Origin of the sequence: Streptomyces sp. NPDC057950 (genome assembly GCF_042887295.1) — a bacterium.
Taxonomy (GTDB): Bacteria; Actinomycetota; Actinomycetes; order Streptomycetales; family Streptomycetaceae; genus Streptomyces; species Streptomyces kaempferi.
Map to the genome: position 1 here is coordinate 1 of NZ_JBHVPP010000038.1, position 56,291 is coordinate 56,291.

Below are 56,291 nucleotides of genomic sequence, written 5' to 3' on the forward strand. Positions count from 1 at the left end.
CGCGGGTCCTGCCCCAACAGGGCTCACGCCCGACCCAGTTCCACTTGTGACAAGGGTGCGTCGTCGAGGGCGCGGGACTCCCCCGGGGCCACCGCGGTTTTTTTTTTGCCCCCCCGGTGCGGGCGGGGGGCCCCCCCCCCGCCCCCGGGGCTCGGTCTCACGGAAGCCCTGTACGGGGGCTTGATCCGACGTGGACACCGGCCCCCGGCCGGGGCCCTGTCGTCAGGAGCAGAGCACGCGGGTCTCGGGCGTGTAGGCCGGGCCACCGCTGGAGTTGGTGCTGTCGCTGAACTCGGCGTAGTAGTACGAGTAGAAGCCGATGTTCCCGTTGCATCCGGAGTCGGCGGCGACCTGGAGCGTCAGAGTGACGGTCCGGCTCTGGCCGGGCGGGACGGTCGCGCCGTAGTTGGCGCCGAGGTTGGCGGGTCCGGTGCCGGAACAGGGTGTGCTGCCGGCCGCCGTGACCAGACTGCACCCGGTGAAGCTGTACTTGAGGTCGGGCCGCTGCGTGGTCAGCCACGTCGGATCGATCGTCTGGTACACGAACCAGATGTCGTAGGTCCTGTTGTTGGTGATCGTCATCGACAGGTTCACCGTGCCGCCCGGGTGGGTGGTGGCGCTGTCGGTCGTGAACGTCAGCTCGGCCGGGGCCGGGTCGGCCGCGCTGGCCCGCGGCGCCAGACCGAACACGGCGAGGACAAGGGCGAAGACGGTGGCGAGACCAAGGCGTCTCATCTGAGTGGATCGCATGGGCCGGGAGGCTAGGCAAACCGCGAGCGCACCGTCTGCCCCTGCCGGCACACCAGAAGCGCCGGTCGGCCGGAAGTGCGCGTCTCGGGAAGGCGATGTAACCGCGCCGTCACACACGGTGATTTCTCCCGTCTCCGCATGACATTCGGGGTGTGAGGGGGCGGGAGGGGTGAACCCGCGGCGTTTCACGGCTGCATGGCGTCACCGGGCGCTATTGGCCAGTACCGGGTGTGCCGGGCCCGGCGGAACGATTCCTACCGGATTCCCGTCGGGGGAGTTCTCGGCCAACCCGTGATTTCCGGCCGGGTAGCGCCCGGCGCCGGGCGTCGAGTGCTGCGGGGAGGCCCCCACCCCGCCGTTCGCCGACGTCGGAAGCTGAGGGTCCGTTCGGCGCGTCCGAGTCACCCCTGTCAGATCCCTGTTCCAGCGACCTACCGGCCGGTATACAAGCGATGTTGAATCTGCAAGGGCAGCGCTCTCCCGACCGTGGTGGCGCTCGGTGTGACCGGAGCGCCGGCGACGGCTGTGATCGGGCTTGCTGTGTCAGCGACGACGGAGGAGAGTTGATGAACCATCACATGGTCCCGGGCGGCACGGCCCCACGACGGCGACACGCACCCGCGCTGGGAGCGGCCCTGGGCTGCGGTGTCCTGTTCCTCGGCGTCCTCGCGGCGTCCCCCGCGGCGGCCCACGGAGGTCACTCGCACCGGGGCGAGAAGTACGTGGCGCTCGGCGACTCGTACACCTCAGGACCCCTGATACCACGTCAGGTCGACGCGAACTGCGCCCGGTCCGACCAGAACTACCCCTCGCTGGTCTCGGCCGCGCGGAAGACCGGCGCCTTCACGGACGTCAGCTGCAGCGGCGCGACGACCGAGAACATGTGGAAGGCCCAGGGGACCAACGGCCCCCAACTGAACGCGCTGGGCCGCTCCACGGATCTGGTGACGGTGCAGATCGGCGGCAACGACGTCGGCTTCAGCTCCATCATCGGCACCTGCGTGGCGCTGAGTTCGAAGGACCTGTCGGGCGCCCCGTGCCGGCAGTACTACAACGCGTCGGGTGTCGACCAGCTGACTCTGAGCATCCTGCAGACGGCTCCCAAGCTGGCGCGGGTACTGCGCGCGGTCCACGACCGCGCCCCGCACGCTCGCGTGCTCGTGGTCGGCTACCCGGACCTGCTGCCCGACGACGGCAGCGGCTGCTATCCGTCCGTCCCGTTCGCCGCGGGGGACTTCCCCTACCTGCGCGACGTGAGCAAGCGGCTCAACCTGGTGATGCGCGCGGTGGCGCTGTTCAACCGCGCCGACTACGTCGACACCTACAAGCCCACCATCGGGCACGACATGTGCAAGGCGCCCGCCGACCGCTGGATCGAACCGCTGAAGCCCGCCTCACCGGCCGGTCCCGCGCACCCCAACGCCAAGGGCGAGGCGGCGATGGCCCGGGCGGTCCTCGCGCAGATGTCCAGGGGTGACGGACACCGCCACTGACCCCCGGCCGCCGGGGCACGACCGCGCCGGCGAAGTGCCCCCGCACCGCGTCCGGTGCGGGGGCATCGCCGTGTCGTCCCTCACGCCGAAAGGCCCCGGCGAGGCGGGGGCGCTAGAGTCCCGAGTGCTGGAGGCCACTTCGGCCGGACCTGACGCCCGTCGGCCCGGCGGTCCGTTCCGTGAGCGCGGCGGCCGCCGACGACGACGTCGGACCGTGCCGTGCGGCCGCACACCGGATGCCCGTCCGTTGTCCACGCAGTACCAGGACACCTGCTCAGCGACCTGTCGCCGGCGATGACTCTGTGGGAGATCCCTTCATGACCACGGCCAAGGACCTCTTGATCATCGCCATCGAGGTGGACCCCGGCGGGCCCGTGGGACAGGGCGATCTGTCCCTCGCGCTCGCCGGCGCCGAACTGATCGATCTCCTCGGCGCGCGGGCCGTCACCCTGTCGGGCGACCGCGTCGTGCCGGCCGGGCCCACGGCGGCGGAGGACCGCCTCCTGGCCGAGGCCGTGGCGTCGCTGGTACGGCAAGTGCCGTACGAGTCGGTCGACGACTGGCTGTGGCGCAGGGGCCGCGATCTGTTCTCGGCCTACACCGTCGTCCTGGAGGAGGAGGGGCAGCTGACGCGGCAACGCCGTCGCCGGATGTCCTTCGCGGCCGCCCGCATGACGGTGGCGGACTCGGCGGCCCGCCGTCGCGCCCTGCACCGCTGGGCGGCGGACGAGCCCGTGGTCCTCGCCCTCGCGGCGGCCGTCGGTATCCAGGGCGACGAGACCGCGGACGAACCTGTCGTCACCGACGACGCGGTGACGACCGTGCTGGCCGCGGTCCACGACGCGGTCATGGAGCTGGAGGCCGTCCGCCAGCGCCGGTCCTTCGAGAACGCGGCGTTCGCCAACGTGTGGCGGGGAGCGTGAGGCCGCAGGACGTCCTGAACCGAGAGGGACTCCACCGTCGTACGCTCACCGGTCGTACGCTCTCACCCGGACGTGTCGGGCTGGTCCCCGGACGCGCCCGCGTTCCGGCCGGAGACGTCGTCCCGTGCCGCACGGCGGGGGCGGATGGCCCCGGCGACCCGCTGGAACGTCCGCGTCAGCTGCTGGGGCAGCCCGCGCCCGTCCACGTCGTCGAACGCCTCCTGGGCACGGGACGCCGCCCCGCGGAACTCCTTGACCTCGGCCAGCGCCGCGTGCGCGAGTTCGGTCGCCTCGCGGTACTGGTCGCGCGACCTGGTCATCGCTTCGAGCGCTTCGGCGTAGGCGGCCACCAGCGCACGGGCGCGGTCCAGCTCCTCCTCCATCGTCAGCAACTGCCACTGCTCCCGCAGCGCGGTCACGGCCTCCTGCGCCTCCGCGGCCAGCGGCCGGGGCAGGGCGGCGTAACGTACGACCTTCTCCAGGAGCTCCGTCGGCTCCGACCCGTCGAAGAACACACTGCGCACGGTGAAGTCCTCCTCCGTGTACCCGGTCCGGGCCGGTGAGCCGGGCAGGATGACGGCACCTCCGCGTGGCACCCGTACGCCCAGGTCGTAGAGGGCCCAGTTGACGGTCTGGAACTGATCGGGCGCGGCGCGGTGTTCCACCACGCGGTGGCGCAGGGCGGGCGGCAGCAGCCGCACCAGGGGGAGCCGGCCGCGCTCGTCGGTCGTCATCGCCTCGTGGACGACGACGTTGATGCTCCAGCTGTGCTGCGCCGACTCCCGGAGCAGACGGCGCAGCGCCTTGTCCTCCTGCGGAAGCGGGTTGATGTCCTGCAGGGCGAGATCGCCGACCACGTCGCGGTCCCAGCGGACCTCGCCGCCCACTGGCCAGAACATCGTCGCGGGAGAGGGCCAGGAGAGGTCCCAGGGCCGGTCCGCCTCGGCGGCAAGCGTCCAGCGCCGCTCCTCGTCCACGTGCGCGCGTCCGTCGGTCGTGAGGCGGGCGCGCACGGTGATCGCGTCGTCGACGACCCAGCGGGCTTCGAAGACGTGCGCGTCGGGTTCCGCGGAGTTCCCGGTCTCCAGGAAGTCCCGGATGGTCTCGTCGGCCTTCAGCCTCCGCAGGTTCTCCCGGAGGATCTCCTGCGGCGCGGGCCCGGCCTGGCGTCCTCTGGCCAGCCAGACGGTGTCCGGAGCGGTGGGTCGGGCGGTGGTCGACTTGGGCATGAGTCACTTTGCGGGTGGGAGGCGGCGTGCGCTCCCAGTATGGTCGCTGCGGGCCGCGCGCGGCGAGGCGAGGGCCGTGTGGATCACCGACCTCCGCCCCCGTCCCCCTATGGACGGTTTTTCGCTTTGCGTTCGTCCATAACCATTACGGGGCGATATCGACGCTTGTGACCGTGAAGCCCGCCTTCACGCGGCCGCCGTCTTCGCGGGCGCGACGCATCGCGGAGAATGTGATCCTTTGCCTGTTCTTGGCGTGGTCACCTTCCTGGCGCGGTCGAACCGCGTCCCGGTCCCATCCGATGCGGCGCCCTTGTGGTGAGGGCGTGAGGGGTGAGCAGGTCGCGGGCGTCGACCGGGGGTCAATCGGCGCAGGGGCTCAGGAGGTTGGGCTCACGCTGCCCTGGGTCAGGGCCGGCCGGACGTCGGCCTGGCGCAGCTCGGCCAGCAGTTCGCTCTGGCCGACGAGGAGTTCGGTCAGGATGCGGCGGGCGGCGCGCAGGAGTTCGGCGACATCGCCGCCGGCCAGCGCGTAACTGACGGTGGAGCCCTCCCGGATGGACACCACGATCCCGGAGCGGCGCAGCACGGCCAGTTGCTGGGAGAGGCTGGAGGGTTCGATCTCGATCTCGTCGAGGAGGTCGCGGACGGGGACCGGGCCGTTCTGCAGCAGTTCCAGAACGCGGATGCGCACGGGGTGCCCGAGCATGCGGAAGAACTCGGCCTTGGCCTGGTAGAGGGGGACCTGCATGGTGATCGTTCGCTCCCTACCGCGGTTGACGGACTGGGCTCCGGCCGGGGCGGCGGCCGTGTACGGGCCGCCGCGGGTGCGGGCTTGCGGACCGATGACCGATCCTCGCGTCTCCCGCTCCGCACACCCATCGGATTTGCCTGATCTGGATGTGCCCAGATGAAGAACTCTTCAATTCGTGGGCGTGCGGAGGCGTGGAGGAAGCGGCTGGTCACACCTCCAGTTCGGCCTCGATGCGCTTGAGCTGGTGGCGGGCCATGGCCAGGTTGGATTTCGCCTTGTCGAGCACGAGGTAGAGGAACAGACCGTTGCCGTCCCGGCCCTTGAGCGGCCGGATGAGGTGGTACTGATGCGAGAGGGTGATCAGCATGTCCTCGATGTCACCCTTGAGTCCGAGGTGCTCCATGGTGCGGGTCTTGGCGCGGATGACGTCGGTGTTGCCCGCGGCGGCGACCGCCAGGTCGAGGTCCTTGCTCCCTCCTAAGGTGCCCAGCGCCATGCCGCTGGTGTAGTCGACGAGAGCGGCACCCAGCGCGCCCTCGATCGACGTCATGGTCTCCTTCAAAGAGATGTCCACACTTGCCATGACGGTGTCTCCTCGCTCTGCGCGGCCCGGAATCCCCCGGGCGGCTCCGTGAGCGGGACACTACGTACCGTGAACGCCGGTCGGCCGAGTTGTTCCGGGACTGACCGAAGGTGCGTCGGGGAGGCGAGTGGACTGATCTCTTCTGATCACCGATATACGTTGAGTGACCGTTCCCGTTCCCGTTCCCGTACTCCTGGTCCAGCCCGGCCGGCGCGGCTGCCCGGCACGCCCATGGCCGAGCCCATCCGCGTGCCACGCAGCACGACCGCCCCGGGGCTCAGGATGATCTCCTGAAAGCGCGCCCCGTGGCGGCTCTCAAAGGCTGCTCGCGAGCCATCGCCGTACCGCCGGGCGGACGGCGAGCCGCGCGGTCGGCCGCGTACGCGCCCGCGTGCGCCCGGCTCACCGTTCGGTCAGGACCGCGGACACGTGCTGTGCCGGCGGTGTCACCGAACGGCGGGCCGTTGTCAGGACGCCGCCGGACCCTCGGCGGGCACCGCGTCGTCCTCGCCCTCCTCGAGCAGGTTCGCCGCCGCACCCACGATGCTGGGGTCGGGGCTGCCGACGACCTCCTCGTCCTTGTCGGCGTAGGCGAAGCGGGCCAGCACGCTGCGCATGGCCTCGACGCGGGCCCGCTTCTTGTCGTTGCTCTTCACCACGGTCCAGGGCGCCTGCTCGGTGTCCGTCTCGCGGAACATGGCGACCTTGGCCGCCGTGTAGTCGTCCCAGAGGTCCAGGGAGGCCAGGTCCATCGGGCTCAGTTTCCACTGCCGAACCGGGTCGACCTGCCGGATCGTGAAGCGGGTGCGCTGCTCACTCTGGGAGACCGAGAACCAGAACTTGACCAGGTCCACGCCGTCGTCGACGAGCATCCGCTCGAAGGCGGGCGCCTGCCGCATGAAGCGCAGGTACTCGTCGTCGGTGCAGAAACCCATCACGCGCTCCACACCCGCCCTGTTGTACCAGGACCGGTCGAACATCACGATCTCGCCCGCGGTCGGCAGGTGCTCCACATACCGCTGGAAATACCACTGCCCGCGTTCCCGCTCCGTCGGCTTCTCCAGCGCCACCACCCGAGCCCCGCGTGGGTTCAGATGTTCGGTGAAGCGCTTGATCGTGCCGCCCTTGCCGGCCGCGTCGCGTCCCTCGAAGACGACGACGAGCCGTCGGCCGGTCTCCTTGATCCAGCTCTGCAGCTTCAGCAGTTCTATCTGCTGGAGGCGCTTGTGCCAGTCGTACTCCTTGCGCTCCATGCGCTGCTCGTACGGGTAGTTCTCCCGCCATGTGTCCACCGGGCTGCCATCCGGCCGGATCAGTACGGGGTCGTCGTGGTCGGAGTAGTCGACCCGCATGCCAGCCAGCAGTTCCGTCATCCGGCCCTCCCTTTTTCCGTGCTCCGCGTTTCCCGCCACTCGGGTTCTTCCCGCTGTCTCAGTGGAACTGCGGCACGATCAGATATATGCCGTACGCCACCACGGCCGCGCAGGCCAGGAAACAGAGCCCGGCCTGGGCGAACCCCAGGGCGTCGCTGCCACCGCCGCCGTCACGCGCGGCCTCGACCCGGGCGATGCCCAGTACGCCGAGCGCGAAGACGACGACCACTGCCACGGTGACACCCGTGCTCACCGCGGCGACTTCACCGAGTGCGGTCCAGTCGAGATGCATGTCCGGAACTCTCCTAGGCTCAGGCGGGCGTACCGACGCCGGTCGGCGTCGCGGTTCGGACGGAGACCTCGTGGTGGTCGTTGACGTTCGAGGCGTGTACCGGGTTGCGGCGCGAGGCGGCGACGATGAAGGTCGCGACGGCCACCGCGACGAGCGCGATCACCACGGTGCCGAAGGTCCCGCCGTGCTTCACGACGCTCGCCGACACCCCGCCGACCAGCGCGGCGGCCGGCAGTGTCACCAGCCAGGCGACCGCCATGCGGCCCGCGGTGCCCCAGCGCACCTCGGCCAGCCGCCTGCCGAGCCCCGCCCCGAGAATGCCGCCGGAGCAGACCTGCGTGGTGGAGAGCGCGAAACCCAGGTGGGCGGACGTGAGGATCACCGTCGTGGAGGCCGCCTCCGCCGCGAAGCCCTGCGGGGACTGGATGTCGGTGAGCCCTTTGCCCATCGTCCGGATGATGCGCCAGCCACCCAGGTAGGTGCCGAGCCCGATGGCCAGGCCCGCGGACGCGATGACCCAGACCGGCGGACCCGCGTCATGGCCCAGCGCTCCCGCCGAGATCAGCGTCAGCGTGATGACGCCCATCGTCTTCTGCGCGTCGTTCGTGCCGTGCGCCAGCGACACCAGCGAGGCCGACGCGATCTGCCCGAGCCGGAAGCCCTTCGTCACCGACTTCTCACGGGCCCGGGCGGTGATCCGGTACGCGAGGTACGTGGCCAGCAGTGCGGCGACACCTGCGACGACAGGCGAGGCCACCGCCGGGATCAGAATCTTCTCGAACACCTTGTCGAAGTGCACGCCGTGCTCACCCGCGCCGACCCACACCGCGCCGATGAGCCCGCCGAAGAGAGCGTGTGAGGAACTGGAGGGAAGCCCGAGCAGCCAGGTCAGCAGATTCCACAGAATCGCCCCGACCAGGCCGGCGAAGATCATGCCCGGAGTGACGAGTGTGTCGTCGACGATCCCGCCGGAGATCGTCTTGGCGACCTCGGTGGACAGGAACGCTCCTCCGATGTTCAGGACGCCGCTGACGAGGACCGCTGTTTTCGGTTTGAGCGCCCCGGTGGCGATGGACGTGGCCATCGCGTTCGCCGTGTCGTGGAACCCGTTGGTGAAATCGAAGGCCAGAGCCGTGACGATGACGACCGCCACGAGGAACGTGATGTGGTCCATCCCTCGATGGAAGCAATCGGAGACGTACGGGGGGAGAACCCGAGGCGAAGCCCACGTATGGCCGAGGGGAGGTGAGCGTGTGTTTGCGGTCGTATCGGGCAGCGTTCACGGGCGTCGGGACCCGACGACCCGCAGCCAGTCGTCCTGGACGTCCCGGTTCCTGGTGCCGATGGCGAGGCGGAAGGCGTGGTTTCCCGGCGTGGGTTCGGAACACCGCACGGTCCAGGCGCTGTTGACGCACAGCCGCACAGCCGCACAGCCGCACAGCCGCACAGCCGCACAGCCGCACAGCCTGGCGGCCGGCAGTCCGCGCAGGGCCGCGTACCGGTGGACGCCGAACCCCGGCGGCCCAGCCGCTGCGACCGTTTCGTCCGCTCGACCTCGGCCTCGACCTCGGTGCGGTGGTCGAGGCTCGGCGGCCCGAACGGCAAGGTGTCGGCCTGCTCCATTTCGAGCCGCACCTCCGCGGGCAACGGCCACGGCGTCGCCGGCTCAGGCGTCGGATCCACGCCGACCCGGTAGGGGTCGTCATCGCGTTCCCTCACATCATGGGCAAGGGCATCCGGTCGGCATCCTCATGGACCCTGACTGGGAGAGTCGCAGGTCACAGCATTGGCTCCTGGCAGGCGAGCTGAGAATCCCACCTCCCATGTAGGGTCTCAATTTTCGTGTCGGAATCTCACGGCTGGTGCCGGATGGACGTCGGATCGCACCCGGCGCTGAGGCGTCCAGATCGCGCCTCCGCCCCGTCCGTGTCGAATAGCCGACGCCCGGAAGGCCAGGCTGGGCGGCCGCGCCGGGAACAGCGGGTCCGCCCGTCGCCGTTGCACGGACCGGGTGACCGGCGCCGCACGGGCGGGGAACACGGAGACCACGAGGTCGTCCGTCCCACCAGGATCCGGGCCCCAGGATCGCGGTACGCCCGCCGCGTACCCGTACCAAGACGTATTTCTGCAGGAGGACTGTTTTTCATGACCGACCGGCCCTTGACGCTCATGGCAGTACACGCCCACCCCGACGACGAGGCCACCGGAACCGGAGGGGTCCTCGCGCGGTACGCGGCGGAAGGCATCCGTACGGTTCTGGTGACGTGTACCGACGGCGGTTGCGGTGACGGACCGGATGGTGTCAAGCCGGGCGACCCCGGGCACGATCCGGCGGCCGTCGCCTCGATGCGCCGTCAAGAACTCGAGGCGAGCTGTGACGTCCTGAAGGTCAGTGAACTGGAGATGCTGGACTACGCCGACTCCGGGATGATGGGCTGGCCGAGCAACGACGCCCCCGGGTCTTTCTGGCAGACCCCAGTGGAGGAGGGCGCCGCCCGCCTCGCGGAACTCATGCGGCACTACCGACCCGATGTGGTCGTCACCTATGACGAGAACGGCTTCTACGGCCACCCCGACCACATCCAGGCCCACCGCATCACGATGGCGGCGCTGGAGATGACGGCACTGACACCGAAGGTGTACTGGACGACGATGCCCCGCTCGATGATGCGGCGGTTCGGCGAGATCATCCGCGAGTTCCACGAGGACATGCCGGAGCCGGATCCCGCGGAGGCCGCCGCGATGGCCGAGATCGGCCTCCCCGACGATGAGATCACCACGTGGGTGGACACCACCCCGTTCAGCGGTCAGAAGTTCGATGCGCTGGCCGCGCACGCCAGTCAGGGCGAGAACATCTTCTTCCTCAAGATGGGCAAGGAGAGGTTCGGTGAGTTCATGGGTATGGAGACTTTCGTACGTGTCAAGGACGCCACCGGCGCGTCCGTACCGGAGAACGATCTCTTCGCCGGGCTGCGCTGATACGCCGGGCCGACCGGCGCCCGGGAGAGCTCCTCGACCGCACGGCGTGATCGAACGGGTGACGCCCGAAGGCTTGTCCGCGCGAGTTCCGGCGGCCCGCGCCCAGCGCCTCGCGGGCGGCGTCGACATGTGCCCGCACTGCCTACCGGACACCGCGCTCGTCCCCGAACCTCCCGGCGACCGCACCGTGACGTCCCCGCACGGCCCTCGTCGCATCCGGCTGCCGTACCCGAAGCACGCCTTCGGCAGGTGGCTGGTTCTCAGCCTTCGCGCAGCCTCGCGCGGGCCGGCCGCCCGGGTCGGGTGACAGGGGCGGAGGGCTGGGGGAGGCGCAACGGGGGCGTGCGTGTGGCGGCGCGGCTACGATGGCCGGTGAGCGGGCCCTGGACCCCGACGGTCGCCACCCGGACTGGGACCGGACGGTCGCCGCACGGACCGCCCTCCGGATCGGCGGATAGCGGCCCGGCCTCTATGCACCCCGGATTCGGTGCCCCCTGCTCGTGGTCGTCCGGGACCAGGACCGGTCACGCGGTGGGATCCACGTTCCACGCCGCGGGCAGATCGCTGCCGCAGAAGACGCAGACGAAGTCGTCCTCGCGCACGATGTTGTGCTCCTGGCAGTCGGGGCACCGCCGGAACACGACCTCGTGGGTGAAGCCGGAGGGCCGCCGGAGCTCGACCGCGTCCAGAGCGCGGGCCACCTCCGCCCAGGAGGCGACGTCCGGGCAATAGCCGGTGGACTGGTTACTGACCTCGCTCACGGTCCACCGGTCTGCCTCGCGCATGAAGCTGATCTCGCCGGCACTCAGAACCACGTCTCCGCCAGCACAGGCCACGTGCTCGCTTCGCCGCGGCGCCAGCCGAAGCACACCGTCCATACCGACCACGAAGGTGAACGGTTCGGCCAGCTCCACCGCCGATTGCTCCAGGGTCCAGCCACCGAAGTCGGCCGCCGAACCGATCCGACGACCGCCGTCACCGGGCCGCACCGCAGTCTTCAGCTCAGCCGGTCCGACATATCGGTAACTCCGCCTCCGCCCACTCACGTCAGTCAACCTGGAGCACTTCCGACACACGCCCTAGGCGTGTTGGCGGCCGGTCCCGGTGGAATCCCAGTTACTCCAGGCGGGGATGTCCTCGCGGGCCCGGAGCCAGGCATCCGGCAGCGCGCCCGTGCCCGTCCGCGCCGCGACGACTCCACCCGCGATGGCACAGGTGGTGTCGCGGTCGCCCCAGCCGGCGACGGTCTGCCACAACGCCTCGGAGAGATCGTCCAGATGACCCGCGGCGGACCACAGCGCGTACGGCACCGTGTCCGGAGCCGAGATCAGTGTTCCCGAGCCCAGAACGGACGCCGCGTGACGAACCGACGCGCGCGGCGAGAGGTTGGCGGCCACCAGCAGCCCGGAGCGGACGTCACTGTCCGGCAGGTGCGAGGCGATCTCCTGCAGGAATTCCGCGCGCGACGATGTGTCCCAGCCCTTGTCGGCGGTCGCCAGCGCTGCGGCGACCGCCACGGCCACGGCTCCCGCGACGGCCTCCGGGTGGGAGTGGGTGGCCACGGCGGACAGCCGGGCCTGCTCGCGCACGACCGCCATGTCGTCCCGGAACCACGCACCCACGGGGGCGACCCGCATCGCGGCGCCGTTGCCGTGGGAACCCTGCCCGCCGAACTGCGCCGTGGTGACGGTCTGCCAGTCCTCCCCCTCCCCGATCCGTCGCAGCACACCGTGCATGGACGGACCGTACTTGCGTCCCGGGTCCCGGTCGTACTCGGCGGCGAACTCCTCCGCCAGCTCGCCCGGCCGGACCTCCCCATGGGTCACGAGGTGTGCGAACAGGACGAGAGCCATGGCGGAGTCGTCCGTCCACGCCCAGGGCGCCGGGCGCAACTGCCGTGCCGCCCACTGGCCTTCGGTGTCCTCGTCGGAGCGCGTGAACCAACTGTCCCCGAAGGCGTCGCCCATCACCAGGCCGTCCAAGCTGTCGCGGGCGTGCTGCCGGCCGGTCATGGCGAAGTTCCTCCGGATCGTCGACGGTCCCGGCATTCTCGCCGTACGCATGCCGGGCAGGCGAATGGAATACCTCCGTAGCGCCTGTTCAGTTCCGTACGGGCGGGAGATCGCGGCGCGTGCGGGGCGGGTCCCGCTCACCATGGCAACGGCTCTCCGCGACCGTCGGCCGCGCGGGGCCCGGAGAGAAGCCCGCCCCGCGACCGGAACCAGTGCCGCCGTTCGCTCATCCTGTACCCCGGGTGGGCCGGTTCGCTCACCCATCTCGCGGACGCGACAGACGGGGGTGGGGGCGCATCACACGGCAGGTCACGTATTCCGACCAGGACTGTTCCTCCCCGACACCGCGCACTTGGAGAGGCCCTCACCATGCCTGTGGTCAGTCCCCGTCTCAGCATCCTGTCGGAGGCGTTCGCCGCGGACCCCTACCGCCACTTCGCACGGCTGAGGGAAGAGTCTCCGGTGCACCACGAGCCGGCGATCGACAGCTATTTCCTCTCCCGCCACCAGGACGTCGAGCGGGTGCTCACCGACCATGAGGCGTTCAGCACCCGGACGTTGCAGGCGCGTGCCGAGCCGGTGATGCGCGGGCCGGTCCTCGCCCAGATGACCGGGGCCGAACACACCGCCAAGCGGAAGATCGTCGTGCGGGGTTTCACCGGCCGGGCCCTCCAGCACCAGAGACGCGCCATCCACGCCAACGCCGCCGAACTCATGGCGCCCTTCCTGTCCCGGGGCCGGATGGACCTCGTCAACGATTTCGGCAAGCCCCTCGCCATCCACGTGACGCTCGACGTCCTCGGTCTGGACAGGAAGGACTGGCGGCAGGTGGCCGCCTGGCACAGCGGGGTCGCCGAGTTCATCACCAGCATGACTCTCACCCCCGAGCGCCGCCGGCACTGCATGGACTGCGCGGAGCGGCTGGAGGCCTATCTCGCACCCGTCATCGAACAACGCCGCCGCGACCCCGGAGAGGACCTGATATCGAAGCTGTGCGCCGCCGAGTTCGACGGCATCGCCTTGGGCGACCGCGACGTCACCGCGTTGATCATCAACGTGTTGGCCGCCGCGACCGAACCCGCGGACAAGACCCTCGCCCTGCTCTTCAAGCACCTGATCGACCATCCCGAGCAGATGGCACAGGTCCGCCAGGACCCGAACCTGCTGACCGCCGCGATAGCCGAGACCCTGCGCCGCACCCCGCCGGTCCAGCTCATTCCCCGCCAGGCGGAGCGGAACGCGGTGTTCGCGGGCACCACCGTCCCGGCGGGTGCCACGGTCTTCTGCCTGATCGGCGCGGCCAACCGCGACCCCGATGCGTTCACCGCCCCGGACACGTTCGACATCCACCGCCCGGACCTGGGCACCGCCCGTTCCTTCACCGCGGCCGCCCAGCACCTGGCCTTCGGCACCGGACTCCACCAGTGCGCCGGCGCGGCCTTCGCGCGCACGGAGATCGAGACCGTCGCCGCGATGCTCCTGCCCCTCCTCGACCAGGTCCGCTACAGCCCTGGCTTCCGCTACCAGGAAACCGGCCTGTACACCCGAGGCCCCGTGTCCCTGTCGCTGGACTTCACTCCGTCCACGAAAGCGGTACCGCCCCCGGTCGGCGGCCCGTGACCCCGGCCCACCCGGGGCCCGCCCGACGAACTGACCTCCACGGCCCCGACAGCCCGGAACAACTCCATGTCCCTACTTCCCTCAGGTGAACACACCGATGAATCCGACCGACATCACCAGAGCCATCAACGACCTGCTCTTCGACCCGGGCCTCGACCTCGCCGAAGCCCTCGACCGGCACTTCACCCCTGACTACCGGCAGCGCACCGACGGCGTGTGGAGCGACCGGACCTCCTTCGCCCAGCACATCACCCGCCTCCGCTCCCTGATCCGCGGCGGACACATCGAGGTCCACGACGAACTCCGGGACGGGTCGCGCTACGCCGACCGCCACACCGTCACCCTCACCCAGCACAACGGCCGTGTCTCCAGCACCGAGGTCTACCTCTTCGCCCAACTGGCCCCCGACGGACGCTTCCACAGCGTCGAAGAGACCACCCTCCTGATCACCGGCCACTCCGACGACGGGAACCTCGGGCACATCAAGTGATCTGGGCTCGTCAGACGATCGGGCTCGTCAAACGGGCCGGACAGGGCCTCCGTCAGGCCGCGCGGAGCAGCGGCACCGGAGGAGAGAACAGCGTTCGAAGCAAGGAGAGAGGGATCCGCCATGGTGTCCGTGGGAGAGAGACTGAGCAGTGCGCGCGGGCGTGCCTTCATCGGCAGGGACGAGGAACTCGGGCGCTTCGAAAAGGCATTGGCCGGTGATCCGCAGGCACCGTTCGCGTTCTACGTGTACGGGCCGGGCGGCATCGGGAAGTCGACGCTGCTCCGACGTCTGGCGGACGGCGCCCGCGCGGCGGGCCGGCCGCTCGTCGAACTCGACGGCCGGTTCGTCAGCCGGGACCCCGCCGATTTCGAGCACGCCGCCGGTCCCTTCCTGGACGTTCCGGGCGCGGTCCTGTTCGTCGACTCCTTCGAGCACTGTCAGTGGCTGGAGAGCTGGCTTTGGCACCACTTCCTGCCCCGTGCCGCGGACGACACCCTGGTCGTCCTGGGCGGACGGCGCGCCCCGCAGCCGCAGTGGACCACCGACCCCGCCTGGTCCCGGCTCCTGCACGTGACCGAACTGGAGCCGTTCTCCGCGGAACAGGCCCGCACCCTGCTCGCCGCGGCGCGGATCCGGCCCGAACTGCGCGACCGGGTACTGCGCTTCGCGGGCGGCAACCCGTTGGCCCTGTCCCTCGCGGCCGCTGCGGGATCGGCGGGCTGTTCCCGGGAGGAGATCTGGGCCCCGTCCGCGGACGTCCTGCGCACACTGGTGGCGGGACTGATCGGCGAGGTCCCCACGGCCGCCCACCGCCGTGCCCTGGAGGTCGGCGCGCAGGCCCACTCGACCTCCGAGGAACTGCTCGCCGCCGTACTGCCCGGGGAGGACGCCCATCAGCTCTTCTCCTGGCTGCGGGACCTGCCCTTCATGGAGTCCACGCATCGAGGGCTCCACCCGCACGACGCCGCACGCGAGACGCTGGCCGCCGACCTGCGCTGGCGTGCCCCGCGAGCGTTCGAGGGAATGCGCCGGCGCCTGGCGGACGAGTACCTGCGCATCCTGCGCGAGGCTCCCGAGGAGCGGGTGTGGACCATCACCGACGAGCTCTTCTACCTCTTTCGGGAGGGCGAGGTGCTGTCCCGGCTGCGCACCTGGTCCCGAGAGGAGGAGGTGCACGAACGCCCCCTGCACGCGGACGACATGGAAGTCGTACTGAGGATGGCCGAGGAGACCGAAGGAGCAGCCTCCGCGGAACTGGTCCGCTACTGGGCCCGGCGCCAGCCGCGGGCTTTCAGCGTCTACCGACTCGTGAGCACGGGCCGGATCGTGGCCTTCACGGCCCGACTCGAGCTGCCGGCCCCTCCCGACCCCCAGGACATCGCCACCGACCCCGTGGTCGCCGCCGCGTGGCGGTACAGCGAGGCGACCGCGCCGGTGAGCCCCGGCGAACACATCGGCGTAAGCCGCTTCACGATCTACCCCGAGCGCTACCAAGTGCCCTCCCGCGTAATCGACCTGAGCAGTTCCCGGGCCCAGGCCGAGGCGGCCCGTGCCCACGGCCGCGCCTACGGCTTCGCCGTCTACCAGGACGCCGAGACCTGGGCCGAACGCGTCGAAGGCACCCTCGTCGACACCGGGTCCCGCCCGCGCGTGGGCGAGCACACCTACGGGCTGTTCAGCGTCGACTGGCGACAGGTCCCCGTGGAGACCTGGCTCCTCCGCTTCATATCGGCCCCCGACGCACCGGCACCGTCCGCACCGCCGCCCATCTCGCGCACCACGTTCGACCAGGCCGTACGCGAAGCGCTGGCACACTGGCGCGATCCACGCGCCTTCGCGGCCTGCGCCCTGATGCGCACCCGTCTCGCGGCCGACCTCGGTGATCCCGTCGAGGAGCTGCGCGCCCTGCTGCGCCAGGCCGTGGCCGACCTCGCCCACGACCCGCGCGGGGTACGCGCCTGCGAGGCCCTGACGGCGGGCTACCTCTCCGGAGCGCCCACCCAGGAGGCCGCGGCCCGCCGGCTGGGTCTTCCGTACGGCACCTACCGCCGCCACCTGCGCCAGGGCCTGGACCTGCTCTACGAAGCCCTGTGGCAGCAGGAGCTGCACGGCCCCCGGTAGCAGCCGCAGCCGCGCGCTCCGGCAGAGGCGAGTGGACGGGTGCGGACAGCAGTGGACAGTCCCCGCCGCTGCCGGGCCTGGAAAGTGGACACCGTCCGACACGAGCCTGTGCGTCATGAACGTTGCACGCACGCAGCCGAACCAGGCACCCCGGCCGGGAGCCGTGCTCGCGGCACTCGCCGCGGCGCAGTTCACCGTCATGCTCGCCACCTCGATCGTCAATGTGGCGCTTCCGCAGATCCGCGCCGGAGTCGGCCTGTCGGACGGCGGAACCACCTGGGTGGTCAACGCCTACGGCCTCGCGTTCGGCGCCCTGCTCCTGGCGGGCGGGAGAGCGGCCGACCTCCTCGGTCGCCGCCGGATGCTGATCGCCGGACTCGCGCTGTTCGCCGCGGCCTCGCTGTCGGCGGGACTGGCCACCGCCGCGGACGTCCTGATCGCCGCCCGCGCCGTTCAGGGCATGGCCGCCGCCGCCATCGCCCCGGCAGCGCTCGCTCTGACCATGGACCAGTTCCCCTCCGGCCCGGGGCGCGGCAAGGCACTGGGAGTATGGGGGGCGGTCTCCGGCGCGGGAGGAGCGGGCGGCGTCCTGCTGGGCGGTGTGCTCACCCAGGCATGGGGCTGGCCCTGGATCTTCCACGCGGTCGCGCTCGGTGCGGTGCTGGTCCTGGCCGCCGTGGCCGTGCTCGTGCCACGCACGGCCGGACGCGAGGCCGGACGGCTCGACCTGCTGGGCACGGCCACCGTCACCCTCGCCCTGACCTGCCTGGTCTGGAGCCTGACCACCGCACGCGGCGCCGGCTGGAGCGACGGCCGGGTGCTGGGCGCCCTCGGGGCCGCCCTCGCGCTGCTGGCGGCCTTCGCCGTCATCGAGCGCCGCCGTCCGGACGCACTGATACCGCCGCGTCTGTTCACCACCGGCCAGGTCGCCGCGGGCAACCTGCTGATGGGACTGCTGGGTTCGGTGTGGATCGCCCTGTTCTTCTTCCTGCCGCTCTACCAGCAACAGGTCCTCGGATCGAGCCCCTTGGCCACCGGAGCCGGACAACTCCCGCTCGCCGGCGCCAATATGCTCGGCGCCACGCTGGCGCCGCGCATCTCCCGGCGCATCGGAGGCCCGGCGGCCCTGACCGCGGCCCTGCTCACCGAGGCCGCGGGCCTGATGTGGCTGTCACGGATCAGTGCCGACGGCAGCTACCTCGCCGACCTCCTCGGCCCGAGCATCCTGATCGGCCTGGGCCTCAGCATCGCCTTCGTCCAGCTCACCGCGTTCGCCGTGGACGGCGTCCCGCGGGAGGACGCCGGCCTGGCCGGCGGCCTGGTGAACACCACCCGCCAGGTCGGCGGCGCCATCGGCCTCGCCGCCCTGGCCACCCTGGCCGGCGCCGTCACCGCCCACGCGTCCACCCACCGGCCTCCTCCGGAAGCCCTCACCGCCGGTTACCGCACCGTCTTCGCCGTCGCCGCCGCGGTCCTCCTCGCCACAGCCCTCCTCGCGCTGCTCCTCACCCGCCGCACCGGCCGGCGGACGGTCACCACCCCCACCGGGCGGGCCCCGGACCCGCGGCCCGCCTGAATTCCCCGAAACCGCTGAATCCCCTGAATCCGGCCGAAGAAACGCATCAGCCGTGCCACCGACCCATGTCACCGACAAAGGAGACCCGACCATGGTCACCATCGACGAGACCGCCCCCGTCATCGTCCGCCTGAGCATCGAGATCAACGCCCCGCTCGCGACGGTGTGGGGGCTGCACACCGACATCGCGGCCTGGCCCACCTGGAACACGGACATCGACCGGGCCGAGCCCGACGGCCCCCTCATTCCGGGCAACCGCTTCAGCTGGCGAACCCACGGCCTGGACATCACCTCCACCGTGCGCGAACTGGTTCCCGGCGAGCGGATCGTGTGGGGCGGCCCCGCCGACGGCATCTCCGGCGTCCACGTGTGGACGTTCGAGGAGGAGGGCGACCACGTCACCGTCCGCACCGAGGAGTCCTGGAGCGGCGCCCCCGCCGAAGCCGCGGCCGACGACCTCGGCAAGGCCCTCCACGACTCACTGGAGAGCTGGCTCTCCCACCTCAAGGCCCGTGCCGAACAAGCCGCCTGACACCAGAGCATCACCCACATTGAGAGAGGTTCCCGCCATGACTGCTGCGAAGCCCTACCTGACCGGCCACTACACCCCCGTCACCGACGAGGTCACCGCCACCGGACTCACCGTGGAGGGCACGCTGCCCCCCGAGCTGAACGGCCGGCTGATCCGCAACGGCCACAACCCCAAGCCCGGGGTCACCCCGGCCCACTGGTTCAAGGGCAGCGGCATGGTCCACGGCATCCGCCTCCGCGAGGGCCGCGCCGAGTGGTACCGAAACCGCTGGGTGCACACCCCCGCCCTCGACGGCGCGCCCTACATGACCGAGCACGGCCCCGACCTGACCGCCAGCACCGCCGGCACCCACGTCATCGAGCACGCCGGGCGCCTGCTCGCCCTCTGCGAGGCGAACCTCCCCTTCGAACTCACCCCGGACCTGGAGACCGTCGGCGCGTACGACTTCGACGGCAAGCTGCGGACCGCGATGACCGCGCACCCCAAGGAGGACCCGGTGACCGGGGAGCTCCACTTCTTCGGGTCCTCGCCGTTCCCGCCGTTCCTGACGTACTACGTCTCCGACGCCAAGGGTGAGGTCGTCCACAGCGCCGAGATCCCGGGAGCGACCGCCTCGCTCAAGCACGACTTCGCCATCACCCGTCGCCATGTGCTCTTCATCGAGGGAAACGTCACCTTCGACCCGGCCGAGCACTCCGGCATCCCCTACGGCTGGAGCGACCAGCAGCCCTCCCGTATCGGCGTCATGCCCCGCGGAGCGGACGGCGCCCGGCACATCCGCTGGTTCTCGATCGAACCGGGCAACATGCTGCACGTCTCCAACGCCTACGAGGACGGCCAGGGCCGCATCGTCCTGGAGGGCCCCACCGTGGACCGCGAGGGCTTCCGGCTGTCCTGGAACTGGTGGATCGGCGCCCCCGGCCGCAGCACCGAGCCCAACGCCCGTTCCTACACCCGCCGTTGGGTCATCGACATGACCGCCGGCACTGTCGACGAGCAGATCATCGACGACCTCGCGGTGGAGTTCCCGACCCTCAACGAGGACTGGCTGGGCTCCGAGAACCGCTACCAGTACGCCATCTCCTTCCCCGACGAGAAGGGCTTCGGCGGCTACGGCGTCGTCAAGTACGACCGCACCACCGGCGCCCGCCGCATCCACCCGGCAGGCGACGCCCGGCTGCCCAGTGAAGCGGTCTTCGTCCCCGCCGCCGGAGCCACCCGCGAGGACGACGGATACCTCCTGACCGTGGTCTCCGACCTGAAGCAGGACGCCTCGCAGCTGCTGGTCCTCGATGCCTCGGGCCTCGACCGCGTCGCCGCCGTCCAGCTGCCCCGCCGGGTGACCGCGGGGATCCACGGCTCCTGGATCCCCGACACCGCCATGGACGACGCCCGGGGCTGACGCCGGGCGAGGGCCCGCCCCTCACCCGCACCACCTGGTACAACCCCTCGACTCCGCACGGGCCGGGGCACAGACCAAGGAATGGCAACATGACAGGAATCCGGAAGTGCGTCGGCTGGATCACCGCCGGTGCCACCACGCTGGCGACCGCCCTCGCCGTACCGACACTCGCCCAGGCGGACCATCGACTGGCACGACCGCGCCGACAGCGACTTCAAGCACATGCGGTGCGGCTCGATCCAGGTACCGGTGGACTGGTCCCGCCCCGACGCGGGCCGCACCGCACTCTCGCCCAGCTCACCGGGTTGCGCAAGGAACTCGCCCGGGTGTCCCCGCACCTCGGCGGCGCCGTGCGCTCCTACCGGACCATCGCCGACTGCCTCGGCTGGCCCACGCCCGCCGAGCCCGTCAAGGCGGGGGCACCGGTTCACGGCGCACCGCCCGCCCTGGTCCTCCAGTCCACCCACCAGGCCCTCGCCCCGTACCGTGCGGGCGCGGCCATGGCCGCCCAACTGCCCGGCAGCGTCGTACTCGGCCACGAAGGCGACGACCACAGCATGTTCCTGGTCTTCGAGTGCGTCCGGAAGGCCACCAACCGCTGTCTGACCACCCGCGCGCTGCCCGCCCCCGGCACCGCCTGCACCGACTGAGAAGCCTCGCCCCGCCGAAGGCGACCGCCGGCCGCGCGCCCGGCGTCACCCGGTCCTTCGGAGCCCTCTGAGCGGCGACCTCGCCGCTCAGGGGGCGGAGCGCGTGATGAACCGCCCGCGCCGGATCACCTCGCGGCCGGCGAGGCCGCCCGGCGAGGCAGGCACCGGAAGAAGGGTGTCAGCTGAAGTGGACGTCGCTGAGGTCGATGGAGACCATGACCTGTTCCAGGAGGGGGCGACCGTCGGTGTCGCGGCGGTAGGCCCGGCGTCTGGTGGGCAGCACGATGCCGTCCGCCTCCGCGAGGTTGTGGACGTACTGCGCGGCGGCGAATCCGCCGGCCACGTCGACGTGGTAGTCGTGACGCCGCAGGAGCCGGTCGGGACCGAAATAGAAGTCCTGGTGGGTGCTGTGGCTCGCGATCCGGGGCGGGAAGGCGGCGCGCAGCCCTGGCCAGACCTCGTCTCCCTCCCGCCACGGCTCGATGTCGGTGACCGTGAAGCCGGGCATGGTGAGGAGGAAGGGCGTGGTGAGGTAGGTCCACAACGCGTAGCCGTTGAAGTAGGCGCGGTCCAGCGGGTCCCAAGGTGTCTCGAGTGTGTGTCCGGCGAAGGACGTCCGAGGGTCCTCGCGTTCGGCGACCACCCGCCCGTCGAGTTTCTCGATGCTCACTCGCCCGGCCGTGAAACCGGTCCTCTGGTCGTGCGCGCCGAAGGGCTGTACCGAGGCGTACTCCTCGTGCAGTGCGACGGTCATCACGCGGGGCGTCGCATCCTGCGGCAGGCCCTTGACGGCGAACAGGTCGCCACCACTGACGAGGGTGGCTCGCGCCCGCGTCAGCTCCTGCCAGCGTCCGGTCCCGCCATGGGCCTCGACGACTTCGGTGAGCAGTTCATTCACGTGGGATTTCCTACCGTACTTTCCGTCCGTCCGTACGGCAGTGAGCCGGCGATTCGGCCGGACGGCCCGGCGGCGGCCCCGCGTCACCCGGCCGCCCGAGCCGACCTTCGGATCCGGCGTGCACGAGGACGGCACGGGTAGAGCTGTCGCCCGGCTTTCCGGCACCCGGCCGCGGCGATCCCGCGTGCCCGGCCGGTGGTCATCCCGCCGGTGTGGAACCTCGGCGCGCATGCCCGCATCTAGCTGTCCGGCGGGGCAAGGGCGGTGGCCACTCGGTCCCGCGGGAGCGGCGTCGCCTCGGGGAGTTCTCATGTCACGGCGTACAGCGGCGGTCTGCACGGCCGGTCTGATGCTGCTGGGTGCCGGCGCGTGCGGCGAGGGCGCCGGCGCCTCGGGAATCCGGATCGCAGCGTGCCGGACGCCCCAGCTGAGCTGGAAGATGACCCTTCTCCCGGGCAAGCCGCACAACACGCCGACGGCTACGCTCAGCGCCGCGCACAAGGGATCGCAACCCTGCGCCTTCGACGGCTACCCGGAGCTGAGTGTGCACGTCGGCAAGGGGCCGTCGGCCGACTCCAGGCCGAAGAAGCGCACGCCCGTCCGCCTGGTGCTGAAGCCGGGCCACAGCATCGCGATCCCGGTCTTCTACGACGCGGTCGGCTCTCCTTCCGGGTCTTGCGAGGTCATGGCCGATTACAACCCACGGGTCGACGTACGGCCCCCGCACCCCGCGACGCACGACTACGGCTCCCGCGTGCAACTGACCGATGCGAAGGGGCACCATCGGCGGGCCCAGGTGTGTGACCTCGACATGCTGCTGGGCGTCCCCGAACTGAACTGACCCAAATGCGCTCATAAAGTGAGCATTTGGGTGCCCGCCATGCGATCATGACGGCTGCGACCGCTGACCACGGTCGATCGAAAGCCGCCGTACGGCGGTACGGGGGAACGCAACGGGGGTTGCTGTCGCGCGGTGTGTGCGGAGCAGGTCGTCGGCGGAGGATCTCACGTCGGACTCCGCGGCGGTGTCCCGCCTGCTGTCCCACGGCAGGCGCCCGTCCGTCGGGTCCTGATGCCGTCCGGCCTGCCTCTTGGAGAATCCTGAATGCAGAGAACCGAATCGCCCGGCGGACGAATACGGCTCGGGGCCGTCGCGGTACTGAGCGCCGTGGTGCTGCTGGGCACCGCCGCCGCGGCCCAGGCCGGTACCGCGCCCCCCGTCGCCGCCACCCCGACCCCTTCGGGGACCTCGCGGAGCGCTGCCCCCGTGTGGAAGCCGCCGACCGGCCCGAGTTCCACGGACCCGTCCGGCCCGGCCTCCGTAGACCGGATGGGCGTGACCTCCACGGATCCGACGGGCCTGACCTCCGCCGTGCCGACGGGCCCGACTTCCGCCGTGCCGACGGGCCTGACCTCCGCCGTGTCGACGGGCCCGGCCCCCGCCGTGTCGACGGGCCCGGCTCCCGCGGATCCGTTCGGCCCGACTACTCCCGCGGATCCGTCCGGCCCGTCCGTCGAACCCTCGGCTTCGGACGCGGCGGTGCCGCCCGCCGATGCCGACTGGACGGCCGAGGCCGCCATCCGCTTCTGGACTCCCGAGCGCATGGACTCGGCCACCGACCCCTCGGGCCGTACCGCCCCGCCGGAGGGATCGACCGCGGCGGCCCGGCGACCCTCCGCCGACGGCGTCACCGCCGAGCACTTCAAGGGCATCAAGTCCGTGGGCACGATCTTCAGCGAGGACAAGGGGCTGAAGGGACACCGCTGCACGGCCAGCGTGGTACGCAGCGGGGGACACAACCTGATCCTCACCGCGGGACACTGCGCCGGCTCGCATTCCATGTTCGTACCCATGTACGACCACACCAGGACTGCGGCCGCGCAGCCCTACGGGGTCTGGGCGGTCGACAAGTGGTTCCGCGACAAGAGGGCCACCTGGGACAAGGCCAAGACCTCCGACCTGGACTACGCCTTCGCGAGCCTCAAGCCGAACGGCCACGAGAAGGTCCAGGACGTCGTGGGCGCCAACACCCTGGCCCGCACGCCCGGTTACGCCAACAAGGTGACCGTCATCGGCTACCCCAAGATCGCGCACAACCCGACGGACCAGGCGGTCCGCTGTCCCGACATCTACACGACCGCGCTGCCGGGCTACTACCAGATGCAGATCTACTGCGCCGGGATGTGGGGCGGAGTCTCCGGAGGGCCCTTCTTCTCCGAGCTGGCCCCTTCCGGCGACACCGGCACGATCATCGGCAACGTGGGCGGGTTTCTTCAGGGCGGCCCCGATGTGAGCGGGTCGGATCCGCGGTACAACGAGATCACCTACAGCCCGCTGTACGGTGAGCGTTTCCTCCGCCTCTACGCCGATGCCCAGCAAGGCCGCAACCCCGACTACGGCCCCTACGAACAGCCGTCGCTGCCGTACACCATGGGTTCCGGCGCGACCTGGAAGCACGCCGGCCCGATGGCCTCGGGCGACTTCGACGGCAAAGGCCACAGCGACATGGTCGTGGTGTGGTCCGACGGCGAGGTCACGCTCTACAACAGCGACGGACGCGGCCACTTCACGGGCGAGCGGCAGCTGCTGCCCGAGAACTCCACCTGGCGGAACGCCAGGACCATCACCGCGGGCGACTTCACCGGGTCGAACCGTTTCGACCTGATGGTCCGCTGGGTGGACGGTGAGGTCACCCTCTACGGAGACCTCGGGACCAAGGGTCTCGACCGGGCCGGCACCCGGATGATCAAGCCCAATGACCTGTGGAAGAACGCGACGCAGATCGCGGCGGGCCGGTTCAACGCCTCCCGGTACGTCACCGACCTGATCGTCCGCTGGGCCGACGGCGAAGTGACCCTCTACACCAGTGTCGGCGCGGGCACCTTCGGCCAGGAGCACAGGCTCAAGGACAAGAACGACACGTGGAAGAACGCCACCCTTCTCACCAGCGGTGAATTCTCCGGCAATCAGAAGTGGGACGTCATGGTGCGCTGGAGCGACGGCGAACTCGACAACTACGTCGGCACGACCGCGTCGGGCCTCGGTACCGAACGACGCGTCCTGAACCCCAACGGACTCTGGACGCACGACACGGTCATGACGACCGGCGACTTCACGGGGAACCACCGGACCGACGACCTCGTCATCCGCTGGTCCGACGGGGAGACCACCCTGTACATGGACACGGGCGCCGCCCGACTCGGCAGCGAGGAGACCCTGGTGCACGTCGGCTGAGCGCCGGGACCGCGCTCCACCCCCGATGCCCTGGGCACGGGAGCGCGCCGGGGGTCGCACGCCCGTCCTGAACTCCCGGACGGTGCCGGGAACACCAGAGAGTGCGGTGTGGCTGCGCAACCATGGTGGTGAAGGGGCCAATGTCCCCGGGCCTCACCCCTGGCCCACGAGGACGATCGTCCGGCTGAAACCTCGTGGAGCCTTTCGCCGCGCAGGCGACCGCCCTTCACGACCACGCACGTCGACAGCCCCGGCCGGGATCCGTCCCGGCCGGGGCCCTCCGCATGTCGTCGCTGACGTCTTCAGGAGCCGGCGATATCGCCGAGCAGTGCCGCGGCGCGGGCGATCACCGCGCGGTCTTCGGTGCTGAGCGCGCGTAGCTGTTCGTCGAGCCAGGCGTTGCGCTGTGCCCGGGTGGCGCCGGCGAGTGCGTCGCCTTCCGCGGTGGCGCGGAAGAGCACTTTGCGGCGGTCGCCCGGGTCGCTGGTGCGTACGGCGTAGCCGGCTGAGGTGAGGCGGTTCACGGTCTGGCTCATGGAGGCGGGGGAGACCCGGTCGTGCGCGCTGAGTTCGGTGAGGGTCTGCGGTCCGTGCTTGTGGAGGCGGGTGAGCACCTCGAGTGCCACATCTCCGAGGCCGCCCTCGGGGCGTTCGCTGCGGAAGCGGCGGTAGAGGCGTCCGACGGCGGAGCGCACCTGCCCGCCCAGGTCGGCCTCCTCGACGTCGGCGGACCGTACATCGGTTGCATGCTTCTCCATAGCTCATTAGTATACCTAAAGAGATCTTTCTTGTACCTGAACAGTGAGCGCGATTCCCGCGCCCACTTCGCTGGCCTTGTCACGAGGTGCGCGGAGAGCCGGAGAAGCGGGGCGCGGCCAGTCAGGCGGGTCGGCGCGAACGGTGACGCCGCTCTCCGCGGAGGCCCGACCGCGCCGCCCGCCGACGACCGTGGCCCAGGTTCACAGGTAGCCGGATCCAGAGTGAGGAAGCGTCGAAGTCATGCCCACAAACCCCCTCGGCGTCGCGCTGCGCAATCGGCGCGCCGGCCACCACACCCTCGTCTGGGCCCGCCCCGACCTGCAGGCCCCAGAGAACTTCACCCTGACCAGTCCCGCCTTCGACCACGGCGCACCCATACCGGAGAAGCATCGCGGCAGGCTGTTCAGCGCGAACATCTCACCGGCCCTCAACTGGACGCACCCGCCGGCCGACACCGTTGAGCTCGCGCTCATCGTGCAGGACCCCGACGTTCCTGTCGGCAAACCGGCCATCCACGCGCTCACGCTGGGCATCGACCCCGCACTGAACGGCATCCCGGAGAACGCCCTCGTCAATCCCAGCCCGATTCCCGGGATCCGGCACGGTAAGGGCGCGCTCGGCCGTCGTGGCTGGGCCGGACCGATGCCGATCCGATCACACGGACCCCACTCCTACGTCTTCCAGCTCTTCGCCCTCGACGCGGCCTCCGGGCCCGCCGCCGACTTCACCCTCGACGACGTGACCGCCGCCATCGCGGGCCATGCCACCGGCCGCGCCCGGCTGGACGGAACATACGAAATCCGATGACACCTCCACGGCGCCGCGGTCGGCGGTGTCGGGTGAAGACCGTGAGCCCGATCCCGCCGCTGACTGATCAGCCGCCGATCAACCGTCTTCCACCCTGTGGGTCGCTGGGAGGACGAAGAAGTCGAGTGCGCGGAAGCGGCATTGAGGCGATGCCCGTCGGGTCCGGCCTGGCAAGCGGATGTGAAGGACGGCACAGGGTTTGTCGGCGACCTGCGGCATGACGCGGTCCGTGGCATGAGAAGGGTCACATCCGCTAATTCGAGGGGTCCCTCAGGTTATTCTGGGTCCATGAGCCACCCACATGTGCTGTCCGCGACCCGGGCGTCGGTCAAGCCGCTGCGCCGTGACGCGCAGCGCAACAGGGACGCGATCGTGGCCGCCGCCCGCAAGGCCTTCGCCGAGCACGGCGTGGATGCTTCCTTGGAAGGCGTCGCCCGCGATGCCGGCGTCGCGATCGGGACGGTCTACCGGCACTTCCCCACCCGACTGGACCTGGTCGAAGAGCTGTTCACCGCGAAGTTCACGGAGCTGCTCGCCGCCGCCGAGGAGGCCGCGGCCATGGATGACGCGTGGGAGGGGTTCTGCCACTACCTGGAGAAGCTCTGTGAGCTGCAGGCATGTGACCGCGCTTTCAACGACCTCGCGTCGGCCCGGCTGCCCGTCCACGCGCTCGGCAGGGGAATGTTCGAGCGCTCGCAAGAACTGGCCGTTCAGATCTTCCGCAACGCCCAGGAACAGGGCGAGCTGCGCGGCGATGTCACTCCGGAAGACATCATCTTCGTGATCTGGTCCCAGGCCGGGATCATCCGGGCCACCCGTGCAGTGGCCCCCACCGCCTGGCGCCGCCACCTTCACCTGATGCTCGACGCCTTCCGCGCCGAGTGTGCCCACGAGCTGCCCGAGCCCCCGCTGACCAGTCGACAGGTCGACCAGACCCTCACCACTCTCGAGTGCCCTGAAGAGGAATGCCGCGAGTGCCTCGAGGAGGCATGACTGTCCCGGCGGCGAGGCCGCCGGGGGACGCATGCAGCGGGCGGCGGGGCCTACAGTGGGGCCCGTGTCGCGGTCGGCGACCGGACCCCCACGTCCAAGGGGGCGTTCAGCTTCCCGCCAGCAACTGTGCCAGTTCGGCGTCCAGGTCGAACCGCCTGGACTCCGCGCCCTGCGGTACCACGGACCGCGTTTCGCGCAGGAAGGATTCGACGCCCTGCGCGGGGAGTTTCAGCAGGGCCGATCCCGCGGGTGAGCGGAGGGCGATGTACAGCGCGCCCCGTTCCGAGCCACCGGCCGGCCACATCCGCACGTCTCCGTGTCCAGTGTTCTCGCTCAGGGACTGAGCCAGCATGTCTCGGCTGAGGAGCCACTCAACCGTCCTGCCCTCCTCAAGTGGGTGGAACGCGGCGCGAACGGCATAGGGATCGTCCGCCTCGTACCGCAGTGCTACCCCCATCGGCACCGACAGGTCGTGGGACACGACAAACTGTACGGGCAGCTCGTACATCACGGTTCTGATCGATCTCACTGTTCCTCAATTCCCATAACCCGGCTCGTCCGGCTGCTTCCACTCGACCGGCACGCCGGATGCAGCGGAAGTCGACATCAGCGCACGCGCTTACCCCGCGTACCTCGTTCGGCCGGTAAGCGATCTCCTTGGCCGGGTCCGATGTCTGCCCGGCGGGCGGTCATCGGGCGGGGCCAGGACCCAAACCGCCGGGCCACGTCCCCGCGACTCGTCAAGCCGACCGAGAGGCCCGGCAGCCGCATCAGCGCTGGACCAGCAGGAGCTGGTCCAGGTACCAGCGGTCGACACCGACACCGACACCGACACCGACACCGACACCGGCACCGGCACCGGCATCGAAACCGACACCGACACCGGGCCGGGACGTCACCTCGACCCACCGGTCCCCGTGCCGCACGTACCGGTGGTGACCGTCCCGACGCTCTTCCCACTCGCGGTGGTGACGCCGGCCATGGTGGTGGCCTCTGAGCTCGCCGTCGGTGTACGAGCCACCGTGCTCGTCCCGCCGGTCGTCCCGTTCTCCGTGGTGACCGATTCCGTACCCGTCGTCGCGGTGGTCGTGGTAGCCGTCATGTCCACCGGCGGTCCCGAAGGTGGCGATCGAGGACCGGGTGTGCTCCAGGGGTTCCGAAGCCGCCGCTGATGCCGAGCCGCCGGCTCCGACAAGTGCGCCGCCCGCCATCGCCGTGGAAGCGAGAGCGATCGAGACGCGCCTGAGCCGCCTGCGCATGGTCGTCTCCTTGTCATGGGCCGCGATTCCGCCGAGCGGGCGGTCACCGCCATGTCCGTGATCTGAGATCCGGAAATTCCGAATCAACGGGTGCCGGACCATGAGGGCCATTCGGAGGGGTCCCTCATGTTCGGCCTTGCCAGCGTACTCGAGGGATCCCTCATGTTATCGGTGAGGCTCATCACAGCAGGTCGGAAGGGATGGGCCTGCATGAGCGGCGGGGCGACAGTCGAGCCTGGTAGCGGTCCGGCAGGGGGCGCGCGGGGTGCCACGGCAGTCGGGTGATCCGCTGCGGCGGCCCTCGCGGTTGCCGCTTTGGCGACCACGGCGGTCCAACTCCTTTGCACCTTCCGTGAAATGGAGGCGAACCCGCTCTCGCTCGATTCCCGCGCACAGGCACGTCGGTGATGTCAGAGGCCGTCTCTAGGCTGCCGGGTATGCATTGTTTCCGTACGCGACCGCATGAGTGTCCCGCGACGGCCCCGGGGTGCCCGCGCGCTCGGCCCGTGACACCACAGGGCACCTGTTGTACCTATCGGACGCCGGTACCGGGGAGGGTGTGATGGTGCGCAGAGTCTTCGACGGCGAGGTCCACGTCCACTATGGCCAGGTGTACGTCGAGAGTGACCCGGACGGTTGCGGCCCTGACCTGGCGGAGGCGTTCGCCGGACAGAGCGCGGGATTGTGCGGGGCGGCGATTCCCGGCACGCTGTGGCTGACGACCGGCCTGCACACCGGCCACGTCGGCTTCGCCGTCGAAGTCCACGACCAGGCTCCGCCTCTGGACGCGGCGTGGGAGGACGTCGTGGAGGTGTCCTTCCGTCCGGCCTCGCCGCGCAGCACGCTCATGCAGTGGGCGGTCGAAGCCTGTTGGGACCTGGGCCTGGAGGAGATCGACTACCGGGTGCGCTACTGCGCGAAAGGCATGGACCAGGCCCGTCAGGAAGACACCCGCACGGACGACGAGCCCCAACTGGACAGCTACCTCCTACAGTTGTGGCCCGCCGAGCCCACCGCGGACCGCGTCCTGAAGCAAACGGCGGCGATCGCCGCCTACTGGCACGGCTACGCCCGCGAGCAGCCGCCACCGCCCACTCCCGGCGAGCGAGCCGAAGCCGAACGCCAAGCCCGCCTGCGACAGGAACAGGACGCGAGGGAACAGCAGCTCGCCCTGGACCGCCGGCGGTGGGGCGGCCGGCTGCCCAGTCAGGCCCTGCGCGCTGTCGGCGGCAATGTCCGCGGCCTGCTGCGCTTCGACCCCGTGCTCGTCCATGCCCTTGATGACGCCGGCCCCGACGTCCAGCGCGCCGTGGCCCTGCTGGCGGCTCGCCGCGCTTGTGAGGCGGCCGGTCTGGCATGCCTCGACTGGATCGCCGCGGCGCTTACCGCTCTGGCCGAAGGCCGCCCGCTGCCACCGCCCTTCGACGAGCCGGCCCTCATGTGGCAGACCCTGGCACGCGACCCGCGCGTCCCCCGGCGGACCGTCGGCCGGCCCGTCCCGCCCCAGCGGCCGCCCGAGCTGGCCACCGGGTGCGAGCCGATGCCGAAGCCCGAGCAGGCGCTCCGACCGGTGGGGCCCACGGCCGCCGCCCTGAAACTGGAGTACGCGCCCGAACCCTCGGTATCCCGGACCGGGGAAGCGACGCACACCACGGCGGTCACCGTCGGCGCGCCGGATCCGTCCTCGCGGATGTCGCAGCGGCACATGGCCCTGCCCGCTGTGACCGCCGCCGCCCAAGCCGATCCGCTCCGTGCCGCCGTGGACGCGGTGTATGCCGCCGTTGCCACCTACGGCGAGGACTACCCGGCACTGCTGGAAGAGATCAGGTCCGTCAGCGCAGCAGGTGCGTGAAGTGCACCTCCCCCTGCCCACCCGACTCCGGACCCGGTGAGCGCGGTTCGTTGGTCCTGGGTGAGGTTCTCCCGTCAGGAACGCGCACGCCGGTGGGGCCGCCGTGATGGACGGCAGCCCCACCGGTTCTGTGGCTCAGAAGCCTTGTGCGGTGGGCGTGATGGTGATCTCGGTATCGACGCGCACGAGCCGGGTGAGGTGGCTGATGCGGGCCTTGGTCCCGGAGTAGACCGAGAACTTCTCCAGGATGCGGGTGGCCGGGATGGAGGAGGTGTTGATGAGGTCGGCGGGCTTGCCCTGCTGGGCGGAGTCGGTCGGTGGGGGAGGAAGGCGGCGATGACGTTCATGAGGCCGGTGATGTTGAGGTCGAGGTCGATCTGTCGCTGCCAGTTGTCGACCTTGAGTTCCTCGACGCCTGAGGTGAGCTGGAGGCCGGCGTTGTTGAACACCAGGTCGGTGGGTCCGAAGCGGTCGGCGACCTGATGGGCGGTGGGTTGGACGGCAGCGCGGTCGGTGACGTCGACGGGGAGTGCCAGCGCGGTGCCGCCGGCGGCCTCGATGCGGTGGACGACGTCCTGCGGCTTGTCCTTGCGGCGGCCGAGTACGACGACGGTGGCGCCGAGTTCGGCGAGGTGTTCGGCGGTGGCGGCGCCCATGCCGCTGGAGGCGCCGGAGACGACGGCGACACGGCCCGTGCCGACCCCTTCCTCGGGGGTGGAGTAGCGGCCGAGCGGGATCTTGGCCTGGAACTTCTCGAGGATGGCGTCCTCGGAAGTTTCGTAGGGCCGGTGGGCCCGACGGCGTCATGCTCGCCTGTGAGGCGGGCCGTCGGGCGAACGCTCCTGACCGGTGCCGGACCGTCGCTCCGGCACTGTCCCGCTCCTCAGGGCGTGAGGTAGCAGGTCTTGCGCACGCCGGGCAGTGGATCCGTGCCGACCGCCGCCGTGGTGCAAGGGGTACCACCGGTGAAAGTCCTGTAGACGAAGCGGCCTCGCGCGCCGTAGGCGACGGTCTGCTGTCCGCTGAAGCCACACGTGCCCTCTTCGGCGGAGCAAGCGGTGGCATAGCCGGGTGGGCCGCCGGTGTAGGTGTAGCAGGCCTTCGACTCGCCGGGGATCGGGTCGCCGAACGTGGCGTCGGTGCACGGGGTGTCGCTGGTGGCCGTGATCATGGTGAACGCGCCGTAAGCGCCGTACATGACCGGCTGGCCGGCGACGGCCGGACAGGTGCCGTTCTGGTCCGTGCACTTGGTCCAGCCACCGGACGGCCCGCCGGCGGGTGGCAGATAGCAGGATTTGGCGACACCGTCGATGGGATCGCCGAAGTGGGCGTTGGTGCAGGCGACGGAACCGCTGGTGACCTGGTGGACGAAGTTGCCGTTGGCACCGTACGCCACGTCACGGTTGTAGCCGGGAACGGAACAGGTGCCGTCCTCGGTCGAGCAACGGGTGTATCCGGGAGGGCCGCCCGCGTCGGCGACGTAGCACGACTTGACGAGATTCGCCGCCGGGTCGCCGTCGAAGGAGGCGTTGGTGCAGGCGATGCGGTCGGTCGCCGTCCTGTACGTGTAGGAGCCCGCTCCGTAGGCCACCGCACGGGTGCCACTGAAGGCGCAGGTGCCGCCCTCGCCCGCGCACCGGGTGAAGCCAGGGCGCAGGGGGCCGGTCCCCGGCTCGGCGGGTGCCGGCGGATTGCCGAGCCCTGTGGCGGTCACGGAGTAGCTGCCCGGGGCGACGCCGGTGAGGTAGACGTAGGTGTCGTCCTGGCTCGCGCCGGTGATACCGCCGGTGGGAGTGAAGGCTCCGTTGCTCCAGACGACGTTGCCGTTCACGGACACCGCTACGTTGCCCCCGCCGAACTTCGGGACCCCGATACGACCGGTGGTACCCGCCGGGCTGGTGAGGTGCGCCGCATACGTGCCGGTGGCAGGGGCGCGGGACCAGGAGGCGTCGATCGCTCCCTGCGGCAAGGTGATGCGCCCCTGCGCGCTGGTCAGATCGCCTGCGTGCGGAACGAAGCGGTACGCGCCGGTCGCCGACTCCGGTGCGGTGCCCAGCACATCGAAGGTGAGCGTGGAGGTGGGCGCGGTGGACCAGCCGTGGGCCAGGCTCATGAACGAACCGCCGTAGGCGAGGCCCCCGTCGGCCTTGATGCCCTCCCAGAAGGTGCTCTTGGTGCCGATGTCACTGTCCAGCATGTGGCCCCAGGTGCGGCGGATCTGCGCCAACGCGCCGTAGTCGTCATGGGCGGTGAAGCGGGCGTTGAGCTCCATCCCGCCGGCGAAGGGCGACACATTGCCGCCCCACTCCGGGGTGGTGGGGCCGTAGGCACCCCAGCGTGTCCCGAGCCCGGAGATGATGCTCCGCGACTTGGCCGTGGAATCGGTGAGGCCGTACCAGACGGCGAGCGAGTTGCCGTCCTGCGGATACAACCCGCTGGTGGGGTTGTCCTTGTACATTCCCTTCGAGGCGTCCCACAGCAGGGAGTTGGCCGCGGTCTTGATCGCGGCCGCCCTGCCGGTCCATGTCGCGGCGAGTGAGCTGTCGCCCTCGACCGCGGCCAGGCCGGCACCGGCCTTGAGCGCGGCGTACAGCAGGGCGTTGGCCGAGATGTTCTCACCGCCCTGGCCGACCCGGGCCCAGTCCTGGGTGCGGGTCACGTTGAGGAGGTTGTTGCCGTCGATCTTGTTGCTGATGAAGGCCATCCCGCGCTTGTAGTCGGCCCATTCGGAGTCGAGCCAGGCCCGGTCGGCCGAGTAGGTGTAGTACGTGGCCGTCCCCAGCAGCGTCCAGGTGTGGTACGTGTCGGAGCCGGTGAGGTTGAACGGCGGCCCCGACCAGGGGATTTCACCGTTCGCCGACTGCGCGTCGTACATCGTGGTGAGCGCGTTGCGCGTCGAGGTCAGGTCGTTGGAGTACGCGTACTGCGTGGGCACGGCGATACCCAGGTCGCCGGGCCACACCGTACGGTCGCGCTTGGCCCCGTCGACCAGGACGGAGCCGCCCACCCCGACAGTGGCGCCGTTGTCCCACTCCGAGGCCGGCGGGGGCCAGGCGCGGCCCTGGTCGGAGGCGATCGTGTTGAGCTGCACCGTGTACGCCCCGGCATACCAGATACGGTTCAGCAGGTCGTCACTGGAGAGGAAGTAGTTGGCGTAGTCGGCCGGGTCGGTCTTTCCCGGAGCCGCGGTGAAGTTGAGGCTGACGCCCGTGAGGTCGACCCACCCCGAGGTGTCGAGGAAGACTGTCAGGTAGCGGAAGCCGCCCCGCAGCCTCGCGGTGGGCATCGTGTACGTTCCGTCGGCGGAGGCCGTGGCGTAGAGAGCCCCGTCCTCGCCGTTGCGCCCACTGCTCCGGTCGCTTTTGGTGCCCGCGTACAGGGACGACTCGCTGAAGGCCAGGCCCACTCGCTGGCCACTGGCGCTCGTACTGCCGAAGGACAACGTTGCCAGGCCGCCGACCTCTTTGCCGTAGTCGAGGGTGATGGCCGACTGTGAGCCGGAGATCCGCGTCGGCTGCCCGCTGAGGACGTTCCGCGGGTTCGTGACATTGCCGGATGTGGAGAGCACGGCGGTCGGCTTGAGGGTGCGTGAGGTCGGTGAGTAGTTCAGGGCGTCGGTTTCCGCCTGAGGCGACACTGTTGTCGTCGCCGACGCGGCCACGGATGCGGGAGGGGAGGCGCCGGCGGACGGTGCGGGAGCGGCGGCCAACACGGTTGCCACGGCCATGACCACGGCCAGATCGCGCAGGCGCCAGGGACCGGGCGGTCTGTTCGGCAGGGGACGGAGGCGGCGCATGGGGGACCTCGCGGATCGGGTGTGGGAAGGCGGCGGACTTGCGGGGTTGAATCGATTCAATACCTGGCCCTGCGAGGCCACGACCGATCGAGCAGTGGGTGTGCGAGGTGCCTCGCCGAAGTCGCACCGATGATGGGTGCCGGAAAACGAAGTGTCAACCTGTCGCGCCTGCCGTGAACTCCTTTGTGTCGCAGCCGCCTTGAGGTATTGACAGGGTCGCGCCAAGTCTATTCACTCCTTCGAGAACGGGTATGGACCAACGCTCGGTTCCTGGCGGGCACATCGAGGCTGTCGGCTGACGACGGGCCCGCTGACGACGTCTCCTCATGGTGAAATCGAGGCTGGTTGAGGTGTCTTCAAGGCGATCCGACATCGTTGTCAGACCTCCGCGGCTGCTCAGTTTCCTGATGGCGGCGTTCCTCGTGGCCGTCGGGCTGGGCCTGGCTACGACGCCCGCTGCCGCCGCCAACGCGGTGTGCGTCCTGGCTTGTGACACCCAGGATCCTTCGCTGGCCCACCAGGAGAGCTTTCCGGTGCCGAACAAGGATCTCAATGGCCGTCGTCTCGAACTGCACGTGTCGGACACGGACGACATGGCCTGGGCCAGCATCGACAGCGGCGTGACCGGCGACTCCGTGTGGCTTGACCGCTCCTGGGACGGCGGCGCCACCTGGGAGGGACTGCTGGGCAAGGCGAGCATCCCAGCCGCCTGGACCGGTACCAGGACACTGATGTACAACATCACCGACCCCCGCAACCACAGACGCGGACTGGTCCGGGCCTGCGGGGACGCGGCCACCGTCGGCTGCACGAACTGGGCCTACCCCAGCGTCTGCGACACCCTCTGTGACGGGACCGACGCCGGCCGAGCGGCCGGTGACGACCAGCCGGTGCCCTCGACCACCCTCTACGGTCGCACGATCCGGCTGCATGTCGACCAGCAGAACTCCATGGCCTGGGCCGCCATCGACACCGGGGGCGCGGGTGATGAGATCTGGCTCGACCGCTCCTGGGACGGCGGCTCGACCTGGCCCGACGGCTCCTCACTCGGCCGCACCAGCATCCCGTCCGGCTCCACCACCACCCGTACCGCGATGTACGCCACCCGCGACCCGCGCGGTCTCCTCTACGGCGGCGCAGTCCGCGCGTGCGGGCGCGAGGCCGGCCACCAGGAGGGCAGTTGCACGGCATGGGCCAGGCCCGCGCCGAGCAGGGCGCGCGCGGCGGCCGACGCGCTGATGGCCTCCTACGATCCCTACAACGGCTGGTGGCCGAGCAGTTGGTGGAACTCCGCCGCCACCCTCACCTCCCTCATCGACTTCGCCAGGACCACCGGCACGCACGACTACGACTGGGCCATCGCGCGCACCTTCGACCAGAACAAGGGCACCTTCGCCGCCGGCGTGCGCAGCTCGGACGCGATCGAGGGCGACTTCATCAGCCGCGCCGTCGACGACTCCGGCTGGTGGGCCATCGCCTGGCTCGACGCATACGACTACACCCGCGATGCCCGCTATCTGAACGAGGCCGTCACAATCGCCCAGTACGTCCAGCGGTACTGGGACACCGGCACGTGCGGTGGCGGCGTGTGGTGGGACCGCGAGCGCACCTACAAGAACGCGGTGACCAACGGGCAGTACCTCTGGCTGACCACGGCGCTGCATCAACGCATCCCGGGTGACACCGTATGGCTCCAGCGGGCAAAGTCGGCCGCGGCCTGGTACAGGTCCAGCGGGATGATCAGTTCCTCGGGGCTGGTGAACGACGGACTGACCTCGGCCTGCGCCAACAACGGCGGCACGGTGTGGAGTTACAACCAGGGACTCGCCATCGGCGGCTTCACCGAGTTGTGGAGGACGACCGGCGACAGCTCGCTGCTGACCACCGCACGGACCCTGGCCGACGCCGCGATCACGAGCTCGGCGCTGACCCGCGGCGGAGTGCTCACCGAATCCTGCGACATCGGCTCGGCGTCCTGCGACGACAACCAGAAGCAGTTCAAGGGAATCTTCATGCGGCACTTCGCCGACCTCGCGATAGCCACCGCTTCCAGCACTTACCAGAACTACGTCCAGAAGCAGTCGGACACCCTGTGGGCTCAGGACCGCAGCTCCCTCAACACCTTCGGCGAACGGTGGGCCGGCACCACCCCCAACCAGACCGACTGGCGCACCCAGGCCGGTGCCCTCGGCGCGCTCACCGCCGCCGCGGGCTGAACGGCCGCGGGCTTCGGGACGACTGCGAGGAGGTCGCCGACCACGCCCTGGTCGACCAGGGCGAAGATCGGGTGCGTTGGCTAGTGTGATCAGGTGACGGAATTCAACATCCTTGGTGACAGCACGAATTGGCGGAAGGACTTCGAGCGGCGGCTACGCTCCTCGTACACGGCGGCCGGGCTCGGTGCGGCCGCGGCGGAGCGCATGCTCGAGGAGAGACGCGCCGGCATCGGCGACTGGACCGTCGCCGAGATCACGGACGCCGGGACCCGGGTGGGATACGTCGCCGTGGCCGTGGCCGACGACAGCGGCGCACTCGCGGGCCGTATCGGCGACCTCCGCGTCGATCTGCCCCACACCGACCGGGGGCACGAGCAGGCGGCCCGGGACTGGGCCGAGGAGTGGTGCGCGGAGCGCGGCGCGCTCCGGCTGGACATACGGCTCACCGAGCCCGCGGGCGAGTTGTTCGACGGTTACCGCGTCCGTGGTCAGCTCAGGGCGCGGCAGGTCGGATCCCCGCCCGAACCCGTCGACGGCGTCACCGCACGGCCGATGACACGGGCCGAATATCCCGAGTGGCTCGATGCCGAGAAGGTCGCCTACGTCGGGGACATCGTCCGGGCGGGAGCCTTGAGCCCCGGGGAGGCCGTACGCAAGTCCGACCGCGACTTCGCGAAGCTGATCCCCGAGGGCCTGGCGACGCCCGACAACACGTTCCTGGTGCTCGAGGCGGGGGGCGAACAGATCGGCACCGGCTGGTTGAAGCACGGGTACCTCCCGGGGGTGACCTACGGTTACTCGCTGCACATCCAGGAGCAGCACCGTGGCAAAGGGTTCGGGCGGGCCGCGATGGTGGCCGGCGAACAGGCCACGCTCGCGGCCGGGGACTCGGAGCTGATGTTCACCGTGTGGGGCGGCAACGAGGTGGCGATGAACCTCTACACCAGCGTCGGCTATCGAGTCGTGGAGGAAAGCCGCTCCATCAGCCTTCCCCGCTCCGAGGCCTGACGCGACTCACCACGGCACGACGGAACCGGCGACCCGCTCGTTACCCGACTTGGCAGAACAACTGCATCGGACGTCCATCCGGATCACGAGCCGTCCTGGCCCGCTCGCAACTGGCGAGCTCGTTCGGCCGGGTCGTAGTGCGGACCGACGCCCTCGATCAGGACCAAGTCGCCCTCCACGTGGTCGGTGCGCAAACTCAGGATGGCCCGGTAGGCGGGAGAGTCGTACCAGGAACGTGCTTCGGCCAGGCCGGGGAACTCGATCAGCACCATGCTGCCGGGCCACGTACCCTCCACGACGTCGACCGGCGGACCGTGGATGACGAAACGGCCGGCGAAGGGGTCGAGGGTCGCCTGGATGCGTTCCAGGTACTCGATGATGTCGGAGTGATTCCGACGGCTGCGGAGATGAGCGAAGCCGTAAGCGGGCACCACGGGCTTCCTTTCGTTCCGGGGGTGCGAGCGAGGACCAGAACGTAGTCGAAGATGGTTGGGCAGTGCGATTACCCCGGGGGTAATGGCCGGGTGCCGCATCGGCGAGGAACAGGGTCGCCATCGTCTGGAACGAGTCCTCCAGCGGGCCGCCCGGTGCGACCCCGTCGAAGTCGACGACGGCGACAGGCATGCCGTCCCGGCGGGGCTCCGCCCCCTCGACTACGCGATGCCACCGTTGCTCATCAGCAGCTGGCCGTTGATCCACTCGCCCTCCCGGGAGCACAGGAAGTCCACGAGGTGCGCGGTGTCCTGCGGAGTGCCCAGGCGGCCGAGCGGGGTGTGGCGGACGCAGTGCTCCCGGATCTCCTCGGACATCCAGCCGGTGTCGACCGGTCCGGGGTTGATCGAGTTCGCGGTCACGCCGAGGTGGGCGAGTTCGCGGGCGGCGGCCAGGGTGATGCGGTCCTGCGCTCCCTTGCTCGCTCCGTAGGGCAGGTTGCCGACGGTGTGATCGCTGGTGAGGCTGACGATCCGGCCGGTTCCCGGGTCTGCGGCGAAGCGGCGTCCGAACTCGGATGAGCAGCCAGGTGGCGCGCGCGTTGACGGCGAAGTGGCGGTCGAAACTCTCGACGGTGGTGTCGAGCAGACCGGAGTCGACCGACTCGCAGTGGCACATCACCAGAGCGGTGACACTCCCCAGCCGCCGTTCGGCCTCGTCGAATACGCGTGCCGGGGTGTCCGGGTCGGCCAGGTCCGCCTCGATCGCCGCGCTGGACGCGCCGTGTTCGGCGAGAGCCCGGCTGATCACGTCGGTCGCGTCGGGCTCCCTGCCCCAGGTCATGCGGTCGTCGTACGGGGTCCAACAGGTGAAGGCGATGTCCCAGCCTGACGCTGCCAGCCGGAGGGCGACGCCGGCGCCGATGCCGACGGTGCGTCCCACGCCGGTGACCAGGGCGACCGGTCGGGCGGCGGGGTGGGGCCGACTGGGGGCGGACGGGTCTTGATCGCTGCTCGTCGTCACGGCCAGGGATCGTTCCTGACTCGAACCGGAGCGTCAATCCCTTTCTCCCGGCACCTTGCGGCCCGGTGTCGGCCTCCGCACCGCGGGCGGACCGCGCCGAGGCGGCCGTGCGTCCCGTTCCCGGTTCCGGCCGTCTCCGTCCCCGGGTTCGAGCGCGGACACTACGCCGTGGTCGTTTCCGATGGGGCGCCGGAGAACTCGTACACCGCCCAGTCGGTGAGTGCGCGATAGCCGAGGCGCTGGTAGAGGGCGTTGCTGGTGGGGTTGGACAGGTCCGCGAACAGGACGACGTCCCTCGCACCAGCGGTCAAGGCGGCTCGGCTCACCTCCGCCGCCACGGCGCCCGCGTAGCCGCGACCGCGCAGATCTGCCGGGGTGTAGACGACGTCCACCTGGATCTGGCCGCCGATCAGCGGGTTCATGCCCGCGATGGAGACGCCGGTGCCGTCCGGGGTCTCCCAGAGCGTGTAGCGCTTGTCGGCGAAGCGGGTGTCGGCCCACGTGCCGGCGTCGATGGACACGTCCTCGCCGACGGCATGGGCGAACTCGGCGCACCAGTGCATGACTTCTTCGAGATCCTGCTCGCCCAGGAGACGGCCTCGGCCCGCCGGCATCGGCTCGGGCGGGGTGAGGATGCCGAGACGGTACAGACGCAGTCGTGTGTCGCGCAGTTTCGGCGTGGCGCCGGTATGCCGCTGCCATGCCTCGGCGAAAGCGGCGGCGGTGCCGCGGTCCGCGCTGACGGAGGGAAGAACGTGACCGAGGGCGGACAGACGGGCAGCGAGGGCGTCGGCCTGCTCGGACGTCAGCGGGGAGAGGCCGAAACCATGGGGCGGGAGACGGTAGAAAGTGGCATGGACCGTGCCCGCTCGCTCCAGCATGCCGAAGACGGGGGCTTCGGTGCCGGACGTCCCCGGCGCACGCGTTCGTACTCTCTCGGCCCAGGTCGACTGCATGATGTGCGGGCCGGGCCGCGAGCGCAGGAAGTCTCCGGCCCGTGCGAGGAAGCCGTCGACGTCTTCGGTGAGTTGCCAGTCATCCGGTCGCATGCCCCATGGTCTCCGTAGCGCGGGTGGACATCTTGGTTTTCCGCCAGAACCGGACCGCAGACTTCCTCGCCATGGAACGTCCGGCGGCTCGCGCCTTGTGCGCCGAGAGGGCCTGACCTGCTGGTTGGCGCGCCTCGGTGTCAGGGCCGATGTGTTCTCGGCCGCGGAGACGGCGGCGGTGGGCCGTCGATGAACGCTCTAGTGCCGTGACCGGACAGTTTCAACGAGGTCTCGTGCTCTGCAGGTTCGTGAGCCACCGCTGCTCCCCGGTTTCGGCTGTTCACCGGGCTGGACGACCTCGTTTGGATGGTTGAAATCCATTTGCTGCCCACCACGGTCGGCAGGCAGGGTGTGGATCATGCTTGAACTACGCCGTTTGACATCAGACGACTGGCCTCTCTGGCGGGATCTGCGGCTGGCCGCACTTTCTGAGGCGCCCTATGCGTTCGGATCGACGTTGGCCCAGTGGCAGGGTGCCGGCGACCGGGAGGAACGCTGGCGTGCCCGTCTGTCGATTCCTGGCGCGCACGATCTCGTCGCGCTCCTCGACGGCCGCCCGGTGGGCATCGCCAGCGGAGTACCGGGCGAGGGATCAGAGGATGTGGAGTTGATCTCGATGTGGGTCGCCCCCACGGCTCGGGGCAAGGGCGTGGGTGACTACCTGATCCAGGCGGTCGCGCTGTGGGGGGCGGAGCGCGGTGCCACGACGCTGCGGTTGTCCGTCATGCCTGACAACCGCAAGGCGACCGCGCTCTATGAGCGGCACGGTTTCACGGACACGAATGAGCCCGGCGATCTTCTGCCCGATGGCGTCGGCAGGGAGCGGGTCATGGCGAAGAGCCTGTCCTCTGTCTGACCTCCACATCCGGGCACGGTGGTATCCCGCACGTCGGACGGCGGCGGCGAGGGGGCGTCGGCCCCAGCGAATGCCCTTCTCGCTGCGGATGCGGATGCGGATGCGGGTGTGGGTTTGGATGCGGGCGTGTTCGCGGCGCTAAGCCGCCAGGACGTGGGGGGGCGGGGGTTCTGGTTGCGCCAGTGCAGGTAGCGGTGCAACTGGCGGGTATGGACGGCGTGGTTGGGGTGGTGGGAGTTGGCGGGGGTGAACTTCCGCGACGGCCCGAAAGGTCTTGGCGCGCTGGAAGGTGGTTCCGCGGCGGGCGAGTAGGCGGTGCAGGGCCTCGCGGCCGATCCGTATCGGGCGGGCGAGGTCGCGGCGCAGGTGATCGGCGGGGGGTCCGGATCGACCAGCGGGTGAAAGGTGTGCCGAGCTTGGGCCGGGCGGGTGGTGGCCGTCTGGATGACGAAGTCCTCGTCGTCATCGCTGAGCAGGCGGGGACGGCCTCCCGCCCACCGAGGGTCCAGGCAGGTCAGTCCGATCTCGTCGAACCTGTGGATCACGTCCCGGACGGTGTCCTCGTCCGCCCGCACGAGCCGCGCGATCACCGGCACAGTGTTCCCGCCCGCCGAGGCCAGCAGGATCATCTCTCATGCACGGACCAGGAACGGGCGCTGACCGGAACCTCATAATGCGTTGCCGGTCCGAGCTGGGCTTGAGAGCATCCGGTGCATGGAAGCGCCTGCCGAAGTCCTCAGTTCTGGCCAGGTTGAGTTGCGCCGGTGGCGTATGAGCGACCTCGACGCCTTGGATCGGGCGATCTCCGAGTCACTGGACCATCTGGTGCCGTGGATGCCTTGGGCGGCGGACTCCGGCAGGCAGCAAACCTCCGACTTCATCGCCCGGAGCCAAGAAGAGTGGAAGACCGGGCAGACCTACGGCTACGCGATCACGTCGGACGCGGCGGTGATCGGCAGTTGCGGCCTCATGCGCCGCATCGGAGTGGGCGGACTCGAAATCGGCTACTGGCTTCACTCTCACTGGACCGGACGAGGTCTGGCCACGGTGGCCGCTGCGGTCCTTGTCCGCCAGGGCTTCGAACTCACGGACGTCGACCGCGTCGAGATCCACCACGATGTCGCCAACCTCGCCAGCGGGGCCGTCGCCCGACGCCTGGGATTCACCGAGGTTGAGCGAATACAGGCACCCGAAGGGCCCCAAGCGCCCGGTGAAGCAGGGACTGACGCGATCTGGCGGATGACCGCGGAACAGTGGAAGGCGAGAGCAGCCGAGCACGCTCGACAAGGCGATGAGTAACGGCAATTCGGGTTGTCGCAGCCGCCGACGCGGCTGACGGCGGCGTGGCCGAGGAACTGCTGTTCCGTCTCACTTCTCATGCACCCCGAGATCGCGATCGTCCAGGCCGACTCCGCACGTGAGTCCGCGGCACGTGTCATCGAGCCACAGGACCGTCATGACCCTGGAGCGCGTGGACAATGTGCGGCCAGGCCGCCGCGCCCAGGAGCGCGTCGGCCTGCGGGGTGCCTCCGTACAGAAATCGCCGGGACGCCTGGGCGGGACTCTCGCCGGGGAGACGTGGGCGGTGGCCGGCGTCTTCGCGGCTGATGACGTGCACCGAGGCCCCGGCGGCGCGACGGCGCTCCGCCAGTTGTCCGGCGAAGCGAAGAGACGGCCACATCGCGTCGTCACCACCTGCGACAAGGAGAAGATCAGCCCGGATCTTCTCCACGGCGATCTCTGCAGCGGGAAGCAGGCCGGCGAAGGTCAGCTCGCTCTGTTCGTACCATCCACGGACGGAAACCGGGCCGTCGTCCGGTTCGGCGGGGGTCCAGGCATCGTCCATCGGAACGAACGGCAGGGGCTGTCCTTGCCAAGTCCAAGACGCGCGGTACGGGCGCTCTCGTCCGTCCCGCCCCGGACCGACGTTGCACCAGACCCGCGACGTGGGCGACAACGCGACGACCACGTCCACGCGCGGCTCGTGCACCGCGGTGAGCAGAGCGGCTTCAGCTCCCTTCGAGACGCCGAGGACACCGATGCGTCGGGCCCCGTGCGTCTGGAGAAGACCGATGGCCTCGGTGAACGTCTCCAGAGGGATCTCACAGATGCCCGGGGGCTGTCCTGGACCGCCGAACCACCGGGTCGACAAGGACGTCATACCCTGCCGGGCGAGGATCCGTGTCCTGTCGTGCTCGACGCGTCCACTCGAACCCCCGAGGACCAGAACGCCGACGTCACTCCCACCAACGGGTGTGACCAGGACGCCCTCCCACGGATTCGTCAACTCGCGCTCGGTGACATCCATGCATGCCCTCTCGACGCACCACGGCCGACCCGAGCAGCGTACGTTCCTCGGTCCACTGACTCCGACAGCGGACGCCGGTATCCGGAACAGGGGCCTCGGTTACGTCGTCGCTCGTCCACCGTGGGCCGAGACGGCGTTCCTCCCGCGGTGTCCGATCCGGCGTCCGTCGCTCCCGCGGCCGGGCGGGCCACGCGGCGCACGGCGGAACCCGCCAGGGCACCATGGCCCGCCCGGTCATCGGATCAGCGCGAGAAGAGCCCGATGCCCTCCGGGACCGGGCGTTCGGCGCCACCGGTCGGGTGGTTGCGGACGACGAGGGCGCCGGTCACCGGGTCCCGGGTCACGAGGGTGGACGAACCGCCACCGTCCAGGTTCACGCCGGCGTCAGCGCCCACGGTGTCGAGTACGGTGGCGACCTCGGCGACCGTCAGACCCGAGCCGCTCTCCGCGCTTCCGTCCAGTACCAGCAAGTAGAGGCGCCGACCGTGGTCGCCGACACCCGCGCCGGTCCGGGTCGCCGCGGCCTTGGTGTCCAGGCCGGGCAGGGGCACGCCGTCCCGGAGCACCGGGAAGCCGCCCACGGCGAACTGCAACCGCTTGCCGCTCGCGGTCTTGAGCCGGTCGGAGACCTTGACCTTGTCCCCGGTCCGGAGCGCGCGCAGCCGGTCAGCGCCGGCCTCCCGGCCGACCAGCACCACGGTGTCCTCGGCGATCGTCCCGGCCCCGATCGTCGCGGATCGGGAGACCACCCGGCCGTTGCGGACGGTGACCTCGTAGGTGTCCGTGGAACAGGCCGCGGCCCTGACGGTGTCGGTCCCGCAAACCGAGCGCTGCCGGGAGACGTCGCCCCACTTCGGGGTGAACGCGCCCACCCCGCCCACGGGGATGGCGTACTGGTTGAAGCCGCCGAGGCCGAACGAACCGGACTTGGTGCGGACGCTTCCCTTGAGCGTCAGCTCGTCCAGCCGGGCCCGCTTGTTGTAGCCCACCCCGATCACGTCGCGCGTGGACGTGCCGGGCGGCAGGCCGGGACCGAACCGCTGGCCGTTCGGCACAGCCGCCTTGAGCGCCTTACCGTGGGCGATGGCCGGGCCGACCGCTGAGTTGGTGGGCGCCACCCCCACGTGCTGGGATTCCTCGATGTTGAAGAAGTCCGCGTTGATGCCCGCCACCGCGCCCTGGGCGGCGGCCATCTGGGACAGCTTGACGCGGCTGGAGACGGTGCCGGGGGTGAGCAGGTCCACCGCTACATGCCGGTTGGTGAGATCAGCGGTGACCAGGTGCCCGGACACCACCCCGTGCGAGCCCGTCACCGAGAACGCCCGGTAGCTGATGCCCGGTGCCACGGGCAGCTCGTCGGCCAGCCGGACCTTGTCCAGGGCGGTCGCCTGCCCGACGCCCGCACCCGCGACCACCGCACCCACGGTGGCCGCCGCGGCGACGACCCTACGAGCCCGAACAGCAGATCTCATCACGTGACGTCCCGTCATATCTCTTTGTGTACCGGATCTTCGACAGACGGCATGACACAGCACGGGACGCAACATCGGTCGACGACGCACCGACGGGACGGCGAACTCTGGTGGCGCGGCCCATGAGACCGTCGGATCAACGGCCGATCCGCGACGGCGATCCCGTGGCACCGTAGGCACCGCACCCGGCGGCGGAGCGATCAACGCCGGCGTCAGCGCGGCCCGTCCCCTCGTCGCCGGGCCCGGCGAGATCCGCGGTGGGCGCGGGATCAGGTGGCAGGGGGATTCCGGTGGGGCCCGACGATGTCCAGGACGGCCATCATGCCCATGTCCTCGTGGTTGAGGATGTGGCAGTGCAGCACTGTCCTGCCGGTGAAGTCGGTGAAGGGGATGCGGATGACCGCTTCGCCGAGCGCGCGCACGTTGATGGTGTCGTACCAGCCGTGGGAAGGGTCTTGGGGCTTCCCGTCGATACTCATCAGCTGGAAGGCATTGGTGTGGATGTGGAAGGAGTGGTCCTCCTTCGTGGGGTTGCGGATGGTCCACTCCTCGACGGTGCCGAGGGTGGAAGTGAAGTCGATCCGATGCGGGTCGTACAACCGGCCGTTGATGTAGAACTTCGTGCCCGCCCCGTTCTCCGTGTAGGAGACGGTCTTGCGGGCCGCGATCGTCGCGTCGCTCAGGTCCTCGTGGGGGGCGAAGTCGGTCGGGAGGGCGGCGGGGCTCATGGCCTTGCCGCCGCTGACGACGGTGGCCAGGTCGGCTCGGGGGAAACGGTTTCCGGCCGAGCCGCTGTCGTAGGGGAGGGTCTCCAGCCGCGTGGTGCCAGGCCGGCCTCCCTGGACGAGGACGTCGAAGCGCGCGCCGGCCGCGATGAGCAGCGTGTCCTGGTCGTACGCCTTGGGGACGGGGATGCCGTCCTGGGCGATCACGCGGAAGCGGGTGCCCGGGAGGTGGAGCTTGTAGTAGATGTTGGCCCCGATGTTGGCGAGCCGCCAGAGCTGGGTCTCACCCGGCCGGATGCCGATCACCGGGTTCCGCTGGCCGTTGACGGTGCGGTGGGTGGCCGCGCCGATGCGAAGGGGGTGGGTCTTCACCGCGTCGCCCTGGACCTGGAAGTCCTTGAGCGCGATCGTGTGCTCGGTGATGCCGCGCAGCGCGGGTGGCAGGTACCGCCGCAGGCCTTCGACGATGATGACGCCCGACTCACCTCCCGCGACCTGCGCTGCCGACATCATGTCCGCGTGCGAGTGGTACCAGTACGTGCCGGTCGGATGGTTGAGCGGCAGTCGGTACGAGTAGTGGTACGAGTGGTTGTACTTGATGGCGGTGAAGACGTCGTCGGCAGGGGCGCGCGGCGAGACGTGGAGGCCGTGCGTGTGCAGGTTGGTGTCCTCGTCGATGCGATTGGTCAGGGTGAGGTCGATGCGGTCGCCGGGCCGTACGCGCAGGGTGGGCGGCATATAGGCCCCGTTGTACGTGGTGGCGTACAACTGCCGGTCACCCACCCGTACCTTGCGGCGTTCGACCGTGATGGCCGCCTTCAACAGGCCGTCGCGGCTGACCAGTTCCGGAGGGTCCTGCAACCGCGGGCCGGCGGCAGGGTCGTGCCCGTCCTTCGGCGCGGGCTGACGGGTGGAGTGGGATGGTCCGGTCGGAGCCTGCCCCCCACAGGCGGCCAGCCAGCCGGTGGTGGAGAGCAAGCCGGCGACGAGCCAGGCCGACGAGGTACGGACACGGGACCGGGGCACATCACTCCCAGGGAAGCCGGGCGACCGGGCGGAGTCACGCCCAGGGAAGCCGGAGTCACGACGGTCCGTCAGCCGGAATGCAGAAACGAAGGACACCGCCACCCTGCACGCCACGCTCTCGGAACGGCGGCAACCACTCGAGAACCGTGCGACTTCCACACGGATGGCGGCAGTTCCGATGACCACACAACTCCGCCTGACCGGCTCACGCGTGGCCCGGTACGGCTGTGCCCCGGTCCGCCCATGGCGCGGACCGGGGCACAGGGGCCGGACCTCAGCCGATGACCCTGGCGGTGTCTTCGACGAGGCGGCGCGGAACGGCCGCGCTCGCGGAGAGTACGTGGCGGCGGGCGGGGCCGGGCCCATGGAAGGACTCCTTCCGCTCGTCCCCGCCCGACCGATCCAAGTCCCCACGCCCCTCGCTCATGCGCCTGTCCTGCTGGACGGTCGGGACAACCAGGTACGCATACCGGCGATGAGGGGCCCGGGAACCCGCCACGCGTCCGGGGACGGCGCGTAAAGTGCGTGACGTGCATTTCCCGGGCTGGCGGACGTTCTGGTGGCGTTACATCGCCGGCCCCGGCGCGGTAGTGGTCTTCGCGGCTCTGATCGCGTTGCTGATCCCGGCCCTTTCCGCGCACGAAGGTCACGGCCGACATGGTCGCTGGACGGCTACGAACATCCTCTGCGGGCGCGACGGCTGCAACGAAGTGGGCACCTTCTTGTCCGCGGACGGCGGCGACCGGCGTACACGGATCAGCATGTTCGCAGGCCCGCCCCTCGCGATCGGCCAAGCCGCGCCCGCCGTCGACACGGGTGGTGACGAGGTCTACCCGCCGGGCGGGGGCGACGCATGGTGGCACGACCTCATCGGAGTGAGCGCTGCCGGGCTGGCCGTCGCCGTCTGGCTGTGGGCGTTTCCCGTCCGCGTGCTGCTGCGGCGGCGTCCGCGGCGGCAACCGGGTGCCGCGGTCGCCTGACGTCATCGCGGATCCAGTCCGGGACCTGCCGGGCCGGAGCCGTCTCCTGCGTCCCGCCGGCCGAAGCCGCCGCCCTGCGTACTTCTCACGGCCCTGGAGCCCTGGGTGGCCTTTCCCCGGCCGTCGCGGTGAGGACCGTGTGCGGCGGACGGCGGCGGGGCTCCGGATCGGTGTGACCGCCGTCGTCCCTCGGTCTCGGCACCGTTCTTCAGGGCCGCGTGCGGGTCCGCCGCGGCCTGACAACTTCCTGATATCCGCACGTCATGTTGGATGCGTGTCCCGGTGGCGACCGATTCCCCCGCGCGCGGCCCCGCGCCACCGTGCCGCACGCGTCGGCACCGTGCCGTTCGCGCCGGGGCCGGCTTCCCGGACCCGGTGGGACACACCACCCGACGCGAAAGACGGAGCTCCCATGCACCACACCCGCCCGGCCGCGGCCCTTGCCGTCCTGTCGATGTCGGCCTGCCTGCTGGCCGGTTGCGGCACCGGACCCGAAGGCGACGGCGGCCGTGCGCAGGCGTCCCCCGGCGAGGCCCGAGCCACGGACACGCCGTCCATACGTCTGAACGCCGCCGACGGACAGAAGCATGTCTCCGTCAGGCGCGGCGGCCGTGTCACGGTCGCGGCCGGGAAGATCACCAAGGTGTCCCTGGCCACCGCGAACGGCCGCGTCGTCCATGGTGCCGTCTCATCGAGCGGCAGGACCTGGGCACCCGATGCCGTTCTCGACCACGACACCGCCTACCGGCTGACGGTGGTGGCCGCCGGGGCCGGGGGCCGCGAGGCGACGAAGGAGATCGCGTTCACCACGGTCGCCGCGTCCGACCGCTTCACCGGCACGTTCACCCCGGGCGGCGGATCCACGGTCGGAGTGGGGATGCCCGTCTCGTTCACCTTCGACAAGGCGATCACCGACAGGAAGGCCGTGGAGTCGGCCATCGGGGTCACCTCCAGCAGTGGACAGGCCGTCGTCGGCCACTGGTTCGGCCCGCGGCGCCTCGACTTCCGTCCGCGGCAGTACTGGAAGGCCCACTCCGTCGTCACCGTCGCGATCCACCTCGACGGAGTCAAGGGTGCCAAGGGCGCGTACGGCGAACAGGACAGGACGGTCCGCTTCACCGTAGGCCGCGGTCAGGTCTCCACCGTGGACGCCTCCGCGCACCGGATGACGGTCGTCCGGGACGGCAAGCCCCTGAGGACCTTGCCCATCACGGCGGGCGCCCCGAACTCGACCACGTGGAACGGCCAGATGGTGATATCGGAGAAGCTGACCAGCACCCGGATGGACGGAGCCACGGTCGGGTTCGCCGGCCAGTACGACATCCCCGACGTCCCCCACGCCATGCGCCTGTCCACCTCGGGCACGTTCGTCCACGGCAACTACTGGGGACCCGACTCGGTGTTCGGGCACTCCAACATCAGCCACGGTTGTGTCGGACTCAACGACGTCAAAGGCGGCGGCGACTCCCACCAGGACGGCGCCTGGTTCTTCGACAACTCCCTCGTCGGCGACGTGGTCGTGGTGCGGAACTCGGACGACCGGACGATAGCCCCGGACAACGGCCTCAACGGCTGGAACATGTCGTGGGACCGGTGGCAGGCGGGCTCCGCGCGCTGACACGGAGGCTGGGCACACAGCTCCTCCCGTCGCACCAGGTCCACGAGAACCTTCGGGACGAGAAGGCCCTGGTGCGGCCGGCCCGGCGTGGGGACCGTGATCCGGAGCGTGAAGATCGTCCGGATGGTCCGGAACCGCTGTTTTCGCGGCGTTCACCACGAAGCCACGCCTGTGTCCCTGGGGCCTGAATGAGTGGTTCCGCTCAGTGAGTCACTCGGAGGCACCGGAGGGCTGCCCCATGACCGGGATCGAACCCGAGTCCACCATCAACCGCCGTCGTTTTCTTCTCGCCTCGGGCGCCGTCGCGGCGGCCGGAGCGGCAGGATCGGCCGGAGCGTTCCTGCCCCGGCAACGCCGTCCCGACGCCGTGGAACCCGCCGTACGCGCCGCCGCTCAGCGGCCCGCGCCGCACGCGACGACCACCCTGGAGACAACGGCCCGCCTCGGCGGAGCCCCGCACACCGGCACCTATCGGCGGCTGGATTCCGGCCCGGGCTGGCCCACGGTCGTACGGGAGGAGATAGCTCCACCCCGCGCCGGGCGCGCGGACCGGCGTACCCCGCTCGCGTGCTTCGTGCAGTTCACCGACCTCCATATCGCCGATGTGCAGAACCCGCTGCGCACCGAGTTCCTGCGCTCCCGCACGCCCACCGCGTGGCGTGCCCAGGAGGCACTGACCGTCGCGGGCGCCGTCGCGCTCGTGGAGAAGGTCAACACGCTGGGCGCCGGACCGCACTCGGGACTGCCACCGGCGTTCGTGATGACCACGGGCGACAACATCGACAACAACTCCGCCATCGAGCTGGAGTGGTTCCTGACGCTGATGAACGGCGGCCGGATCACGCCCAACACCGGGGACCCCAAGACGTACGAAGGCGTCCAGAACTCCGGGCTTCCGCTGTACTGGCACCCGGGCGACCCGGCGCTGCGCGACCTCGACAAGCGGCGCGGTCTGCCGCTGATACCCGGCTTCCTCGAAGCCGCGACCCGCCCCCTGACCAGCCCGGGCCTGCGGATCCCCTGGTACTCCACGGTCGGCAACCACGACGACCTGCCCGGCGGCTGCCTGTCGCCCGCGCTCGGCGACTTCGCCGTCGGTTCCCGCAAGCTGCTGTCGGTCCCCGACACGGACGCGGCTGCCTACGCCAAGGCGCTCGGTTCGGGTGACGATCCCAAGAGTGAGGTGCTCACGGCGATCCTGAACAGGCATGCCGCCTCCGCGCGAACAGTGACACCGGACGAGCGGCGTCGCCTGTTCACCCCGCACGACTATCTGGCCGCGCATCTCGATCCCACCCGCGCCGGTGCCGGGCCGGTGGGCCACGGGTACACGCCGGACCACCTCGACGGCGACCGCATGTACTACACGTTCCAGGTCGCGGAGAACGTCATCGGGATCAGCATCGACACGACGTATCGCAGCGGCCACTACGAGGGGTCACTCGGCGGCGACCAGATGCGCTGGCTCGAACAGACCCTGGCCGCGCACAGCTCCCTGTCCTACGACGCGGACGGCCGTCCCGTCCGCCGTCCCGGAGCCGACGACGCCCACATCCTGGTCTTCAGCCACCACCACAGCCCGAGCATGACCCGCCGTCCCGACGCCGCCCGTACGGACGAACCGCGCCACGACGGCGCCGAGGTCATCGCCCTGCTCAGCCGCTTCCCGAACGTGGTCGCGTGGATCAACGGCCACAGCCACGTCAACCGGATCACCCCCCACCCGCACGCGACGGCCACCCGCTCCTTCTGGGAGGTCAACACCGCGTCGCACGTCGACTATCCGCACCACGCCCGGCTGTTCGAACTGGTCGACAACAAGGACGGGACGCTGTCCCTGTTCACCACTCTCGTCGAGTCGGCCGCCCCGCACCGCACGGCACCGGACTTCGACGATCTCTCGGCGGTCGGCCTCGCGTCGCTGTACCGGGAGATCGCCTACAACGCCCCCGGACTCGCCGACAGTATGCGGGCGGGCGTCCAGGAGGGATGGGCGGGCGGCGCGGGCGACCGCAACACCGAGCTGCTGAAAGTCCTGCCGTGACCCCCGTGACCCCCATGGGCAGGGGCTCTCCCACCACCGCCGTCCCGTACCACCTCGGGCGTCCACCGCGGCTTGTCTGAAGAATCGCCTGTTGGCGTACAGATTTCTCAAGCTTGTTTGTTCGGTCGCCGATGCATCCGCAGCAAGGACATTCCGAGGAAAGGTTGAACGCTGTGACGTCAGCATCGGTGCGACAGTCGCTGGACCTGCTCACGGTCGCCCTCGACGATCTGCGAGCCGGTCGGCCGGTCATCGTGGTCGACGACGCGGACCGGGAGAACGAGGGGGATCTGGTCATGGCGGCCGAGTTCGCGACCGCCGAGACCATGGGCTTCTTCGTCCGCTGGACCAGCGGGCTCATCTGCGCGCCCATGGCTCCCGAGGTCGCCGACCGGCTGGAACTGCCCTTGATGGTCCCGTCCGCTCCGGGCGTCGACACGACCACCGGAACGACAACCGGGAAGGCAGCCGATACGGCGGTTGAAACGACCGCCTACACCGTTTCCGTGGACGCGGTCGGGGTCGGCTCGGGGATCTCCGCCGCCGACCGGGCCCTGACCGCGCGGACACTGGCCGACCCCGGCACCCGGCCCGACCGGCTGATCCGCCCCGGGCACGTGTTTCCGCTGCGGGCCCGTCCCGGAGGCGTCGCCGAGCGACGTGGACACACAGAGGCCGGCGTCGATCTGCTGCGCCTGGCCGGGTTGTCGCCGGTCGCGGTGATCAGCGAGGTCTGCGAGGACGACGGGTCGGTCGCCGGCGCCGACCGGCTGCGCGCCTTCGCCGACGAACACGGTCTCACGCTGGTCTCGATCGAGCAGCTGGCGAACCGGTTGCGGCTCTCGGCCACGGCGACGGCGTGAACCGCGTGCTCCGAGCGACGGTCTTCGACCTGGACGACACGCTGATCGACACCGGGGACGCCTGGGCGCGGGTGTGCGCGGGCTTCGCCGCCCGACACGGTCACCATTGGCGCGCCGAGGACACCGCCGCCCTGCACGGCAACGGGAGCTGGGCGTCGTACGTCGCCGGCCTGTGCGGCGGTGCGGCAGGCGCCGCCGAGGTGGTCGAAGCCTGTGCCGCCGCGATGGTCGACGAATGCGCGGCGGGACGTGTGCGGGCACTGCCCGGGGCGGTGGAGCTGGTCCTCGAAGCCGCACGGCACGGGCCGGTCGGGGTGGCCACGGCCAGTCCCCGCCGCTTCGTCCTCGCGGCCCTCGAAGGGCTGGACCTGTTGGCGGGGCTGCGTACCGTCGTGTGCGGCGAGGACGTGGTCCGGGTCAAACCCGCGCCGGACCCCTACCTGCGCGCGGCGGTCGAGGTCGGCGTCGCGCCGTCCGGTTGTCTGGCGGTCGAGGACTCGCCGAACGGCATCCGGTCCGCGGCCGCCGCCGGCATGTGTGTCCTGGCCGTTCCGCGTGGAGGTATGGCACTGCCGGCCGAGATCGCCCACCTGCCGGCGGCGCGGGCGCACAGCGCGGCGGAGGCCCTGCCGCTGCTGACCCGGCTGCTCGCGCCCCGGGCCGAACTCCTGGTCCGTGAGGGGGCTCCGTGAGGTCGCCCCATCGAACGGCGGCCGGTGGCGGGACGGGATCCGTCGCGGCGTCGCCCGGCCCCGGCTCCGACTTCGCATCCCCGTCCGGTTCCGGTCAGGCCCCCGATGCCGCGGCCTGACCGGCCCAAGCCTGTTCCAGCGCCCGGGTGAATCCCTCGGGCGACTGGACGCCGCTGACGCCGTAGCGCCGGTCCAGGACGAAGAAGGGCACTCCGCCGGCACCCAGTTCGGCGGCCAGGCGCTCATCGGCGCGAACCTCCTCGGCGTACGCGTCCGGGTCGCCGAGCACCTCCCGTGCTTCCGTCCCGCTCAGTCCGACCGCGACGGCCAGGTCCACCAGGGTCTCCGTGTCATAGATCGAACGCTCTTCGGCGAAGTTCGCCCGGAAGGCGAGATCCGTCAGCTCGTCCTGCACGCCGCGGGTCCCGGCGAAATGGAGGAGCCGGTGGACGTCGAAGGTGTTCCCGAAGACCCGTCCTCCGACGCGGAATTCCAGTCCCACGGACCTCGCCATGTCAGCGGCCTGCTCCTCACGCGCGATCTGCTGCTCGCGGGTGCGCCCGTACTGGGCCGCGACCGCCTCGATGATCGGCACGGCACCGTTCTCGGCGTGTGGATTGAGCTCGTACGACCGGTGCACCACCTCCACCTGATCGCGGTGTGTGAAGGCGGCGAGCCCTTGGTCGAAACGGGCACGGCCGACGTAGCACCAAGGGCAGGCGATATCGGTCCAGATTTCGACTCGCATGGGTGGGATCTCCCTGTCGTACGGCTTGATAGAACGATCAACCACACGATAGACGACCGACCGTCTACTGACAAACGGCGACGATGGGGGAGGGCACGGTCACGGTCGGTGGTTTCCGCCGTTCGCGCGGAGGCGCCCGGCCGGACGGCTTGTCCGGCCGGGCGCCTGCGCGTGGTCGCGCCGGCGCCGCTCAGCCCAGGGCGAACTTCTGGGCGGCGGAGCCGTTGCAGTCCCAGATGCGCAGGCGGGTGCCGTTGGCGGTGGCGCCGTCGGGGGAGTCGAGGCAGCGGCCCGACTGCGGGTTGAGCAGCGAGCCGTCGGCCTGTTGCTGCCAGATCTGGCCCCCGGCTCCGTTGCAGTCCCAGAGCTCGACCTGGGTGCCGTTGGCCGTCCCGTTGCCGATGATGTCGAGGCAACGGCCCAACGTGTGCAGGCGGCCGTCGGAACTGTGGAACCAGTGCTGGTCGACCGCGTACGACTGGCAGCCCCACAGCTGTACGGCGGTGGCGTTGGACCCGTTGTCGTCACCGGCCACGTCGGCGCAGGTGCCGCCCGGCGCCGCCACGGGGGCACCGCCGTTGACGGCGAATCTCTGGGCGGCGGAGCCGTTGCAGTCCCAGATGCGCAGGCGGGTGCCGTTGGCGGTGGCGCCGTCCGGCGAGTCCAGGCAGCGGCCCGACTGCGGGTTGAACAGCGAGCCGTCGGCGCGCTGCACCCACTTCTGGCCGCCGACCCCGTTGCAGTCCCACAGCTCGACCTGGGTGCCGTTGCCGGTCCCGTTGCCGATGATGTCCAGGCAGCGCCCGATGGTGCCCAGGGACCCGTTGGCGTTGTGCGTCCAGTGCTGGTCCTCGGCGTAGGACTGGCAGTTCCACAGGCCGACCGCGGCACCGTTCACGCCGGTGTCGTCCGCGGTGACGTCGACGCATTGGCTGCCCGGCCCGGTGACGGTGCCCTGGGGGCCGTTCGGGACGTTGGTCTGGCCCGAGTAACCCACCGAGACGATGTTCGCCTGTACGGCGTTCTCGGCGGCGTCCGTGGGATATCCGGCGACCATGACGCCCTCGAAGAAGGACCCCATGTTCCAGTTGCTGTTGTCGCCGCCCGTGCCCAGGATGATGCCGCCCTCCTGTTGCATCGGCCGGTATCCGCCCCGGGAGGGCAGGGCGCCGTCCCACCACGTCGTCAGGCCGCCGGACTGGGAGTTGCCTCCCTTCAAGGCGTAGGTGGTCTGTCCGTTGTTCTTGAGGACCGCCGTCACGTACGTGCTGCTGTTGCCCTTGTTCGCCGTGTTGGAGCCGTTGTCGCCCTGGAACATGCCGTTCTCCAGGTCGGCCTCGACCCACGGTCCCGATCCGCTGCAGGGTGAGAAGTAGCAGGTGGTGGCGATGGACACGGCGTCCATGTGGCCGTTGCCCGTGTCGGCGGGCGTGGACTCCGCGTTGCCGTAGTCGAAGCAGCAGGCGGAGCCGACGTGGGTGCCGCTCGCGACCATGTAGGCGCCTTCCGGCTGCCCGCCCACGGCGACGCCGGACGCGGCGCCGTGCGAGCGGTAGCCGACGCCGGGGGAGATCCAGATCCCGTACACCTTGTGGCCGCCCACCGTGACGGACAGCTCACTCGCGTCCGCGCCCCGGTCGGCGCCCATTCCGGCCGTGCCCGCGGGGCCGGGGAAGAGGTCGTTGTGGCGGGAGGTCTGGTCGTAGACCTTCGAGATGCTGCACGTGGTGTTCGCGCAGAACGTGTCCTGCCGGCCCGCGTCGGCGTAACCGCCGGCCGACAGTGCCGTGATGTCGGCGCTCGCGCCGTCGGAGGCGCGGGTGACCTGGTAGAGCGGTCCGCCGTACGCCGAGAAGAGCGCGCGGGTGGTGCTGTGCGCGGCGACGCACGGGGTGCCGGCGCCTGCGTAGATGTCGCAGGGCTGCGATCCCGCCGCCTGGGCGACGCCGGGGAGGCCGACCAGGGCGGTCACCAGCAGGCCGATGGCGGCGGCGACGGACATCAGGGCCTGCGCGAGCCTGCGCGCCGGTCCGGTCGTGTGCGGTGTGCGGAGACGCGAGGAGGCAGATCTTCTTCTGCGCATATGTGCTCCCAAGGGGGGGGGTGGAGCTACAACTCGCCCTTCGGACAGCCGAGTTCACGCTGTCTGGCGACTGCGTCGGAAGCTACGCGCGCTGGTCGATAGCGTCAATATTTGTCGCTTTTCTTTTTACCCGGCTCTTTGTCGTGTCTGAACGTGTTGCTTTGCGACGATCATTGCAAGGGGGACCTGGAGGCGCCGAGCGAGCGAGGGGGCGGGGCCGCGATGTCAGGGCGCGTCCGGACCTGAGGGCCGTTCCCACCGCCTCGATGTGGTCGCCGACCGCGGGAGCGAGCAGGTTGATCTTGTGTTGCACAGCCCCGAGGCGACCCCTTCGCGGCATCATCGACGGCCGCAGGGGTACCTGCGTGCCATGCCGATTCCGCGCCAGGAAGTGAGAACGCCATGAGTGAACGTCGCGTGGAAGCCGCCGGGAACAGCGGGGAAGCGTCGTCGAAGCCGATACCCAGGGACCTGCCCGATCAACAGGCCGGCTCCGACGAGGATCCCTGGGACGTCGTGGGCGACCCGGCCTGGGCCGCCGACGAGCAGCCCGATCCGGAGCTTCCCGACACGGACGAGGCGGGCACCGGCCGGAGGGGCACCCCGCACTCCGGCAGCGGACACCCGGCGCAGCCCGTGCCGGACGAACCGCCGGCCTGAACCGCTCCGCGCGCGGCGGGATTCCGGGCGGACACAGTTGCTACCGGGCCTTCAGGGCCGTCGGAGCCTCCGCCGAGGACTCGTACCGCGCCGTCGTACCTCAGCAGAAAGGA

At 70.3% G+C, this 56,291-nt stretch carries 48 protein-coding genes and 2 pseudogenes; 25 read left to right on the forward strand and 25 right to left on the reverse strand.

Features of this window, described 5'->3' with window-relative positions; translation table 11 throughout:
* Positions 1-222: 222 nt before the first annotated feature.
* Positions 223-750 (reverse strand): hypothetical protein, encoded by a 528-nt coding sequence (locus ACFVTC_RS40490; RefSeq protein WP_390134507.1) that lies wholly within the window; start codon positions 748-750, stop codon positions 223-225.
* Between the two features lie 566 nt (positions 751-1,316).
* On the opposite strand from ACFVTC_RS40490, the gene ACFVTC_RS40495 reads away from it, so the two are divergent.
* Positions 1,317-2,243 carry an SGNH/GDSL hydrolase family protein gene (locus tag ACFVTC_RS40495; RefSeq protein ID WP_390134509.1) on the forward strand — a complete coding sequence of 309 codons (927 nt, stop codon included), beginning with the start codon at positions 1,317-1,319 and terminating at the stop codon, positions 2,241-2,243.
* Between the two features lie 317 nt (positions 2,244-2,560).
* Complete coding sequence (locus ACFVTC_RS40500; protein WP_390134511.1) at positions 2,561-3,166, forward strand: GPP34 family phosphoprotein; 606 nt, start codon at positions 2,561-2,563, stop codon at positions 3,164-3,166.
* Between the two features lie 62 nt (positions 3,167-3,228).
* Here ACFVTC_RS40500 and ACFVTC_RS40505 read toward each other — a convergent pair whose 3' ends face one another.
* The 6 genes from ACFVTC_RS40505 to ACFVTC_RS40530 form a co-directional block, all read right to left on the reverse strand.
* Complete coding sequence (locus ACFVTC_RS40505) at positions 3,229-4,395, reverse strand: hypothetical protein (protein WP_390134513.1); 1,167 nt, start codon at positions 4,393-4,395, stop codon at positions 3,229-3,231.
* Positions 4,396-4,771: 376 nt separating this feature from the next.
* Positions 4,772-5,143 (reverse strand): ArsR/SmtB family transcription factor, encoded by a 372-nt coding sequence (locus ACFVTC_RS40510; protein WP_390134516.1) that lies wholly within the window; start codon positions 5,141-5,143, stop codon positions 4,772-4,774.
* Between the two features lie 211 nt (positions 5,144-5,354).
* On the reverse strand, positions 5,355-5,729 hold the full coding sequence (locus ACFVTC_RS40515; RefSeq protein WP_390134518.1) for a hypothetical protein: 375 nt from the start codon (positions 5,727-5,729) through the stop codon (positions 5,355-5,357).
* Positions 5,730-6,196: 467 nt separating this feature from the next.
* A complete protein-coding gene (gene ppk2 / locus ACFVTC_RS40520) occupies positions 6,197-7,102 on the reverse strand; it encodes a polyphosphate kinase 2 (protein WP_390134521.1) in 906 nt (301 codons plus the stop codon).
* Between the two features lie 58 nt (positions 7,103-7,160).
* Positions 7,161-7,394, reverse strand: a complete 234-nt coding sequence (locus ACFVTC_RS40525) for a hypothetical protein (protein ID WP_390134523.1) — start codon at positions 7,392-7,394, stop codon at positions 7,161-7,163.
* 19 nt (positions 7,395-7,413) lie between these two features.
* Positions 7,414-8,568: an anion permease gene (locus ACFVTC_RS40530; protein ID WP_390134525.1), complete on the reverse strand. Its 1,155-nt coding sequence runs from the start codon at positions 8,566-8,568 to the stop codon at positions 7,414-7,416.
* A 971-nt stretch (positions 8,569-9,539) separates the two neighbouring features.
* Here ACFVTC_RS40530 and ACFVTC_RS40535 point away from each other — a divergent pair.
* On the forward strand, positions 9,540-10,373 hold the full coding sequence (locus tag ACFVTC_RS40535; RefSeq protein ID WP_390134527.1) for a PIG-L family deacetylase: 834 nt from the start codon (positions 9,540-9,542) through the stop codon (positions 10,371-10,373).
* A gap of 524 nt (positions 10,374-10,897) precedes the next feature.
* Here ACFVTC_RS40535 and ACFVTC_RS40540 read toward each other — a convergent pair.
* On the reverse strand, positions 10,898-11,419 hold the full coding sequence (locus tag ACFVTC_RS40540) for a hypothetical protein (RefSeq protein ID WP_390134529.1): 522 nt from the start codon (positions 11,417-11,419) through the stop codon (positions 10,898-10,900).
* Between the two features lie 33 nt (positions 11,420-11,452).
* The gene (locus ACFVTC_RS40545; protein WP_390134531.1) at positions 11,453-12,385 is read right to left on the reverse strand and encodes an ADP-ribosylglycohydrolase family protein; all 933 of its coding nucleotides are present in this window, start codon (positions 12,383-12,385) and stop codon (positions 11,453-11,455) included.
* 369 nt (positions 12,386-12,754) lie between these two features.
* Between ACFVTC_RS40545 and ACFVTC_RS40550 the strand changes: the two genes are divergently transcribed.
* From ACFVTC_RS40550 to ACFVTC_RS40580, 7 genes are all read left to right on the forward strand, one after another.
* Positions 12,755-14,005 (forward strand): cytochrome P450, cyclodipeptide synthase-associated, encoded by a 1,251-nt coding sequence (locus ACFVTC_RS40550; protein ID WP_390134533.1) that lies wholly within the window; start codon positions 12,755-12,757, stop codon positions 14,003-14,005.
* Positions 14,006-14,102: 97 nt separating this feature from the next.
* Positions 14,103-14,495: a nuclear transport factor 2 family protein gene (locus tag ACFVTC_RS40555; RefSeq protein WP_390134536.1), complete on the forward strand. Its 393-nt coding sequence runs from the start codon at positions 14,103-14,105 to the stop codon at positions 14,493-14,495.
* A 120-nt stretch (positions 14,496-14,615) separates the two neighbouring features.
* On the forward strand, positions 14,616-16,616 hold the full coding sequence (locus ACFVTC_RS40560) for an ATP-binding protein (protein WP_390134537.1): 2,001 nt from the start codon (positions 14,616-14,618) through the stop codon (positions 16,614-16,616).
* A 115-nt stretch (positions 16,617-16,731) separates the two neighbouring features.
* Positions 16,732-18,192 carry an MFS transporter gene (locus ACFVTC_RS40565; RefSeq protein WP_390134539.1) on the forward strand — a complete coding sequence of 487 codons (1,461 nt, stop codon included), beginning with the start codon at positions 16,732-16,734 and terminating at the stop codon, positions 18,190-18,192.
* 91 nt (positions 18,193-18,283) lie between these two features.
* Positions 18,284-18,724 (forward strand): SRPBCC family protein, encoded by a 441-nt coding sequence (locus ACFVTC_RS40570; RefSeq protein WP_390134542.1) that lies wholly within the window; start codon positions 18,284-18,286, stop codon positions 18,722-18,724.
* Between the two features lie 37 nt (positions 18,725-18,761).
* A complete protein-coding gene (locus tag ACFVTC_RS40575; protein WP_390134544.1) occupies positions 18,762-20,126 on the forward strand; it encodes a carotenoid oxygenase family protein in 1,365 nt (454 codons plus the stop codon).
* 89 nt (positions 20,127-20,215) lie between these two features.
* Positions 20,216-20,776 carry an alpha/beta hydrolase gene (locus ACFVTC_RS40580; RefSeq protein WP_390134546.1) on the forward strand — a complete coding sequence of 187 codons (561 nt, stop codon included), beginning with the start codon at positions 20,216-20,218 and terminating at the stop codon, positions 20,774-20,776.
* A 178-nt stretch (positions 20,777-20,954) separates the two neighbouring features.
* Here ACFVTC_RS40580 and ACFVTC_RS40585 read toward each other — a convergent pair whose 3' ends face one another.
* Complete coding sequence (locus tag ACFVTC_RS40585; RefSeq protein WP_390134548.1) at positions 20,955-21,674, reverse strand: hypothetical protein; 720 nt, start codon at positions 21,672-21,674, stop codon at positions 20,955-20,957.
* A 310-nt stretch (positions 21,675-21,984) separates the two neighbouring features.
* Here ACFVTC_RS40585 and ACFVTC_RS40590 point away from each other — a divergent pair, with 310 nt between their 5' ends.
* Both ACFVTC_RS40590 and ACFVTC_RS40595 read left to right on the forward strand, forming a co-directional pair.
* Positions 21,985-22,515: a DUF4232 domain-containing protein gene (locus ACFVTC_RS40590; RefSeq protein WP_390134550.1), complete on the forward strand. Its 531-nt coding sequence runs from the start codon at positions 21,985-21,987 to the stop codon at positions 22,513-22,515.
* 264 nt (positions 22,516-22,779) lie between these two features.
* The gene (locus ACFVTC_RS40595) at positions 22,780-24,909 is read left to right on the forward strand and encodes an FG-GAP-like repeat-containing protein (RefSeq protein ID WP_390134552.1); all 2,130 of its coding nucleotides are present in this window, start codon (positions 22,780-22,782) and stop codon (positions 24,907-24,909) included.
* Between the two features lie 302 nt (positions 24,910-25,211).
* Here the strand turns inward: ACFVTC_RS40595 and ACFVTC_RS40600 are convergent, their stop codons facing one another.
* On the reverse strand, positions 25,212-25,667 hold the full coding sequence (locus ACFVTC_RS40600) for a MarR family winged helix-turn-helix transcriptional regulator (RefSeq protein ID WP_390134554.1): 456 nt from the start codon (positions 25,665-25,667) through the stop codon (positions 25,212-25,214).
* A 241-nt stretch (positions 25,668-25,908) separates the two neighbouring features.
* Between ACFVTC_RS40600 and ACFVTC_RS40605 the strand changes: the two genes are divergently transcribed.
* On the forward strand, positions 25,909-26,475 hold the full coding sequence (locus ACFVTC_RS40605) for a YbhB/YbcL family Raf kinase inhibitor-like protein (protein WP_390134556.1): 567 nt from the start codon (positions 25,909-25,911) through the stop codon (positions 26,473-26,475).
* Between the two features lie 288 nt (positions 26,476-26,763).
* Positions 26,764-27,468 carry a TetR/AcrR family transcriptional regulator gene (locus ACFVTC_RS40610; RefSeq protein ID WP_390134558.1) on the forward strand — a complete coding sequence of 235 codons (705 nt, stop codon included), beginning with the start codon at positions 26,764-26,766 and terminating at the stop codon, positions 27,466-27,468.
* Between the two features lie 106 nt (positions 27,469-27,574).
* Here ACFVTC_RS40610 and ACFVTC_RS40615 read toward each other — a convergent pair whose 3' ends face one another.
* Positions 27,575-27,997, reverse strand: a complete 423-nt coding sequence (locus tag ACFVTC_RS40615) for an SsgA family sporulation/cell division regulator (RefSeq protein ID WP_390134560.1) — start codon at positions 27,995-27,997, stop codon at positions 27,575-27,577.
* Positions 27,998-28,238: 241 nt separating this feature from the next.
* Positions 28,239-28,727: a hypothetical protein gene (locus ACFVTC_RS40620; protein ID WP_390134563.1), complete on the reverse strand. Its 489-nt coding sequence runs from the start codon at positions 28,725-28,727 to the stop codon at positions 28,239-28,241.
* A 562-nt stretch (positions 28,728-29,289) separates the two neighbouring features.
* On the opposite strand from ACFVTC_RS40620, the gene ACFVTC_RS40625 reads away from it, so the two are divergent.
* Complete coding sequence (locus tag ACFVTC_RS40625) at positions 29,290-30,579, forward strand: hypothetical protein (protein ID WP_390134565.1); 1,290 nt, start codon at positions 29,290-29,292, stop codon at positions 30,577-30,579.
* Positions 30,580-30,653: 74 nt separating this feature from the next.
* Here the strand turns inward: ACFVTC_RS40625 and ACFVTC_RS40630 are convergent, their stop codons facing one another.
* On the reverse strand, positions 30,654-31,235 hold the full coding sequence (locus ACFVTC_RS40630) for an SDR family oxidoreductase (protein WP_390134567.1): 582 nt from the start codon (positions 31,233-31,235) through the stop codon (positions 30,654-30,656).
* Positions 31,236-31,462: 227 nt separating this feature from the next.
* Entirely contained in the window at positions 31,463-34,306 is a 2,844-nt protein-coding gene (locus ACFVTC_RS40635; RefSeq protein ID WP_390134618.1) for an alpha-L-rhamnosidase, read from the reverse strand.
* A 476-nt stretch (positions 34,307-34,782) separates the two neighbouring features.
* On the opposite strand from ACFVTC_RS40635, the gene ACFVTC_RS40640 reads away from it, so the two are divergent.
* Together ACFVTC_RS40640 and ACFVTC_RS40645 are read left to right on the forward strand one after the other, a co-directional pair.
* Positions 34,783-36,591 carry a glycoside hydrolase family 76 protein gene (locus ACFVTC_RS40640; RefSeq protein ID WP_390134569.1) on the forward strand — a complete coding sequence of 603 codons (1,809 nt, stop codon included), beginning with the start codon at positions 34,783-34,785 and terminating at the stop codon, positions 36,589-36,591.
* A 93-nt stretch (positions 36,592-36,684) separates the two neighbouring features.
* Entirely contained in the window at positions 36,685-37,599 is a 915-nt protein-coding gene (locus ACFVTC_RS40645; RefSeq protein ID WP_390134570.1) for a GNAT family N-acetyltransferase, read from the forward strand.
* A gap of 83 nt (positions 37,600-37,682) precedes the next feature.
* Here the strand turns inward: ACFVTC_RS40645 and ACFVTC_RS40650 are convergent, their stop codons facing one another.
* The 3 genes and pseudogenes from ACFVTC_RS40650 to ACFVTC_RS40660 all read right to left on the reverse strand — a co-directional run bounded on the left by ACFVTC_RS40650 (position 37,683) and on the right by ACFVTC_RS40660 (position 40,103).
* Positions 37,683-38,030 carry a DUF1330 domain-containing protein gene (locus ACFVTC_RS40650; RefSeq protein ID WP_390134571.1) on the reverse strand — a complete coding sequence of 116 codons (348 nt, stop codon included), beginning with the start codon at positions 38,028-38,030 and terminating at the stop codon, positions 37,683-37,685.
* Between the two features lie 222 nt (positions 38,031-38,252).
* Positions 38,253-39,054: pseudogene (locus ACFVTC_RS40655) on the reverse strand (SDR family oxidoreductase).
* 161 nt (positions 39,055-39,215) lie between these two features.
* A complete protein-coding gene (locus ACFVTC_RS40660) occupies positions 39,216-40,103 on the reverse strand; it encodes a GNAT family N-acetyltransferase (protein ID WP_390134573.1) in 888 nt (295 codons plus the stop codon).
* Positions 40,104-40,461: 358 nt separating this feature from the next.
* On the opposite strand from ACFVTC_RS40660, the gene ACFVTC_RS40665 reads away from it, so the two are divergent.
* Complete coding sequence (locus ACFVTC_RS40665; protein WP_390134575.1) at positions 40,462-40,959, forward strand: GNAT family N-acetyltransferase; 498 nt, start codon at positions 40,462-40,464, stop codon at positions 40,957-40,959.
* A gap of 264 nt (positions 40,960-41,223) precedes the next feature.
* On the opposite strand, the pseudogene ACFVTC_RS40670 reads toward ACFVTC_RS40665, so the two are convergent.
* Positions 41,224-41,588 (reverse strand): annotated as a pseudogene (locus tag ACFVTC_RS40670) (helix-turn-helix domain-containing protein); the annotation flags it as partial.
* 85 nt (positions 41,589-41,673) lie between these two features.
* On the opposite strand from ACFVTC_RS40670, the gene ACFVTC_RS40675 reads away from it, so the two are divergent.
* Entirely contained in the window at positions 41,674-42,258 is a 585-nt protein-coding gene (locus ACFVTC_RS40675) for a GNAT family N-acetyltransferase (RefSeq protein WP_390134577.1), read from the forward strand.
* A 136-nt stretch (positions 42,259-42,394) separates the two neighbouring features.
* Here ACFVTC_RS40675 and ACFVTC_RS40680 read toward each other — a convergent pair whose 3' ends face one another.
* The 4 genes from ACFVTC_RS40680 to ACFVTC_RS40695 form a co-directional block, all read right to left on the reverse strand.
* Entirely contained in the window at positions 42,395-43,267 is an 873-nt protein-coding gene (locus ACFVTC_RS40680; RefSeq protein WP_390134579.1) for an acyl-CoA thioester hydrolase/BAAT C-terminal domain-containing protein, read from the reverse strand.
* Between the two features lie 242 nt (positions 43,268-43,509).
* Entirely contained in the window at positions 43,510-44,739 is a 1,230-nt protein-coding gene (locus ACFVTC_RS40685) for a phosphodiester glycosidase family protein (protein WP_390134581.1), read from the reverse strand.
* Between the two features lie 269 nt (positions 44,740-45,008).
* Complete coding sequence (locus ACFVTC_RS40690) at positions 45,009-46,490, reverse strand: multicopper oxidase family protein (protein ID WP_390134583.1); 1,482 nt, start codon at positions 46,488-46,490, stop codon at positions 45,009-45,011.
* Between the two features lie 274 nt (positions 46,491-46,764).
* Positions 46,765-46,917 carry a hypothetical protein gene (locus tag ACFVTC_RS40695; protein WP_390134585.1) on the reverse strand — a complete coding sequence of 51 codons (153 nt, stop codon included), beginning with the start codon at positions 46,915-46,917 and terminating at the stop codon, positions 46,765-46,767.
* Positions 46,918-47,020: 103 nt separating this feature from the next.
* On the opposite strand from ACFVTC_RS40695, the gene ACFVTC_RS40700 reads away from it, so the two are divergent.
* The 5 genes from ACFVTC_RS40700 (at position 47,021) to ACFVTC_RS40720 (ending at position 52,687) form a co-directional block, all read left to right on the forward strand.
* On the forward strand, positions 47,021-47,470 hold the full coding sequence (locus tag ACFVTC_RS40700; protein ID WP_390134587.1) for a hypothetical protein: 450 nt from the start codon (positions 47,021-47,023) through the stop codon (positions 47,468-47,470).
* Between the two features lie 412 nt (positions 47,471-47,882).
* A complete protein-coding gene (locus ACFVTC_RS40705) occupies positions 47,883-49,088 on the forward strand; it encodes an Ig-like domain-containing protein (protein ID WP_390134589.1) in 1,206 nt (401 codons plus the stop codon).
* A gap of 238 nt (positions 49,089-49,326) precedes the next feature.
* On the forward strand, positions 49,327-51,132 hold the full coding sequence (locus ACFVTC_RS40710; protein ID WP_390134591.1) for a TIGR03767 family metallophosphoesterase: 1,806 nt from the start codon (positions 49,327-49,329) through the stop codon (positions 51,130-51,132).
* Positions 51,133-51,305: 173 nt separating this feature from the next.
* Positions 51,306-51,995, forward strand: a complete 690-nt coding sequence (ribB, locus tag ACFVTC_RS40715; RefSeq protein WP_390134593.1) for a 3,4-dihydroxy-2-butanone-4-phosphate synthase — start codon at positions 51,306-51,308, stop codon at positions 51,993-51,995.
* Positions 51,992-52,687 carry an HAD family hydrolase gene (locus tag ACFVTC_RS40720; RefSeq protein ID WP_390134595.1) on the forward strand — a complete coding sequence of 232 codons (696 nt, stop codon included), beginning with the start codon at positions 51,992-51,994 and terminating at the stop codon, positions 52,685-52,687. The genes ribB and ACFVTC_RS40720 overlap by 4 nt, the downstream gene beginning before the upstream one ends.
* A 94-nt stretch (positions 52,688-52,781) precedes the next feature.
* Here ACFVTC_RS40720 and ACFVTC_RS40725 read toward each other — a convergent pair whose 3' ends face one another.
* Both ACFVTC_RS40725 and ACFVTC_RS40730 read right to left on the reverse strand, forming a co-directional pair.
* Positions 52,782-53,435: a DsbA family oxidoreductase gene (locus tag ACFVTC_RS40725; protein WP_390134597.1), complete on the reverse strand. Its 654-nt coding sequence runs from the start codon at positions 53,433-53,435 to the stop codon at positions 52,782-52,784.
* Between the two features lie 190 nt (positions 53,436-53,625).
* The gene (locus ACFVTC_RS40730; RefSeq protein ID WP_390134599.1) at positions 53,626-55,518 is read right to left on the reverse strand and encodes an arabinofuranosidase catalytic domain-containing protein; all 1,893 of its coding nucleotides are present in this window, start codon (positions 55,516-55,518) and stop codon (positions 53,626-53,628) included.
* 402 nt (positions 55,519-55,920) lie between these two features.
* Between ACFVTC_RS40730 and ACFVTC_RS40735 the strand changes: the two genes are divergently transcribed.
* Positions 55,921-56,178 (forward strand): hypothetical protein, encoded by a 258-nt coding sequence (locus ACFVTC_RS40735; RefSeq protein ID WP_390134601.1) that lies wholly within the window; start codon positions 55,921-55,923, stop codon positions 56,176-56,178.
* The last annotated feature ends 113 nt before the right edge of the window (positions 56,179-56,291 follow it).

What these genes read in the sequence shown, in the direction of transcription:
- ACFVTC_RS40710 (WP_390134591.1), top strand. Translation starts at nt 49,327, where the DNA reads ATGACCGGGATCGAACCCGAGTCCACCATCAACCGCCGTCGTTTTCTT.
- ACFVTC_RS40530 (WP_390134525.1), bottom strand. Translation starts at nt 8,568, where the DNA reads ATGGACCACATCACGTTCCTCGTGGCGGTCGTCATCGTCACGGCTCTG.
- ACFVTC_RS40525 (WP_390134523.1), bottom strand. Translation starts at nt 7,394, where the DNA reads ATGCATCTCGACTGGACCGCACTCGGTGAAGTCGCCGCGGTGAGCACG.
- ACFVTC_RS40600 (WP_390134554.1), bottom strand. Translation starts at nt 25,667, where the DNA reads ATGGAGAAGCATGCAACCGATGTACGGTCCGCCGACGTCGAGGAGGCC.
- ACFVTC_RS40730 (WP_390134599.1), bottom strand. Translation starts at nt 55,518, where the DNA reads ATGCGCAGAAGAAGATCTGCCTCCTCGCGTCTCCGCACACCGCACACG.
- ACFVTC_RS40625 (WP_390134565.1), top strand. Translation starts at nt 29,290, where the DNA reads ATGGTGCGCAGAGTCTTCGACGGCGAGGTCCACGTCCACTATGGCCAG.
- ACFVTC_RS40550 (WP_390134533.1), top strand. Translation starts at nt 12,755, where the DNA reads ATGCCTGTGGTCAGTCCCCGTCTCAGCATCCTGTCGGAGGCGTTCGCC.
- ACFVTC_RS40580 (WP_390134546.1), top strand. Translation starts at nt 20,216, where the DNA reads ATGACAGGAATCCGGAAGTGCGTCGGCTGGATCACCGCCGGTGCCACC.
- ACFVTC_RS40735 (WP_390134601.1), top strand. Translation starts at nt 55,921, where the DNA reads ATGAGTGAACGTCGCGTGGAAGCCGCCGGGAACAGCGGGGAAGCGTCG.
- ACFVTC_RS40510 (WP_390134516.1), bottom strand. Translation starts at nt 5,143, where the DNA reads ATGCAGGTCCCCCTCTACCAGGCCAAGGCCGAGTTCTTCCGCATGCTC.
- ACFVTC_RS40630 (WP_390134567.1), bottom strand. Translation starts at nt 31,235, where the DNA reads ATGGGCGCCGCCACCGCCGAACACCTCGCCGAACTCGGCGCCACCGTC.
- ACFVTC_RS40515 (WP_390134518.1), bottom strand. Translation starts at nt 5,729, where the DNA reads ATGGCAAGTGTGGACATCTCTTTGAAGGAGACCATGACGTCGATCGAG.
- ACFVTC_RS40620 (WP_390134563.1), bottom strand. Translation starts at nt 28,727, where the DNA reads ATGCGCAGGCGGCTCAGGCGCGTCTCGATCGCTCTCGCTTCCACGGCG.
- ACFVTC_RS40565 (WP_390134539.1), top strand. Translation starts at nt 16,732, where the DNA reads ATGAACGTTGCACGCACGCAGCCGAACCAGGCACCCCGGCCGGGAGCC.
- ACFVTC_RS40685 (WP_390134581.1), bottom strand. Translation starts at nt 44,739, where the DNA reads ATGAGATCTGCTGTTCGGGCTCGTAGGGTCGTCGCCGCGGCGGCCACC.
- ACFVTC_RS40490 (WP_390134507.1), bottom strand. Translation starts at nt 750, where the DNA reads ATGCGATCCACTCAGATGAGACGCCTTGGTCTCGCCACCGTCTTCGCC.
- ACFVTC_RS40590 (WP_390134550.1), top strand. Translation starts at nt 21,985, where the DNA reads ATGTCACGGCGTACAGCGGCGGTCTGCACGGCCGGTCTGATGCTGCTG.
- ACFVTC_RS40535 (WP_390134527.1), top strand. Translation starts at nt 9,540, where the DNA reads ATGACCGACCGGCCCTTGACGCTCATGGCAGTACACGCCCACCCCGAC.
- ACFVTC_RS40675 (WP_390134577.1), top strand. Translation starts at nt 41,674, where the DNA reads ATGGAAGCGCCTGCCGAAGTCCTCAGTTCTGGCCAGGTTGAGTTGCGC.
- ACFVTC_RS40705 (WP_390134589.1), top strand. Translation starts at nt 47,883, where the DNA reads ATGCACCACACCCGCCCGGCCGCGGCCCTTGCCGTCCTGTCGATGTCG.
- ACFVTC_RS40695 (WP_390134585.1), bottom strand. Translation starts at nt 46,917, where the DNA reads ATGAGCGAGGGGCGTGGGGACTTGGATCGGTCGGGCGGGGACGAGCGG.
- ACFVTC_RS40640 (WP_390134569.1), top strand. Translation starts at nt 34,783, where the DNA reads ATGGCGGCGTTCCTCGTGGCCGTCGGGCTGGGCCTGGCTACGACGCCC.
- ACFVTC_RS40500 (WP_390134511.1), top strand. Translation starts at nt 2,561, where the DNA reads ATGACCACGGCCAAGGACCTCTTGATCATCGCCATCGAGGTGGACCCC.
- ACFVTC_RS40665 (WP_390134575.1), top strand. Translation starts at nt 40,462, where the DNA reads ATGCTTGAACTACGCCGTTTGACATCAGACGACTGGCCTCTCTGGCGG.
- ACFVTC_RS40725 (WP_390134597.1), bottom strand. Translation starts at nt 53,435, where the DNA reads ATGCGAGTCGAAATCTGGACCGATATCGCCTGCCCTTGGTGCTACGTC.
- ACFVTC_RS40560 (WP_390134537.1), top strand. Translation starts at nt 14,616, where the DNA reads ATGGTGTCCGTGGGAGAGAGACTGAGCAGTGCGCGCGGGCGTGCCTTC.
- ACFVTC_RS40680 (WP_390134579.1), bottom strand. Translation starts at nt 43,267, where the DNA reads ATGGATGTCACCGAGCGCGAGTTGACGAATCCGTGGGAGGGCGTCCTG.
- ACFVTC_RS40505 (WP_390134513.1), bottom strand. Translation starts at nt 4,395, where the DNA reads ATGCCCAAGTCGACCACCGCCCGACCCACCGCTCCGGACACCGTCTGG.
- ACFVTC_RS40495 (WP_390134509.1), top strand. Translation starts at nt 1,317, where the DNA reads ATGAACCATCACATGGTCCCGGGCGGCACGGCCCCACGACGGCGACAC.
- ACFVTC_RS40635 (WP_390134618.1), bottom strand. Translation starts at nt 34,306, where the DNA reads ATGGCCGTGGCAACCGTGTTGGCCGCCGCTCCCGCACCGTCCGCCGGC.
- ACFVTC_RS40605 (WP_390134556.1), top strand. Translation starts at nt 25,909, where the DNA reads ATGCCCACAAACCCCCTCGGCGTCGCGCTGCGCAATCGGCGCGCCGGC.
- ppk2 (WP_390134521.1), bottom strand. Translation starts at nt 7,102, where the DNA reads ATGACGGAACTGCTGGCTGGCATGCGGGTCGACTACTCCGACCACGAC.
- ACFVTC_RS40545 (WP_390134531.1), bottom strand. Translation starts at nt 12,385, where the DNA reads ATGACCGGCCGGCAGCACGCCCGCGACAGCTTGGACGGCCTGGTGATG.
- ACFVTC_RS40570 (WP_390134542.1), top strand. Translation starts at nt 18,284, where the DNA reads ATGGTCACCATCGACGAGACCGCCCCCGTCATCGTCCGCCTGAGCATC.
- ACFVTC_RS40660 (WP_390134573.1), bottom strand. Translation starts at nt 40,103, where the DNA reads ATGCGACCGGATGACTGGCAACTCACCGAAGACGTCGACGGCTTCCTC.
- ACFVTC_RS40610 (WP_390134558.1), top strand. Translation starts at nt 26,764, where the DNA reads ATGAGCCACCCACATGTGCTGTCCGCGACCCGGGCGTCGGTCAAGCCG.
- ACFVTC_RS40575 (WP_390134544.1), top strand. Translation starts at nt 18,762, where the DNA reads ATGACTGCTGCGAAGCCCTACCTGACCGGCCACTACACCCCCGTCACC.
- ACFVTC_RS40555 (WP_390134536.1), top strand. Translation starts at nt 14,103, where the DNA reads ATGAATCCGACCGACATCACCAGAGCCATCAACGACCTGCTCTTCGAC.
- ACFVTC_RS40595 (WP_390134552.1), top strand. Translation starts at nt 22,780, where the DNA reads ATGCAGAGAACCGAATCGCCCGGCGGACGAATACGGCTCGGGGCCGTC.